The 57,671-nt window shown below is 65.9% G+C and carries 53 protein-coding genes (1 of these 53 running past the window's edge); 21 read left to right on the top strand and 32 right to left on the bottom strand.

What is annotated here, in order from left to right; all coding sequences use genetic code 11:
- The 8 genes from VGM20_00730 to VGM20_00695 all read left to right on the top strand — a co-directional run.
- Positions 1-1,063, top strand: partial view of an ABC transporter substrate-binding protein gene (locus tag VGM20_00730; protein ID HEY4099380.1) — the 3' portion only. The gene continues 467 nt to the left of window position 1, outside the view; the window shows 1,063 of its 1,530 coding nt (coding positions 468-1,530); its start codon lies off the left edge, out of view; the stop codon is at positions 1,061-1,063.
- Positions 1,060-1,980, top strand: a complete 921-nt coding sequence (locus VGM20_00725; GenBank protein HEY4099379.1) for an ABC transporter permease — start codon at positions 1,060-1,062, stop codon at positions 1,978-1,980. The genes VGM20_00730 and VGM20_00725 overlap by 4 nt, the downstream gene beginning before the upstream one ends.
- A complete protein-coding gene (gene dacB, locus VGM20_00720; protein HEY4099378.1) occupies positions 1,973-3,448 on the top strand; it encodes a D-alanyl-D-alanine carboxypeptidase/D-alanyl-D-alanine-endopeptidase in 1,476 nt (491 codons plus the stop codon). The genes VGM20_00725 and dacB overlap by 8 nt, the downstream gene beginning before the upstream one ends.
- Positions 3,449-3,456: 8 nt before the next feature.
- Entirely contained in the window at positions 3,457-4,845 is a 1,389-nt protein-coding gene (locus VGM20_00715) for an FAD-dependent oxidoreductase (protein HEY4099377.1), read from the top strand.
- A 54-nt stretch (positions 4,846-4,899) separates the two neighbouring features.
- Positions 4,900-5,451, top strand: a complete 552-nt coding sequence (locus VGM20_00710; GenBank protein ID HEY4099376.1) for a cob(I)yrinic acid a,c-diamide adenosyltransferase — start codon at positions 4,900-4,902, stop codon at positions 5,449-5,451.
- Between the two features lie 11 nt (positions 5,452-5,462).
- Positions 5,463-6,509 carry a 3-dehydroquinate synthase gene (gene aroB / locus VGM20_00705; GenBank protein HEY4099375.1) on the top strand — a complete coding sequence of 349 codons (1,047 nt, stop codon included), beginning with the start codon at positions 5,463-5,465 and terminating at the stop codon, positions 6,507-6,509.
- 302 nt (positions 6,510-6,811) lie between these two features.
- The gene (locus VGM20_00700; protein HEY4099374.1) at positions 6,812-7,708 is read left to right on the top strand and encodes an RNA polymerase sigma factor RpoD/SigA; all 897 of its coding nucleotides are present in this window, start codon (positions 6,812-6,814) and stop codon (positions 7,706-7,708) included.
- A gap of 77 nt (positions 7,709-7,785) precedes the next feature.
- Entirely contained in the window at positions 7,786-8,709 is a 924-nt protein-coding gene (locus VGM20_00695) for a hypothetical protein (protein HEY4099373.1), read from the top strand.
- Positions 8,710-8,772: 63 nt separating this feature from the next.
- On the opposite strand, the gene VGM20_00690 is transcribed toward VGM20_00695, so the two are convergent.
- Positions 8,773-8,979 (bottom strand): hypothetical protein, encoded by a 207-nt coding sequence (locus tag VGM20_00690; protein ID HEY4099372.1) that lies wholly within the window; start codon positions 8,977-8,979, stop codon positions 8,773-8,775.
- A gap of 248 nt (positions 8,980-9,227) precedes the next feature.
- Here VGM20_00690 and VGM20_00685 point away from each other — a divergent pair, with 248 nt between their 5' ends.
- The gene (locus tag VGM20_00685; GenBank protein HEY4099371.1) at positions 9,228-10,679 is read left to right on the top strand and encodes a magnesium chelatase; all 1,452 of its coding nucleotides are present in this window, start codon (positions 9,228-9,230) and stop codon (positions 10,677-10,679) included.
- Positions 10,680-10,685: 6 nt separating this feature from the next.
- Here the strand turns inward: VGM20_00685 and VGM20_00680 are convergent, their stop codons facing one another.
- Both VGM20_00680 and VGM20_00675 read right to left on the bottom strand, forming a co-directional pair.
- Entirely contained in the window at positions 10,686-11,297 is a 612-nt protein-coding gene (locus VGM20_00680; GenBank protein HEY4099370.1) for a cytidylate kinase-like family protein, read from the bottom strand.
- Positions 11,297-12,550 carry an MFS transporter gene (locus VGM20_00675; GenBank protein HEY4099369.1) on the bottom strand — a complete coding sequence of 418 codons (1,254 nt, stop codon included), beginning with the start codon at positions 12,548-12,550 and terminating at the stop codon, positions 11,297-11,299. Before VGM20_00675 ends, VGM20_00680 begins: the two co-directional genes overlap by 1 nt.
- 54 nt (positions 12,551-12,604) lie before the next feature.
- On the opposite strand from VGM20_00675, the gene VGM20_00670 reads away from it, so the two are divergent.
- Positions 12,605-13,885: a VWA domain-containing protein gene (locus VGM20_00670; GenBank protein HEY4099368.1), complete on the top strand. Its 1,281-nt coding sequence runs from the start codon at positions 12,605-12,607 to the stop codon at positions 13,883-13,885.
- Here VGM20_00670 and VGM20_00665 read toward each other — a convergent pair.
- Positions 13,882-14,583 (bottom strand): hypothetical protein, encoded by a 702-nt coding sequence (locus VGM20_00665; GenBank protein ID HEY4099367.1) that lies wholly within the window; start codon positions 14,581-14,583, stop codon positions 13,882-13,884. The two genes, VGM20_00670 and VGM20_00665, sit on opposite strands and share 4 nt — an antisense overlap.
- Before the next feature lie 540 nt (positions 14,584-15,123).
- On the opposite strand from VGM20_00665, the gene VGM20_00660 reads away from it, so the two are divergent.
- The gene (locus VGM20_00660; GenBank protein ID HEY4099366.1) at positions 15,124-16,353 is read left to right on the top strand and encodes a threonine/serine exporter family protein; all 1,230 of its coding nucleotides are present in this window, start codon (positions 15,124-15,126) and stop codon (positions 16,351-16,353) included.
- On the opposite strand, the gene VGM20_00655 is transcribed toward VGM20_00660, so the two are convergent.
- Positions 16,350-18,089 (bottom strand): hypothetical protein, encoded by a 1,740-nt coding sequence (locus tag VGM20_00655; GenBank protein ID HEY4099365.1) that lies wholly within the window; start codon positions 18,087-18,089, stop codon positions 16,350-16,352. The two genes, VGM20_00660 and VGM20_00655, sit on opposite strands and share 4 nt — an antisense overlap.
- 80 nt (positions 18,090-18,169) lie before the next feature.
- Between VGM20_00655 and VGM20_00650 the strand changes: the two genes are divergently transcribed.
- Complete coding sequence (locus VGM20_00650; protein ID HEY4099364.1) at positions 18,170-19,039, top strand: SPFH domain-containing protein; 870 nt, start codon at positions 18,170-18,172, stop codon at positions 19,037-19,039.
- 13 nt (positions 19,040-19,052) lie between these two features.
- A complete protein-coding gene (locus tag VGM20_00645) occupies positions 19,053-19,214 on the top strand; it encodes a toxin-antitoxin system HicB family antitoxin (GenBank protein HEY4099363.1) in 162 nt (53 codons plus the stop codon).
- Here VGM20_00645 and VGM20_00640 read toward each other — a convergent pair.
- Positions 19,211-19,912, bottom strand: coding sequence for an HAD family hydrolase (locus VGM20_00640; protein ID HEY4099362.1), 702 nt, complete (start codon positions 19,910-19,912; stop codon positions 19,211-19,213). The genes VGM20_00645 and VGM20_00640 overlap by 4 nt on opposite strands.
- Positions 19,913-19,990: 78 nt before the next feature.
- On the opposite strand from VGM20_00640, the gene VGM20_00635 reads away from it, so the two are divergent.
- The gene (locus VGM20_00635; GenBank protein HEY4099361.1) at positions 19,991-20,482 is read left to right on the top strand and encodes a hypothetical protein; all 492 of its coding nucleotides are present in this window, start codon (positions 19,991-19,993) and stop codon (positions 20,480-20,482) included.
- Between the two features lie 2 nt (positions 20,483-20,484).
- Here VGM20_00635 and VGM20_00630 read toward each other — a convergent pair whose 3' ends face one another.
- Positions 20,485-20,742 carry a (4Fe-4S)-binding protein gene (locus VGM20_00630; GenBank protein ID HEY4099360.1) on the bottom strand — a complete coding sequence of 86 codons (258 nt, stop codon included), beginning with the start codon at positions 20,740-20,742 and terminating at the stop codon, positions 20,485-20,487.
- Positions 20,743-20,869: 127 nt separating this feature from the next.
- Between VGM20_00630 and VGM20_00625 the strand changes: the two genes are divergently transcribed.
- Positions 20,870-21,976 carry a methylated-DNA--[protein]-cysteine S-methyltransferase gene (locus VGM20_00625; protein HEY4099359.1) on the top strand — a complete coding sequence of 369 codons (1,107 nt, stop codon included), beginning with the start codon at positions 20,870-20,872 and terminating at the stop codon, positions 21,974-21,976.
- On the opposite strand, the gene VGM20_00620 is transcribed toward VGM20_00625, so the two are convergent.
- From VGM20_00620 to VGM20_00565, 12 genes are all read right to left on the bottom strand, one after another.
- On the bottom strand, positions 21,944-22,363 hold the full coding sequence (locus tag VGM20_00620; protein HEY4099358.1) for a DUF3052 domain-containing protein: 420 nt from the start codon (positions 22,361-22,363) through the stop codon (positions 21,944-21,946). The two genes, VGM20_00625 and VGM20_00620, sit on opposite strands and share 33 nt — an antisense overlap.
- Positions 22,360-23,451: a M20/M25/M40 family metallo-hydrolase gene (locus VGM20_00615; protein HEY4099357.1), complete on the bottom strand. Its 1,092-nt coding sequence runs from the start codon at positions 23,449-23,451 to the stop codon at positions 22,360-22,362. The genes VGM20_00620 and VGM20_00615 overlap by 4 nt, the downstream gene beginning before the upstream one ends.
- Before the next feature lie 11 nt (positions 23,452-23,462).
- Positions 23,463-24,614 (bottom strand): P1 family peptidase, encoded by a 1,152-nt coding sequence (locus tag VGM20_00610; GenBank protein HEY4099356.1) that lies wholly within the window; start codon positions 24,612-24,614, stop codon positions 23,463-23,465.
- Positions 24,611-24,943: a hypothetical protein gene (locus VGM20_00605; protein ID HEY4099355.1), complete on the bottom strand. Its 333-nt coding sequence runs from the start codon at positions 24,941-24,943 to the stop codon at positions 24,611-24,613. Before VGM20_00605 ends, VGM20_00610 begins: the two co-directional genes overlap by 4 nt.
- Before the next feature lie 12 nt (positions 24,944-24,955).
- Complete coding sequence (locus VGM20_00600) at positions 24,956-25,822, bottom strand: hypothetical protein (protein ID HEY4099354.1); 867 nt, start codon at positions 25,820-25,822, stop codon at positions 24,956-24,958.
- Between the two features lie 28 nt (positions 25,823-25,850).
- Positions 25,851-26,264: a hypothetical protein gene (locus VGM20_00595; protein HEY4099353.1), complete on the bottom strand. Its 414-nt coding sequence runs from the start codon at positions 26,262-26,264 to the stop codon at positions 25,851-25,853.
- Positions 26,265-26,377: 113 nt separating this feature from the next.
- Complete coding sequence (gene lepB, locus VGM20_00590) at positions 26,378-27,097, bottom strand: signal peptidase I (GenBank protein ID HEY4099352.1); 720 nt, start codon at positions 27,095-27,097, stop codon at positions 26,378-26,380.
- Complete coding sequence (gene msrA / locus VGM20_00585) at positions 27,094-27,651, bottom strand: peptide-methionine (S)-S-oxide reductase MsrA (GenBank protein HEY4099351.1); 558 nt, start codon at positions 27,649-27,651, stop codon at positions 27,094-27,096. The genes lepB and msrA overlap by 4 nt, the downstream gene beginning before the upstream one ends.
- Positions 27,648-28,544, bottom strand: a complete 897-nt coding sequence (locus VGM20_00580; protein ID HEY4099350.1) for a DUF5829 family protein — start codon at positions 28,542-28,544, stop codon at positions 27,648-27,650. Before VGM20_00580 ends, msrA begins: the two co-directional genes overlap by 4 nt.
- A complete protein-coding gene (locus VGM20_00575; protein ID HEY4099349.1) occupies positions 28,541-29,038 on the bottom strand; it encodes a VOC family protein in 498 nt (165 codons plus the stop codon). The genes VGM20_00580 and VGM20_00575 overlap by 4 nt, the downstream gene beginning before the upstream one ends.
- A complete protein-coding gene (locus VGM20_00570) occupies positions 29,035-29,736 on the bottom strand; it encodes a VIT1/CCC1 transporter family protein (protein HEY4099348.1) in 702 nt (233 codons plus the stop codon). The genes VGM20_00575 and VGM20_00570 overlap by 4 nt, the downstream gene beginning before the upstream one ends.
- A gap of 40 nt (positions 29,737-29,776) precedes the next feature.
- A complete protein-coding gene (locus VGM20_00565; GenBank protein ID HEY4099347.1) occupies positions 29,777-30,694 on the bottom strand; it encodes a VOC family protein in 918 nt (305 codons plus the stop codon).
- A 295-nt stretch (positions 30,695-30,989) separates the two neighbouring features.
- Between VGM20_00565 and VGM20_00560 the strand changes: the two genes are divergently transcribed.
- On the top strand, positions 30,990-31,202 hold the full coding sequence (locus VGM20_00560; GenBank protein HEY4099346.1) for a cold-shock protein: 213 nt from the start codon (positions 30,990-30,992) through the stop codon (positions 31,200-31,202).
- Between the two features lie 112 nt (positions 31,203-31,314).
- Here VGM20_00560 and VGM20_00555 read toward each other — a convergent pair whose 3' ends face one another.
- Positions 31,315-34,500 carry a glycosyl hydrolase gene (locus VGM20_00555; GenBank protein HEY4099345.1) on the bottom strand — a complete coding sequence of 1,062 codons (3,186 nt, stop codon included), beginning with the start codon at positions 34,498-34,500 and terminating at the stop codon, positions 31,315-31,317.
- Positions 34,501-36,045, bottom strand: coding sequence for a Gfo/Idh/MocA family oxidoreductase (locus VGM20_00550; GenBank protein ID HEY4099344.1), 1,545 nt, complete (start codon positions 36,043-36,045; stop codon positions 34,501-34,503).
- A gap of 83 nt (positions 36,046-36,128) precedes the next feature.
- Here VGM20_00550 and VGM20_00545 point away from each other — a divergent pair, with 83 nt between their 5' ends.
- Together VGM20_00545 and VGM20_00540 are read left to right on the top strand one after the other, a co-directional pair.
- A complete protein-coding gene (locus VGM20_00545) occupies positions 36,129-36,557 on the top strand; it encodes a MarR family transcriptional regulator (GenBank protein HEY4099343.1) in 429 nt (142 codons plus the stop codon).
- Positions 36,557-37,063: an SRPBCC family protein gene (locus VGM20_00540; GenBank protein HEY4099342.1), complete on the top strand. Its 507-nt coding sequence runs from the start codon at positions 36,557-36,559 to the stop codon at positions 37,061-37,063. Before VGM20_00545 ends, VGM20_00540 begins: the two co-directional genes overlap by 1 nt.
- Before the next feature lie 27 nt (positions 37,064-37,090).
- Here the strand turns inward: VGM20_00540 and VGM20_00535 are convergent, their stop codons facing one another.
- The 6 genes from VGM20_00535 to VGM20_00510 all read right to left on the bottom strand — a co-directional run bounded on the left by VGM20_00535 (position 37,091) and on the right by VGM20_00510 (position 43,074).
- Positions 37,091-37,606, bottom strand: coding sequence for a ferritin-like domain-containing protein (locus tag VGM20_00535; GenBank protein HEY4099341.1), 516 nt, complete (start codon positions 37,604-37,606; stop codon positions 37,091-37,093).
- A gap of 82 nt (positions 37,607-37,688) precedes the next feature.
- Positions 37,689-38,147 carry a PH domain-containing protein gene (locus VGM20_00530; protein ID HEY4099340.1) on the bottom strand — a complete coding sequence of 153 codons (459 nt, stop codon included), beginning with the start codon at positions 38,145-38,147 and terminating at the stop codon, positions 37,689-37,691.
- 51 nt (positions 38,148-38,198) lie between these two features.
- The gene (locus VGM20_00525) at positions 38,199-38,645 is read right to left on the bottom strand and encodes a MarR family transcriptional regulator (protein HEY4099339.1); all 447 of its coding nucleotides are present in this window, start codon (positions 38,643-38,645) and stop codon (positions 38,199-38,201) included.
- A gap of 70 nt (positions 38,646-38,715) precedes the next feature.
- A complete protein-coding gene (locus VGM20_00520; GenBank protein HEY4099338.1) occupies positions 38,716-39,474 on the bottom strand; it encodes an HAD family acid phosphatase in 759 nt (252 codons plus the stop codon).
- Entirely contained in the window at positions 39,471-41,135 is a 1,665-nt protein-coding gene (locus tag VGM20_00515) for a response regulator (protein ID HEY4099337.1), read from the bottom strand. The genes VGM20_00520 and VGM20_00515 overlap by 4 nt, the downstream gene beginning before the upstream one ends.
- 43 nt (positions 41,136-41,178) lie before the next feature.
- On the bottom strand, positions 41,179-43,074 hold the full coding sequence (locus VGM20_00510) for a multicopper oxidase domain-containing protein (protein HEY4099336.1): 1,896 nt from the start codon (positions 43,072-43,074) through the stop codon (positions 41,179-41,181).
- A gap of 242 nt (positions 43,075-43,316) precedes the next feature.
- On the opposite strand from VGM20_00510, the gene VGM20_00505 reads away from it, so the two are divergent.
- The 3 genes from VGM20_00505 to VGM20_00495 all read left to right on the top strand — a co-directional run bounded on the left by VGM20_00505 (position 43,317) and on the right by VGM20_00495 (position 49,667).
- Positions 43,317-46,160 carry an FAD-linked oxidase C-terminal domain-containing protein gene (locus VGM20_00505; protein HEY4099335.1) on the top strand — a complete coding sequence of 948 codons (2,844 nt, stop codon included), beginning with the start codon at positions 43,317-43,319 and terminating at the stop codon, positions 46,158-46,160.
- Positions 46,161-46,256: 96 nt separating this feature from the next.
- Positions 46,257-48,065: a M20/M25/M40 family metallo-hydrolase gene (locus tag VGM20_00500; GenBank protein ID HEY4099334.1), complete on the top strand. Its 1,809-nt coding sequence runs from the start codon at positions 46,257-46,259 to the stop codon at positions 48,063-48,065.
- Positions 48,066-48,089: 24 nt separating this feature from the next.
- Positions 48,090-49,667, top strand: a complete 1,578-nt coding sequence (locus VGM20_00495) for a lysylphosphatidylglycerol synthase domain-containing protein (GenBank protein ID HEY4099333.1) — start codon at positions 48,090-48,092, stop codon at positions 49,665-49,667.
- Here VGM20_00495 and VGM20_00490 read toward each other — a convergent pair whose 3' ends face one another.
- The 5 genes from VGM20_00490 to VGM20_00470 all read right to left on the bottom strand — a co-directional run bounded on the left by VGM20_00490 (position 49,668) and on the right by VGM20_00470 (position 57,519).
- Entirely contained in the window at positions 49,668-50,174 is a 507-nt protein-coding gene (locus VGM20_00490; GenBank protein ID HEY4099332.1) for a signal peptidase II, read from the bottom strand.
- Positions 50,175-51,230 carry a proline iminopeptidase-family hydrolase gene (locus tag VGM20_00485; GenBank protein ID HEY4099331.1) on the bottom strand — a complete coding sequence of 352 codons (1,056 nt, stop codon included), beginning with the start codon at positions 51,228-51,230 and terminating at the stop codon, positions 50,175-50,177.
- Complete coding sequence (locus tag VGM20_00480) at positions 51,227-51,910, bottom strand: bifunctional 4-hydroxy-2-oxoglutarate aldolase/2-dehydro-3-deoxy-phosphogluconate aldolase (protein ID HEY4099330.1); 684 nt, start codon at positions 51,908-51,910, stop codon at positions 51,227-51,229. Before VGM20_00480 ends, VGM20_00485 begins: the two co-directional genes overlap by 4 nt.
- 84 nt (positions 51,911-51,994) lie before the next feature.
- Entirely contained in the window at positions 51,995-54,148 is a 2,154-nt protein-coding gene (locus VGM20_00475; GenBank protein ID HEY4099329.1) for a transglycosylase domain-containing protein, read from the bottom strand.
- Between the two features lie 74 nt (positions 54,149-54,222).
- Positions 54,223-57,519: a glycosyl hydrolase gene (locus tag VGM20_00470; GenBank protein ID HEY4099328.1), complete on the bottom strand. Its 3,297-nt coding sequence runs from the start codon at positions 57,517-57,519 to the stop codon at positions 54,223-54,225.
- Positions 57,520-57,671: the final 152 nt, after the last annotated feature.

Below are 57,671 nucleotides of genomic sequence, written 5' to 3'. Positions count from 1 at the left end.
GCCGCTCAACATCTTCCCCGAACTCCTCGCGATGCCGGTCGCCGCGATCGTCCCGACGCCGGTCGGCGACGATTTTGGTGAGCATCCGGTCGGCAGCGGCCCGTGGACGCTCGTCTCGTGGTCGCACGACGATCTGCTGGTCTTCGCGCGCAACGATCATTGGTGGGGAACGCGCGCACTTGCCGACACGCTCCGCGTGCGGATCATCCCCGAGGTCTTCACGCAGGGCGCCGAGTATGAGTCGGGGCGACTGTCGGTGGTCGAGGTCCCGGGCGGCGAAACCGAACGGTGGCAACGATTGCACGGCACCGAACTGCAGCACCGCACCGCGATTCGCGACTGGTACGTTGCGATCAACACACGGCGCGGTGCGCTCGCCGATGTTCGCGTGCGGCAGGCGCTGAACCATGCGGTCAACATGCCGGCGATCCTGGCGCAGGTGATGCACAATCGCGGCGTGCTCGCCGCCGGAAGTATTCCGCCGGGGCTCGCCGGATACGATTCCGCCCGCGCACGGTATTCGTATGATCCCGCCCTGGCGCGTCGCCTCCTCGCAGCCGCGGGGCACGCCACCGACCTCCACCTTGAGTTGTGGCGCACACCGCGCGCCGAGTTTGCGCGCATCGCGCAGGCGATCCAGGCAGACCTCGGGCGCGTCGGCGTGACAGTCGACATCATCGAGCGCGACGCCGCCACCGCCCGCGCCGCGGCGCGCAAGGGCAACACCGATCTCTTCCTCTCCGACTGGTTCGCCGACTATCCCGACGGCGAAGACTTCACCTATCCGCTCTTCTACTCGGGGAATGCCGGCACCGGCGGCAACTACGCCTTCCTGCACGATCCCCAGCTCGACTCGATGCTGATCACCGCCCGTACCACCACCGACACCGCGGCCAAGTCGGCGCTCCTTCGGACGATCGACACCCGTGTCTTCGACCTCGCTCCGTGGATCTTCTGCTGGTTTCCTGATGATCTGTGGGCCGAGCGGCCTGAAGTGCATGGCTGGAAGTACCCGCTGGTGATTACCGGCCAGAACTGGACCAGGGTGTCGATCTCCCGATGATCCGCTACATCGCCCTCCGCCTTGGCCTCCTCCTTCCCACGCTCCTCGGCGTGCTCGCCGTGACGTTCATTCTCCTCGATCTCTCCCCCGGCGATCCGGTCAGCGCGATCGTGGGAGATCACGCCGACAGCGCCGAAGTGGCCCGGGTCCGGAAGCAACTCCATCTCGACGATCCACTCTATCTCCGATTCGGGCACTACGTCGCCGATGTCGCGACGGGGAATCTCGGGCACAGCTATGTCACCGGCCGCCCGATCGGCCGCGAACTGCTGCGACGCTTCCCGGCCACGCTGCGGCTCGCGGCCACGGCAATGGCCGGGGCCATCGTGCTCGGACTTCTGATCGGCGCGATCGGCGCGGTGCGCCCCGGATCGGCAACGGACCGCGTGATGACGCTCGCCGCGTACGCCGGGATATCGTTCCCGGTCTACTGGGTCGGCCTGCTGCTGATTCTGGTCTTCGCCGTGGCGTTACGCTGGTTGCCCCCGTCGGGATACGGCGGCACACTCTTCCTGGTCCTGCCTGCCACCGCGCTCGGCATGCGCTCCGTCGCGATGCTCGCCCGGATGACCCGTGCCACGATGCGCGAATCCCTCGGCGCCGATCCAGTGCGAACCGCCCGCGCCAAGGGAGTATCCAACCTCACCGTCATCGTCCGGCATGCGTTGCGCAACGCGTTGCTCCCGATCATCACCGTCATCGGCCTCGACTTCGGATCGTATCTGACCGGTTCGATCCTCACCGAGACCATCTTCTCGTGGCCGGGGGTCGGCCGCTACGTGCTGACCGCGATCGACAAGCGTGATCTTCCGGCGGTTCAGGGAAGCATTCTCTTCCTCTCGCTGGTGTTCGTCCTCGCCAACCTCGTCACGGACCTTTGCTATGCAGCCGCAGATCCGCGCGTCGCGTATGACTAGCCGGATGATTGCCGTGCTGGCGATGCTGTGCGCAGTACACCGCGCCACGGCGCAGTCGCTTCGCGAACGGCTCGACCAGCGCCTCGATGCACCCGGCCTCGAGCACCTCCTCTGGGGCGTTGCCGTCACCGATCTCGACGGTCATCTCCTCTACGGACGGAACGCCGATCGCCTGCTGATCCCGGCGAGCAACATGAAGCTGATCGTCAGCACGGTGGCGAATTCGCTGCTCGGACCATCGTTCACGGTGAAGACCTCCGTCTATGCCACGGGACCGATCGGTACCTCCGGTGTCGTGGACGGCGATGTGATTCTCTACGGCCGCGGCGACCCGACATTTTCGCATCGCTGCTACGATGCCGACACCACAAAGCCCGGCGTCTGTGATCGCGATCCCGCGGCGAAGCTCCACATGCTCGCCCAGCAACTGCACGACCGCGGCGTGCGGGTGATCGCCGGAGACCTGGTTGGCGACGGATCGTACTTCACCCCCGAAGTGATCCATCCTGCGTGGGAGAACTACGATCTCGGCTGGTGGTATGCCGCACCGGTCTCCGGACTCGGCTTCAACGACAACTCGGTCGATTTCGCCGAAACAGCCGGCGACGCGATCGGTCACCCTCCCCAGTTGGTCATGACGCCGGACCTCGGCGCCTTCTCGCTGGAGAATCGCGCCGACGTCGAACGCGGCGCCCGGCGAACGTTCGACATCTTCCGCGCCGCCGACGGCAAGGGCTATTTCGCTACCGGCACGCTCCCCGCCGGCGCTGCGACCCGATACGAATCGGCGGCGGTCGTCGACCCCAACTGGTATGCCGCGATCGCCTTCCGCCACGAACTCGAAGGAGCGGGAATCACGGTCCGTGGCGCGGTGCGTTCGACCATCGACTCCCTGACCTACGAGAACGCGCTCACCACACCTCCCCTCGCCGAAGTGACGTCGCGCCCGCTGCGTGATTGGCTCTATCCGATCCTGTCGCCATCGCAGAACTGGTTTGCCGAAATGTTGATGAAACAGGTGGGGCGCCGGTTCGGCACTTCCGGGTCGTGGGAGGAGGGGCGCCGGATCGAGCGACGGTTCCTGATCGATTCGGTCGGCATCGACTCGACGGAGTTCTCCATTCAGGACGGCTCCGGCCTCGCGGCAAACAACTATGTCACGCCGCTCGCCTTCACCAAGCTGCTCCGCTTTGCCTACCGCCACCCCGGCTTCGAGGCGATCCATGCCGCGCTTCCGCAAAGCGGAAAGCCGGGGACGCTGCGCGAGCGATTCAACGGAACAGCCGCAGCGGGGACGGTCCACGCCAAGACCGGGTCGATCAGCGGCGTCAATACGCTGAGTGGTTTCATCGAACGTCCCGGCGCACCGGTGCTGGTCTTTTCGGTGATGGCCAATCACCACACGCTCGGCGGGAATCGGATGATCGCGATGATCGACAGCGTGGTGAGTGAACTGGCAAAGCCCTAGATTCCTGCATGTCGATGCCCCCGGCCTCCCTTCGCGTCGCCATCGTCGGTGCCGGACCAGCCGGCTTCTACGCGGCCGAAGCGCTGCAGAAGAGCGCCGCCGGCATCGAGATCGACCTCTTCGACCGACTGCCCACGCCGTTTGGGCTGGTGCGCGGCGGCGTCGCACCCGATCATCCCAAGATCAAGTCGGTGACGCGGGTCTTCGATCGGATCGCGTCGCAACCGGGGTTTCGATTCTTCGGGAACGTGACCGTCGGCCAGGACGTCACTCCGGCCGAACTTCGCGCCCACTATGACGCCGTGATCTACGCGTTCGGGGCGGAATCCGATCGCCATCTCGGCATCCCCGGCGAATCATTGCGCGGAAGTCACGCGGCAACCGAACTCGTCGCGTGGTACAACGGGCACCCCGACTACGCCGACCGGCAATTCGATTTCTCCCAGCAGGGCGCGGCAGTGGTCGGAATCGGCAATGTCGCGATGGACGCGGTCCGGATCCTCTCACGATCGACGGACCACCTGTCAACGACGGACCTCGCGGTGCACGCGCTCGACGCGTTCCGGCGCGGACAGGTGCAATCGCTGCACCTCCTGTCGCGCCGCGGGCCGGTCCAGGCCGCCTGCACCACCCCCGAGCTTCGCGAACTCGGCGAACTCGAGGGGGTCGATGTCATCGTCGATCCCGCCGACGTGGAGCTCGATCCGATCAGCGCCGACCATCTCGCGCGAGATCACGATCGCACCGCGGAGAACAACGTCGCGATCCTGCGCCAATGGGCGGCCCGCGGATCGACCGGCGCGCCACGGCGGATCGTCTTCCATTTCTGCGTGTCGCCGGTTGAACTGCTCGGCGATGGCCGCGTCGAGGAGCTCCGCGCCGTCAAGAATCGCCTCGTCGCCGACCGCCACGGGATGGTGCGCGCGGAGCCGACCGGCGAGATGATCACCCTGCCGGTCGGGCTCGTCTTTCGATCGGTCGGGTACCGCGGAATCGAGATTCCCGGACTCCCCTTCGACGCCGACCGCGGGATAATCCCCAACATCAGTGGCCGGGTGGTGCAGGCACCGGGGAGCGCCACTGCGATACGCGGCCTGTACGTGACAGGGTGGATCAAGCGCGGCCCGCACGGCATTATCGGCACCAACAAGTCGTGCGCCGCCGAGACGGTCGACCACCTCCTCGCCGACGCCGTGTCGGGGCGCCTCTCGCCCTCGCAGAACAACGGCGCGGAGTTCGACGCACTCCTTGCCGACCGCGAGATCGAGGTCGTGTCGTGGAGTGACTGGCAGGCGATCGATCGCGCCGAGATCGCGCGCGGCGCACCGGCGGGCCGCCCGCGCGAGAAGTTCATCGACCGCGAGGCGATGCTCGACGTGGTGCGCGCCACTCGCTGACAGATCCCCCGCGCGCGCCGGGATCGGCGCTGGCCGCCCGGTTACCTTCCAGTCGTGTCATCAAAGATCTACACGCGAACCGGCGACGCGGGCGAAACCGGCCTCTTCGGCGGAGGACGCGTCCCGAAGGATCATCCGCGCGTTGCCGCCTACGGCGACGTCGATGAACTGAACTCGGCGATCGGCGTGGCGCGAGCGTGTGCTCCGATCGACCTCGCCGACCAACTCCTCGAAGCCGTGCAGCGCGACCTCTTTTCCATCGGCGGCCACCTCGCGACGCCCGATCCCGACAAGGTCCGCAAGTCGCTCGAACGCGCCACGCTGTCGGACCACCGCGTTACGGAGTTCGAAGCCGCGATCGACGCGGCGGACGAAGAACTTCCGCCGCTCAAGGCGTTCGTCCTCCCCGGTGGTTCGCCCAAGGCCGCCGCGTTGCACCTGGCGCGAGCGATCTGCCGCCGCGCGGAACGGAGCGTCGTGGCGCTCGCCCGCGAAGACGACGTGCCACCCCTTTTCCTGGTCTACCTGAACCGGCTGTCCGACCTGCTCTTCGCGTTGGCGCGGGTCGCGAACCAGCGCGCCGGTACCGGAGATGTCGTCTGGTAGCGCCGTGTTCCGTGCGGCACGCCACCGGTAGCTACGCCGTGATCGTCCGCGCCGGTGCGCTCGGCGACATCGCCCCACTCCTTGTCGAACGACATCCCGGCGCGCGGCCGGTCGTGATCAGTGACAGCAACGTCGCGAGCACCGTCCCATCGCCCGTGCAGGGTGCGACCACGCTCACCTTTCCGGCCGGAGAGGAACACAAGACCCGCGAGACCTGGCAGACCCTCACCGATCAGCTCCTCGCATCCGGCTGCGATCGTCATTGCGTCATCGTTGCCGTTGGCGGTGGCGTGACCACCGATCTCGCTGGTTTCGTCGCCGCCACATTCCTTCGCGGAGTCCCATGGATTGCGGCGCCTACCACCACCCTTGGCATGCTGGACGCTGCGGTCGGCGGGAAGACCGGCGTCAATACCGCGCACGGCAAGAATCTCGTCGGCGCGTTTCATCCGCCATCGGTCGTCGTGTGCGACCCCGCAGCCCTTGCCACCCTCCCTGACCGGTCGTACCGCGAAGGACTCGCCGAAGCGGTCAAGCACGGGGCGACACTCGACGCCGAGTACGGGGAATGGATCGCGTCGAACGCGCCGGCGATTCTCGCGCGTGACCTCCCGACACTCGAGCGGCTGATTCACCGCAGCGCCGAATTGAAGGCCGCCGTCGTGAGCGAAGACGAGCGCGAAGGTGATCGCCGGGTGGTCCTCAATGCGGGACATACCATCGCGCACGCACTCGAACGCGCCAGCGGTTATGCCATCCCGCACGGCGAAGCGGTTGCGATCGGCCTTGTCGTCGAAACGCGCGTTGCGGAACGGATGGGGGTTGCCGTCGCCGGCACCGCCGATCGAATCGCTGCAATTCTTGGCCGGCTCGGCCTTCCGGTTGCGCCGCCATCGGAACTCGATGACGCCGCCGTCGACCGTGCGATGCATGCTGACAAGAAGAATCGCCACGGCGCCGTTCGCGCGGCATTGCTGTCGTCTTTCGGTGCGATGGCGCGCACCGATGATAGCTGGACTCTTCCGCTCGATCTCTCACTCGTCAGATCGCTGCTCTAGTATTTCGAATCAGTTTGTCGTCGAACAGTTCAGCACCAAACCTTTCCCAATCGTCCAGTTACACACATTGCGATCGGAAGCGCGATCGCTCCAGCGCGCGCAGCGCCAATGAGTTGTGGTATCCGTGCACATTGGTGTGGAAACAATGGTGTTGAAGGTTGCTGGAAATGTGCAACACTTTCAGCCGCAACTCATTGGAGGACAGGGATTTACGGCTCTTGACAACTCCGGCGCCATTGCCATCTTGCGACGGTAGTTCTCCCGATCCTCTCCCAAAAACTCAGCCGTAGAGTGGGCCCCTGATGCCCCGTCGAGTTCGCCGAGCCCCGGAGCGCGCGCGCGCCATTCCGGTGACCGCAGCCGAGTCGTTCGAGCAGTATCTGCGCGACATCAAGGACCTGCCGATGATCGGCAGCGTGGAGGAAGAACGCGCCCTGGCACGGCGGGCCCGCACCGGAGATCCCGATGCGGCGGAACGACTCGTCACGGCGAATCTCCGCTTCGTGATCGCCTTCGTGAAGCGATACCAGGGTCATGGACTCGACCTCAGTGACCTGGTCGCGATCGGCAACGAGGGGCTCCTCCGCGCGGTGCGCAAGTTCGATCCGGATCGCGGTGTGAAGTTCATCTCGTACGCAGTCTGGTGGGTACGTCAGGCGGTGCTCAAGGCGCTCGCCGAGCAGACGCGATCGGTGCGATTCCCGCTCAACCAGAACACAGCCGTGGTCCGCTTCGCCAAGTCGCAGGGACTCCTTGCCCAGGAACTCGGGCGCACGCCCACCGATGAAGAGCTCTCCGTCGCTCTTGGGATGCCGCTCGACGACGTCCGCCACGCGCGCCGGCTCTTCGTCACCGAGGTGTCGCTCGATGCGCCGATCGAGACCGGAGATTCGCGAGCCGCGACCCTCGGCGAGCGGCTACCGGTCGGCGAGGGGAGTGAAATCGAGAGCAACACCGACGTGATCCTGCGTCGCGACTTCATCGATCGACTCTTCCGCCGCTATCTCACGCCGCGCGAGCGCCGCATCTTGTCGCTCTACTACGGCCTCGATGCGACCGGTGAGGCACTCACGCTCGAAGAGATCGGCGAGACCCTCGGCGTCACCCGCGAACGGATCCGCCAGCTTCGCGAGCGCGCCTTTGCCAAGTTGCGCGCCTGCCCCGAGGTGGAGTTCCTGGGTCAGTTTCGAGCCGCCTGATCCGGGACCGCGGAGGGCGCGCGCGCTCGGGCGCAGCGCTGCTCTCGTTTGGACCGCTGCTCCCCTAGCTTTCGGCGATGGATTCGCCGGCGCCCGATTGCATCCTTTCCCCGGCCGACCACGCCGGCCTGCAGCGCGAGCGGCACGCGGTTGCGATTGATGACGCGGTCTTTCGCGTCGAGGGCCGCGGTGCGATCGACTGCCTGCAAGGACTCCTGACCAACGATGTTGCCAAGGCGGCGAATCTCGCCGCGGTGTGGGGGGCATTCCTCACGCCCAAGGGAATGATCATTTCCGACGCCTGGACTCTGCGCGACGGCGATGCCGCGTGGGTGCTGGTCCCGGCGCAGGCCCGGGTGACCATGGGGCAACTCTTTGCCCGGACGGTGCCACCTCGGCTCGCGACGATCGCCGATCGCACCGGCTCGGTCACGGTGCGGTGGCTGCATGGCTCCAACGCGCCCGCATTGTCGTCTGGACCGGTTTTCCGGCCAGCCGGTCCGGCACCCTTTGCAGCAATCGCCGTCGGCGACGACCCTCAGGCAATCGATGCCGAACTCGCCGCTGATGGCTGGACCAGCGCTCCGGCGGGCTGGGCGACTGCCGCCCGGCTGTTGATGGGGTGGCCGACGCTCGGTCGCGAAATCGATGATCGCACGCTGCCTCAGGAGGTTCGGTTCGACGAACTTGGCGGCGTCCGGTACGACAAGGGGTGTTATACCGGCCAGGAGACGGTCGCGCGACTTCACTTTCGCGGTCATGCCAACCGGGTGCTCCGAGGCCTGCTATTCGGCGGGACGACCCTTCCCGCGGATCGGATGGCAAGCCACTACGGCAAGCCGGTGGGAACGGTGCGTACGATCGGCCGGATCGCCGACCGGATGGTCGCCCTTGCGGTCCTGCGGCGCGAGGTGGCCGCGGGCGACGTGGTGCAGGTAGGCGGCGTGGCCGCGGACGTGGTCGAGCTGCCGTTCGAGGGACTCGAACGTACCGTGGCCTGAATACTCGACGCCCCGAGCCATCGGGGCACGGGGCGTCAGGGTGCAGCGGGAAAGCGACGGCGATTACGGCTTCTTGGTGGTGGTGTCCTTATGGGTCGTATCCATCACCTTGTTCATCGAATCCTTCATCGTCGTGTCCTTCTTCGCCGAGTCCGATGCCATCGCCGGCGTCGACGGGGCCATGGTGTTGGTCGTATCGCCAGCAGCCGGCTTCTTCTCCCCACATGCCGCGACAGCCAGGACGGCCGCCGCAATCAGTACCTTCCGCATCGCCTCTCCCTTTGGTTTGATGACGTTGGTCACCGAGGCCGGTACCGCGTATCGGCCGCTGTCGCCCAGTGCACCGGGGAACAAGTTAGGCATGGGACGCGGGCTGTCAAGCATCTAACCTCCTTCCCTGCCTCGACTTCCGGCCACATGATCCCGCTCTGGCTAACTTGCGGGGTGCGATAAACGCGCCATGGTGACGTCCCTGTCTCGCGTATTGTCACCCGTGTGAAATGTCCTTCGGAGTTCCGATGCCAGCACGTCCTCGAACGCTCGGCGAGCTCTCCCAGAGCGCGTGGAGCGAATTCCCACTTCGTGATCGGTCGGTCCGGGATGAATTGCGAGCCAATCTGGTCGCGCGTCTCGAGTCAGGCGAACCGCTCTTCCCCGGCGTGCTCGGTTATGAGGGAACGATCGAGCCCGAAATGATCAATGCGCTCCTGGCGCGGCACGATTTCATCCTCCTCGGCACCCGCGGGCAGGCGAAGAGCAGGATCCTCCGGGGGCTGACCGCATTTCTCGATGATGCGATCCCGGTCGTCGCCGGAAGCGAGATCAACGACGATCCATTCGCACCGATTTCAAAATTCGCGCGCGAGCGAATTGCCGAATGTGGGGATGCAACCCCAATCGCATGGGCGACGCGCGATCAGCGTTACGTCGAAAAACTTGCCACGCCCGACGTCACCATCGCCGACATGATCGGCGATCTCGATCCGATCAAAGCCGCGCGCGGCGGGCATTTGCTCGGCGACGAGCTGACGATGCACTTCGGCCTGCTGCCCCGAGCCAACCGCGGCATCTTCGCGATCAACGAGCTTCCGGATCTGTCGGGGAAGATCCAGGTCGGCCTCTTCAATATCATGCAGGAGGGCGACGTTCAGATCAAAGGCTATCCCGTCCGCCTGCCCCTCGATGTGCTGCTCGTATTCACGGCGAACCCCGAGGACTACACCGCGCGCGGCAAGATCATCACGCCGCTCAAGGACCGGATTGGCTCCGAAATCCGTACCCACTATCCCCGCACCGCCGACCTTGGCGTGGCGATCACCCGACAGGAAGCGTGGACGTCGCGCGGTCGGATCGACGTCGTCATCCCCGACTTTCTCGCCGAGATGATCGAACACGTTGCGGTCGGAGCGCGCCGCGACAAGCGCGTCGACAAGCGGTCCGGGGTGAGCCAGCGACTGCCGATCTCGCTCATGGAAATCGTGGTGAGCAACGCCGAGCGCCGCGCACTGCATCAACGGGCAGCACGGACCGTGGCGCGTGTCGCCGATGTCTACGCCGGCCTTCCGGCGATCACCGGGAAGCTGGAGCTGGAATACGAAGGCGAGCTCCAGGGAAGCGATGCCGTGGCCCGCGAATTGATCCGCGAGGCGGCGGGGTCGGCGTTCGCGGACCGCGTTCCCGATGCGGACGTCGAGGAGATCGTCGCCTGGTTTGACCAGGGGGGCGCCCTCAAGATCGGCGTGGATGACCGGACGGAAACCAGCTCTCGCGCGTTCAACGTCGTCCCGGGGCTGATGGCACTGGTCGAGGAGTCACGGCTCGCAACGCCGGACGATCGTGAGCTGTCGGTCGCGGCGTGTGAATTCATCCTCGAGGCGCTGGTTGCCGATCAGCGGATCTCGCGCAACGAGGAATCGGGATGGCAGCGGGCCAAGCCGCAGCGTCGCAAGGGGTACGGCGACGAAACGTGACCGCACCTAATGTCCGGTCACGAGATCCACGATCAGGTCGGAGGCGCGGTCAAGCCCGACCCATCCGGTGTTGATCACCAGATGATAGTTCTGCGGGTTGCGCCAGTCGCGCTGGTACCATTTGCGGTGATACTCGGTCCGGTGTGCGTCGACATCGCGCACCTGCCGTTCCGCCTGTTCGATTGAAATGCCGAGGCGGTCGGCGACCACCTGCCGCCGATACTCCAGCGTCCCGACCAGCTTGACGTGCAACGCATCGGCCCGGCGGCCGATCACCGCACTCGCCGCACGTCCAACCAGCACCGCGTGTCCATCCGCAGATTCCGACACGACCTGTTCGGTGATCAGCTTGATGCGCGCCTCCTCGAGCTCGGGCGGCTGCACGCTGCTCGGCGTGAGCGCCTCGGGCGTGGCAGCCGCCAGCGCGCGCGCAACCCGCTCCACGAAGGTCGGCCCGCGTTCGACACGCGACTGCGCCTCCTCAGGGGTCATCCCGGCACGGCGGGCGATCTCCTCGACCAGCTGGTTGTCGACCAGGCTCCATCCCAGCCGGCGGGCCACCGTCTCCGCGACGACCGATCCTCCGGCGCCGAATTCCCGCGAGATGGTCAGCAGCATTACTCCTCCTTCCCGTTCCAGAGTCGCTTGCGAAGGATCGCGGTGCCGATCAGACAGATCGTTCCGCTTACGGCAATACTCACCGGCGCCCCGAAATGTTCGGCGATCCACCCGGCCTGGAACGCGCCGATCGGCGCCAGTCCGAGGACGACGAACGAATAGACTGCCATCACCCGTCCGCGAAGCTCCGCCGGGGCGGCGAGCTGCAGCCCTGTCGCGGTGACGATCCCCTGACTCGCCATGGCCGCACCGGCGCACGCCAGGACCGCGAGTGCCAGCGTCGGATCGCGCACCAGCGACAGGAGAATCACCGTGGTGCTGAGCGCCGTGGCCGCCACCACGGCGATCCGGGGCCGCGAGAACGATCCACTCATCCCGCCGATCACGATTGCGCCGATCGCCGCACCGACGCCGACTGCAGAAGTCAGCATCCCGTATCCCGCCGCGCCGACCTTGAGCACCTGTCGCGCATAGACGGCAAGGATCGGGATGAAGCTTCCCGCGAAGACGGTGAGCAGCACCATCTGACACGCCAGTCCCGCCAGTACTTCGCGCGACGCGATGAATCGCATGCCGGTGAAGACCGACTGCCGCTCCTGGTGCACCGCGGGGATGTACTGCTTCTCGATCCGTGACAAACCGATCAGCACGGCGATGTAGCTCGCCGCGTTGACGGCGAATGCCGCACCGGGCCCGGCAATCGCCACGATGATCCCGGCGATCGCGGGCCCGACTACGCGGGCGAGATTGTACGTCGTGGAATTTATGGCGGCGGCGGAGACCAGGTCGTTCGCCGGGACGAGCTCAACCAGGAACGCCTGCCGCGCCGGCACCTCGAACGCGGTGGCGAATCCGAAGATCACCGCCAGTCCCCAGATCATGTGCACCGTGATGTGGTGCGTCAGCGTGAGCACCGCCATCGTGGTCGCTTCGAGCAGCATGATCGTCTGCAGCAGCATGACGAAGCGTCGCTTGTCGACCCGGTCGGCGACGACGCCGCCGTAGAGGGTGAGGGCGAGGATCGGCAGCGTCGCGAAGGTGGTGGTGAGCCCGACGGCAAACGCGGAGTGGGTCAGTTCGAGCACCAGCCACCCCTCCGCGATCGACTGCATCCAGGTGCCGATCAGCGAAATCCCCTGGCCAGAAAGGAACCGGCGAAAATCCGCGTGTTGCAGCGCACGCAACGGCCCGCGCAGCGCGCCGGTACCGATCCCGACGACGGCTTGGCGCGCTACGGCTAAAGGGGAACGCATGTGCAGGAAGTTACTTGCTTGTCATGCGCCAGCGCGGCATTAGGATCAAACCGTATGCGATACACCACCTATTCCCGCTTCGTCGCCGGACTGGCCGACCAGGTCAACCTCCAGGCGCTCCTCGACAAGCTTGGCGATTTTCTGCTGCAGTCGGGATTTGCCGGGAATCCGTGGTGGGACGAACCTCCCGATCCCGATGCGGGACGCTCACTCGATGATCTCCGGCAGGCGATCCTCAAGGCGCTGATGGAATCGGGACAGCTCACCCCCGACATGCTGAAATTGCTGCGCGGCGAGTCAACCGGCGACGCCGACCGCGACGCGCAGACGACGAAGGATCTCGCCGATCTCCTCGACAAGATCGTGCAGCGGCTGGTCGACGAGGGATATCTCTCCCTCGATGGGAAGCCGGCTCAGGCGTCGCTGCACGACCAGACCGCGCACGGCCACGAACGCGACGCCGCGCGCACCGTGCATTTCGACCTCACTGAAAAGGGCGCCGACTTCCTCGGCTACAAGACCTTGAAGGAACTCCTGGGCGCGCTCGGCAAGTCGGCGCTCGGGAGCCATGAGACGCCGCACCTCGCCACCAGCAACGAGGCGGAGGCCGCAAGCCGGCCGTATGAATTCGGCGACGTCCTCAATCTCGACGTGCCGGCGACGCTGTCGAGCGCCATTGCGCGCCACGGCCTGCACGTGCCGATCGAGCTCGACTACCAGGACCTGATGGTGGTGCAGTCGGAATACCGTTCGTCAGCCGCGACGGTGCTGATGCTCGACTGCTCCCATTCGATGATCCTGTACGGTGAGGATCGCTTCACGCCGGCGAAGAAGGTGGCGCTCGCGCTGACGCACCTGATCCGCACCCAGTACCCCGGTGACTCGATCCGCGTCGTGCTCTTTCACGATGGCGCCGAAGAGATTCCGGTGGGTGCGCTCGCCAACGTCAAGGTCGGTCCGTATCACACCAATACCGCCGGCGGGCTCGCGCTTGCGCGACGAATCCTGGCGGGACAGCGCAAGGACATGAAGCAGATCATCATGATCACCGATGGCAAGCCGTCGGCGCTGACCCTTCCCAACGGGCGGATCTACGTCAACTCCGCTGGCCTCGATCCGGCGATCCTCAAGGCGACCTTCGCGGAAGTTGCCGCGTGCCGCCGCAGCAACATCCTGATCAACACCTTCATGCTGGCACGGGATCGTCCCCTGGTGGAATTCGTCAAGCAGGTCAGTCGGATCTGTCGCGGCAAGGCGTACTTCGCCAATCCGATGACGCTCGGCCAATTTCTGCTGATGGATTTCCTGAAGGGAAAGACTCGCCGCGTCGCCTAGCGAAAGGGAATCGCCCGGGCATCCTTCTCGGTGACATACGGGGCGCGAATCAGCCCCGCCTGGTCGGGAGCGCCGGTCGGATCGACGTAGGCACGGGAATGATCGTGTACTGATCCGCTGAACCGCTGGACCGGCACGTCGGTGACCGTGAACCGGAAGAGGTACGACACCGGCGCCACGCCCAGCAGCCAGTGGATGTTCTGGAAGTACTCCGAATTCGTGGTGTACCCGCCCGGTCCCATCTCGGTATCGACCGACTTGCGCAGCATCACGTGGTCGTCACGCTCCTCGACGCGATCGTAGTGCCGCACGGCAACTCGGCCGGTGAGCACGTAAAAGCCCGAAACAACCTGCGAATGCCCGTGCGGCGGAATCTGTCCGCCCCCGCGAACGATGATGATGTCGGAGCGAATCGAGAGCTGCCGCGCGAGCGCAAAGCGGCGCGCCCAGAAATCGAAACGGCCGGGATGCTCCGGCGCGTGTCCCGCGAGCGCGAGGACATCGGTCTTGTAGCCACCGGGGCGATCAAGCTTCGCCGATTGAGCCGTGAGATTGATCGTGCTGGCGCATTCATCGGGATCGAGACCGGCGTAGAAGGCGTCGAGCTCGCGACGAAAGGCTTCTTCGTCGAGGCGGCCGAGTTGCAGCTCGATCGCGCGACCCCAGATCCGGTTGTACGGACTGACGTCGCGGGTCATCCGGTTCGCCTGCCGCGCCAGCACCATTCGCGCGGCGCGCTGCTTCAGCGTGGCCAGAGCATCCTCCGCCTGGGCTCAGGTGAGCGGTGCACCATCAATCCAGTGATCATACCACGCCGACAGGTTTATCAGCGTCCAGATCTGCACGCCGTGGTCGGCGCGCCCGGCCCGAGTCCCATCCGCAACCACTCTTCGATCGGCGCGGCGAACGCCTGCTTCGGACGGTCAATGATAGCGTCCGGGAGCGATCCCCGCATCACTTCCTTGAGGATCTGCTTGGGGTTCCAGCGCTTCAGCTCCCGACTCCTCGTAGCGATGCGGAATGACTTCGCTGTCGGTCCGCGAGCGGAACCGATGCCCGCGCGCCTCCAGCCGGTCGCGAAGGTCGACGAAGTTGTAGATCTCGCCGTTGAAGACGAGCCGCAGGGAGCTCGCCTGTCACGGCGACCCGATTGCTGGCATAGTTGTGCACGCCGACTATGCCGCAGACCGGGAGGCTCCTGGACCGTGGGATTCAACCGGGCGTATCATACCGAGGAGATGCCGCCGCTGCCACACACCGAACCTGCCGATCAACGTGTCGCCTTCGTGCTGCGCCTCGGACGCGCGTTGCATACCTCGGGGTACGCGGCGCACCGCCTCGAGGAGGCGCTCGCGCTGATGAGCGACCGCCTCGGCCTCGACGGTCAGTTCTTCTCGCTGCCCACCTCGATCATGGCGTCGTTCGGCGCGCAGGATGACCAGCGCACCTTCATGATCCGCGTCGAGCCGGCCGAATCCGATCTGGGCAAGCTGGCGCGAGTCGACGAAGTCGCCCGCCGCGTGCTCAACGGCCAGATGTCGCCGCAGGAAGGATCGGTCGCCATCGAGACAATCGAAGCGGCATCACCGCGTTTCGGTCCGGTCACGACGACGCTGGCGTTCGGTCTCGTTTCCGGTGGCGCGGCCCGCTTCCTCGGCGGCGGCCTCCACGAGGTGATCGTCGCCGCCGCGATCGGACTGGTCACCGGCGCGCTGGCACTGGTCGCGGCGCGGCACGTCGCGGTGGGGCGGGTGTTCGATCCACTCGCCGCGTTCATCGCATCGATGCTCGCCGCCGCCGCAGCCGTCGCGGGACTGCATGTCTCGGTCTTCCTCGCCACGCTGTCGGGGGTGATCGTCCTGATCCCGGGCTTGATGCTCACCACGGCGGTGACCGAACTCTCCACCAAGCACCTCTCCAGCGGCACCGCACGACTGATGGGCGCGCTGGTGCTCCTGCTTGGCATCGCATTCGGAATCGCCATCGGCGCGAAGACGGCGGACCTTCTGATCGGCACACCGCATTCATCGCCGATCGTCCCGCTTCCCGGATGGACGCTGGCACTTGCCGTGCTGATTTCGCCGATCGGATTCGCGGTCCTCCTCAAGGCCGACGTGCATGACTTTCTCTGGATCGTGGTCGCGGGGATCGTGGCGTTCGTCGGCGCCCGCGTCGGTTCGAACGCACTTGGCGCCGAGCTCGGAGCGTTCGTCGGCGGATTGATGACGGGGGTGGGAAGCAACTGGTACGCGCGGCTGACCAATCGCCCGGCTCAGATCACGCTGGTTCCGGGCCTCCTGGTGCTCGTGCCGGGAAGCGTCGGCCTGCAATCGCTGGCGTCACTCCTCGATCGGAACGTCGAAGTCGGCGTCGACAGCGCCTTCCGCATGGCGCTGATCGCAACGTCACTCGTGGCCGGAATCCTCATCGCCAACGTGATCTCGCCGCGCCGGAAGCTGATGACCTAGTGCCCTTCGACGATGGCGCTCAGGTCGCCGACGGCCACGAGGCCGCCGGCATCGACCTCAAGCGCGGCGAGGACGACCGGCAATCCGCTGTCGAGCTCAGTCCAGTGCACACCATCCCACCGCCAGATTTTTCCGTCGGCGCTGCTCACGTACATGTCGTTGCCGATTCGCCGGATCGCGCGCAGCGCGCTCATGGTCGGAGGCGAGAGCGACTGCCAGGCGCCGCCGTCCCAATGCAGCACGGTGGCATTCTCGCCCACAACCCAGACGTCGCTCGGCGATCCGGCCCAGACGCCGCGCAGCAACTGCGTCGTCGACGTGGCGAGCTGCGACCACGCGACCCCGTCGAAGCGGAGCACCGTGCCGCTGTCACCGACGGCGTAGACGTGATTCCAGTCGATCCCCCAGACGTTCCGGAGGAACGCATTCGTGTGCGTCGCGGTGGGGCGCCACGACGCGCCGTCCCACGCGAGTGCCGTACCCGCATCGCCCACGATCATGGCGCGATCGTCAGGTGCCCACCACACCGATCGTAGCAATCCGTCGTAAGGCGATGCTTCGCGATGCCAGCTGCTTCCGTCGAAGCGGAGAATCGTTCCGCTGTCGCCGACGACCAGCCGCCGAGATGCCGATGGACCAGCGATCCCGTACAACGAGGCAGTCGTCGGGATGGCGATGTCGTGCCAACCGTCGCCGGATCGCTGAAACGCCAGACCTCCCGATCCCACCGAGATTGCAGGACCGTCAGGTGGCGCATTGACGTCGTAGAGCACGCCGCCATCAAGGGTCGGATGCCAGCTGCCGCCGGAGTCATCGATGACCGTGCCGTACCACCCGGCCGCGAAGTGCCTCCCCCCGGCGGCAGCGATGCCACGCAGGTTCTCGTGCACACCGGCGGTCGGCAGGATACTCCAGGTGATTCCGTCGCCGACCAGAATCCGGCCGCCGTCGCCGATCGCGGTGAAGCGACCGGGTCCGTCGCTCCAGACGTCGAAGAGATTGTACGTCGTGGGTGAGACGACCTGACGCCAGCCGCTCGCGTCGCGAACCAGGATCGTCCCGCTCGCACCCACGGCAACGATGCGACCCGAGCCATCGCCCACCACACCAAGCAGGAGGTTCGTCGTCGGTGATGGTACCGTGTGCCATGCGCCAGCATCGCAGCACTCCAGGATCGCGCCGTTCTGCCCGACGGCAACGAGCGCGTTCTCGGAACTCCCCCAGATCCCCCACAGCTCGGCCGGTGCCGGGACTCGCATCGGAGCCCACCCTGCGCCGGTGCGGCGCAGAATGGTGCCGTTGTTCCCGGTGGCCCATACCTGGTTGGCGTCGATTCCCCAGATGTCGAGCAGCGTGTTGGTGGTCCCGCTCGCCTCGGTCACCCAGCCGGCTGGCGTCCGGCGCAAGAGAATGCCGCTGTCGGCTGCGGCAAAGACGTTGTTCGAATCGGCACCCCAGACGCCGGTGATCGTCGCGTTCGTCGGAGTCGCTTCGGTGTGCCATTGCGTGCCGTCCCAGCCGAGAATCAGCCCGCCCTGCCCCGCCGCCCAGACGCGGTCGGTCGCGACGGCGGTGATGGCCAGGAGCGTCACGTTGGTCGGGCCGGTGCGCGCGACGTCGAGCGTGGTGATTTCCGGTGCCGGAGGGGGTGGCGGTGGCGGCGCCCCGACCATCGAATCGTCGTGGCATGCGGCAAGGAGTGCTGCAGCGGCGAGGGCGGCGCGGAAACGACGCATGAGGGGAAGGTATCCCGGGGGAGCTTGCGGGCACCGTATCACTGTGATATCATTTCAATATCACACACCGGAACGGGTCGATGGCGAGCGAAATCGAACGACGGGCAGTCAACGGGCTGGCGGCGGTGTTGTTTTTCCTGATCCTCATAGCCATCGGGGCATTCCTCATCGCCACCGGCTCCGCCAACGGATCGGGGCTGCCGGTGGGAATCGGCGTGGGGCTGCTCTTTGCAACCGTCTTCTTCGGCTTTGCCGGCCTCTTCTCGGTCCAGCCCAACCAGGCAAAGGTCCTCACCCTCTTCGGCAAGTACGTCGGCACGGTGAAGTCGCAGGGGCTCTGGTGGGCCAATCCGTTCCTTGCCAAGCGCAGCATTTCGCTCCGCGTCCGCAATTTCGAGACAACGAAACTGAAGGTGAACGACAAGAACTCCAATCCGATCGAGATCGCAGCGATCGTCGTCTTCCAGGTGGTCGATTCCGCCGAAGCGATCTTCGAAGTCGACAACTACGAGGACTACGTCAGGGTGCAGAGCGAGTCTGCGGTGCGTGCCCTCGCCACCAGCTACCCGTACGACGCCCATCAGGACGGCGAGCGCTCGCTGAGTCACAACGCCGCCGAGATCTCCGATCAGCTCGCCGGCGAAGTGCAGGCGCGGCTGCAGAAGGCGGGGATGAAGGTGCTCGAGGCGCGGATCGCGCATCTCGCCTACGCGCCGGAGATCGCCAACGCGATGCTGCGCCGTCAGCAGGCGAGCGCGATCATCGCCGCGCGAACCTTGATCGTGGAAGGCGCGGTATCGATGGTCGACATGGCGCTCAAGAGCATTGTCGAACGAGGGATTGTCTCCCTCGACGAAGAGCGGAAGGCGGCGATGGTCTCCAACCTCCTCGTCACGCTCTGCGCCGAGCAACCGATGCAACCGGTCGTGAACACCGGCTCGATCTACTAGGTGAGGTCGCGTCGTGAGTGAACGGAAGTCGTTCGTGGTGCGGCTCGAGCCGCGGCTGCACGCAGCCCTCGCCAAGTGGGCCGCGGACGACCTCCGTTCCCTCAATGCCCAGATCGAATTCCTGCTGCGGCGGGCCGCCGAAGAGGCCGGGCGCCTCAAGCGGCCGTCGTCCTAGGCCGGCATCAGCCCGTTCGAGCGGAACAACTCCGGAATCTCCGCCACGCTTCCGATCAGCGCGTCGTTGGGATGCTGACTCAGCGACTCCCGGCTGTGCGCGCCCGACAGCACGCCGACGACAAATCCGCATCGCGCCATCGTCCCCTCATGCAGGTCGATCGGCGTATCGCCAACCTTGGCCACCTCCCCGTACGGAATGCCGCCCAGCTTGACGCGCAGCGCGTCGATCATGTCGGGCCACGGTCGTCCGCGCTCCACTTCGTCGCTCGCGATCGATGCATCGATCGGCGCATCGCTTCCGTTCCACCCCACGCGGGTGAGGACAACGTCGAGCACCTGCCGTCCGAAGCCGGTATCGAGTGCCACGTGGACTCCGGCCGCTCGCAGCGCGGCGAAGGTCTCGGCTGCGCCAGCCACTGCACTCACGTCGGCGTGATCGCGGTAATAGCGGATCATGCGGTGCCTGAAATCGGCATGAATGGCGTCGATGTCGTCGAGCAGTTCGTCGCGGCCGTGCCCTTCGATCAGGGTGCGAATCGCCTGTCCCTTGGCCATCCCGGCGACCCCTTCCATGGCGCCGTCCCGCAGGGTGAGGCCGCGCCCGGCGATGGCATCGTGCATCGCCTGGCGGACCACGCCGCCACCATCGCGAATGGTCGTTCCGGCCACGTCGAATACGACCAGTCTTATTGCCATCCCGCTCCCCCCTGATAGTTTCCCCGACGCGTAACTGCAGCTGGTTGCGATGACCCCGGACCTCGACCTCGGTGACCCATGACACGATCGGCCACGGCATTCACCGTTGCAGCCTTGTTCGCCCTCACGGCCTGCGGCCGAAAGGGGGCGCGTTCCTCCGACTTCGACAGCGCCACGACCGCTGCACTTGGCGGTACGGCCTCAGCCGGCAGCGCGGCGGCGGCCAACGCTCCGAAGGTCGGTCACGTCATGGGTATCGAGATCGGCCGGTCGCTCGACAGCGCCAATCGTATCATCCTTGGAGGCGCGGCGGGCTTTGGATCGAGCGACTCGGTCCTCGCCTCGGTTCGCACCATCTATGCGAATGCGGGAACTCCGGTGAGCGTCCGGATCCGTCTCAAGGACCAGACCGTCGATTCAGCGGCGAGCAAGACGGCCGCGGCGGACACCGCCGGCGTCGCCATCGTCCCGTTCCGCTTCGCGCCGTTGAAGAAGGATGGCGCGTATCAGGCCGAGGTCTTCCTCGACGGGAAATTCCAGATGGCAGCTGCGTTCAAGGTCGGCTCGTGATCTCACGGTTTTTCGTCGCGGGGCACGCGATGCATCACCGACGTCACCAGCGTGGCGCGTAGCGCTCCCGACGGACATTTCGCGACCGCTGCCATCACCGCGCTCGGCGTGGCGCGTTCGGGGTGAATCCAGCGGGAATAACCGACATCGAACACCGCGGGGAGGGTGCGCAGGCAGATCCCCGAATGCAGACAGATGGTAGGATCATAGGTCACTCGGACCTGGTCGGTCTCGTACACCTGCAGGCGTCGTTCGCTCATGGCTCGCTCCGGAAGTCGCGGATCCCGCGACACCAAAGAATCCCACACCGGCACCCCCACAGCAAGGGGGATTCCTCGTCCAGTTCGCGGTGGCAGCGCGCGCCGGGGTGGCGATAGACTCCTGCCCATGACATCGCTTCGACAGCTGCCATCGCGCCGCACCCTCCTGGGCGCCGTCGCCCGCCGCGACGCCGCGTGGGACGGGCTCTTCATCGTGGCGGTCCGGACCACGCGAATCGCCTGCCGCCCCACCTGCCCGTCGCGCCGCGCGCGCCCCGAGAATCTCGAGTTCTTCACGTCGCTCGCGGCTGCGGAGGAAGCCGGATTTCGTCCCTGCCTCCGATGCAAGCCCGAACAGGTCGAGGTCGAACCCGACTGGTGGTCGCGGCTCACCGCTCTGGCCGACGCCACCGGAACGCGGCGCCTCACCGACAAGGAACTCGCCCGGCACGGCTTCGATCCGGTGCGCGTGCGGCGCCACTGCCTGCGTGCGCACGGCATGACCTTCCATCGCTGGCAACGGGCGCGGGCAGTTGCCCACGCACAGCGTCAGCTCCGTCGCGGCGCATCGCTCGATCGCGTGATCGTGTCATCGGGGTGGGAGTCGCACAGCGGCTTCCGCGACGCGTTCGCGCGCGCGGTCGGCGCGCCGCCCGGACGGTCCCGCAATGGCGAACCGGTCTTTGCCGCGACCTGGCATTCACCCCTCGGCCAGCTCGTCGCTGCCGCCGTGACCGAAGGCGTGGTGCTCCTCGAATTCGGCGACATCGAGCGGCTGCGACGGCAGGCGCCGACGTTGCGGCGCTGGTTCCAGGGACCGGTGGTCACCGAAAGCCATCCGCATCTTGAGCGACTCTTCACCGAACTGGAGGAGTACTTCGCAGGGCGCCGGCGCGAGTTCACCGTGCCACTGGTAGTGCGCGGTTCGCCGTTCGAGGTGTCGGTCTGGAATGCGCTGCGCGACATCCCGATCGGCTCGACGTGCTCCTACGCCGACATCGCACGCACGGTCGGCAATCCGCGCGCGGTTCGCGCCGTCGGCACCGCCAACGGTCGCAACCGTCTCGCCATCGTCATTCCGTGCCATCGGGTGGTGAATACCGGCGGAAAACTCGGCGGATACGGCGGCGGGCTCTGGCGAAAGGTGCGGCTTCTGGAAATCGAGGGGATCACGCCAATGGCGTTGCCGGGCTTGACCCCCTCAATGGCGGCGGCGCAGGAACTTGAGTCCTGACCAGACGTCGCTGACCGCACACACCTTGACGTCGACCCATCCGGTCGGCAGCACCAGCGCACGGATGACATTCTCGGTCACGTCGGTCGCGGTGCCGCTGCTCTTCTTGGGCCAGCAGACCCAGTAGATCCCGCCTTCGGGAAGGGACGCCACCAGTGGCGGCATCTCGCGCGCGAAGTCGCTCCGGTCGCTGGTGAAGTGCAGCACGCATTCCGCGACGCGGCTCCGCGGGCCGAGGAGCCACGCTCCCTCTGGCAGCGGGGCGAGCCACGCCGACAATTCGCGTGGTGCATTCTTCGCCGCGACGCGCATCCCGCTCCTGATCCCCAGCTTCTCCGACAACGACTTGCCGCTGTAGCCCGGCGTCGCGCGCACCGCCGGCGTCACTGTGGGGCGCCGCCGGGGTGCCACGCCGGTTTGGGGCCGTCAGCGAGATGTCGCACTGCTTCGGCGGCCGAATGAATCACCGCCGTCATGTGATCGAAATCGATCTTGCTGACATCGTCGGAAACGCGATGGTAGTCGCTGTGGAGATTGAAGCTCGACAATGTGTGCGCCACGATCCCTCGTTGCGCCAAACCGTAGTTGTCGCTTCGGGTGAAGAACCGCTGGTCGGGTCGCATGTCGGGGACGATCGCGATCCCGTATGTCTTGAGCATATCTCCCATCGTCGAGCGCTCATATCCTGTGAGCCACGCCTTCCCCGGGCCGCCGGCCAGCGAATCAGGACGTCCGATCATCTCGATCTCGAATCCCGCAACGATCCGGCTGAGCGGAACCGGCGGATGCGCGATGAAATAGCTGGTTCCGAGAAGCCCGAGTTCCTCGCCGGTCATGTTGGCGAAGATGATCGTCCGCCGCGGCGTCCCGGCCCGTTTCAGCAATCTCGCGACCTCGAGCACCGCGACCGTTCCCGACGCGTCGTCATCCGCGCCGTTGTAGATCGAGTCCCCGCCGGGAACTGCCGGTTTGCCGATGCCGAGATGATCGTAGTGCGAGAGGACCAGGATCACTTCCTGCTTGAGCGCCGGATCGGCACCGGGGAGAGTCCCGACGATGTTCTCCGCGTGTCTGCGCCGATCCGCAGGAACCGTATCAAGATCGGCGAGCGACGGGAGCACCACGAGCGACCGCCGGCGGCCTCGGCTACCGGCGGGCTGCGGCCCGGGTACCTCCAGCGGAACGCGCTGCAGATAGCCGCTATCACCAGCCGGATTGAGCCCGATTTTCTTCATCTCGCGCATCAGAAAGCGCGCGGCGCGCTCACCGCCGGGCGTCGCGGTACCGCGCCCTTCCATCGAATCGTCGGCCAGCGTGCGCTCGAGACGCTCCACGTTCGCGCGGTCGTTCGCATCTGGTGCCGGCACGGCGTGGAGCGTGTCGGCATCTCGCCGGTTCGTTGCCGGCACAGTTGGCGTTGCGCGGTGTGCCCCGAGGAGCACGACCGCGGCAATCGTCACGGGCAAGAGTGTCATTCGTCTCGTCATCATTCCTTCTTCCCGACGTGATGTCGCGCGAGCACCGCTCGCACCGAGTCGATGTCGATCGCAGCCACGGTGCGGCCGCGGCTCGTGACGCTCGTGGCGCGGAGGATCGAGTTGTCGATCGCCTCCTCGGTCGCCTCGATCGCCGCTTCGAACACCGGCGACACCGCGTCGTCGTCGAGTCCCCTGCTTTCCCGCACCGCGGGCGGATGGCGTCGGACATCGGGCGAGGTCGAAAACGCCAGCGCGTAGTCGCCGGAGCCGTTCGATCCGTCGGCGCCGGTGCGCGCGAGCCCCATGATCCCGCGAGCCGCGAGTCGCTCCAGCTGATGGTCGGAAAGTGGCGCGTCGGTGGCGACCACGATGACGCATGAGCCGTCGCCGCGTTCCCTCAGCAGGTTGTTTCGATACGAGAATCGCCGCAGCTCAATTCCCACCGGCGCGCCACCGAGTTGCAGCACCCCGCCAAAATTCGATTGCACCAGGACGCCCACGGTGTAGCCGCCCAGCGACGCCGGGAGTTTTCGCGACGACGTGCCGATCCCGCCTTTCCATTCGAACGCGATCGTTCCCGCACCGGCACCGACGCTTCCTTCGGCCACGTCACCGTTCGACGCCGACTCCAGCGCCGCCACGACCTGCTCCGGCCGGATCGGTCGCGATCGAATCGCGTTGAGCGTCCCATCGTTCGTCTCGGCCACGACCGGGTTGATTGACCGAACTGATTGCATTCCCGGCTTGGCCAGCTCCCACGCGACCATGGCGTCGGCAGCTTTCCAGACACAGAGGGTGCACGTGAGAAGAATCGGCGTCTCGAGCTCGCCGAGTTCGCCGAGCTGGGTGGCACCGATCAACTTGCCGAAGCCGTTGCCGACGTGCAGCGCAGCTGGAACGCGGTCGTGGAAGAGATCCCCTGCGTGGGGGAGAATCGCGGTGATGCCGGTGTGCACCGAATCGCCCTCGATCACGGTGCTCTGTCCCACGAGGACGCCGGCGACGTCGGTGATCGCGTTGCGGGCCCCCGTGGCAAAGATCCCGGGGGTGATGCCGAGGTCGCGGGCCCTGGGACGCTGCTGCGCCGACAGGACCGCTGGCAGAATGATGGTGATGCTCGCGAGCGCCGGCAGGATCGATCGCTGCCGGACCGGGATCATTGCGCCGCGCTCGGACCCGCGCCGGCGATGACGCCGAGCCCCGCAAGGGCCATGACCAGCATCGGAATGAGCGGCGAGTTGGCGTTCATGGCGGCAAACGACGCGGCCAGCGCAAAGCCACAGAGGCCGCCGATCGATCCGCCACGACGACGGTCCGGATTGAGCCACCCGCGAGTCGCCAGTACACGGATCGCCAGGAGGATGGCCAATGTGCCGAGGACCACACCGCCCAGGAACTGGAGCTCGACCGGACGCCCGATCGCCCAGCCGAGCAGTGCGCCGCAATCGGTCAACAACCACGTGAGGGCTATGACACGGAGAATGCGCATCAACGACGAAGACTACTGGACTGTGAACTCCTTCACCATCCCGTGCTCGGCATGGGACTTCCCATCCTTGGCGTCCGGGACGAAACAGAAGAGTGCGTAGTGGCCCGGAGCGAAGTCGACCGTGGTGTAATTGGTGAGACCCGCCTGCATCGGGGCAGTTCCTTCAACCGAAATGAGCGGGGGCTTTCCCACGGCATGCTGCACCCAGGTCAGGACGTCGTTGGCCGTCTTCCCCGCCGCCAGCCGGACGACCACGAACTCGTGCGGCTGGGCGCCCTGCACATTGAGAACCTGGATGACATGCTTCCCGCGGGTGATCGGCTTGGAGAATGTCCAGGCGTAGTCGGCCATGCTGACGGTGATGTCGGCCTTCGGCGCCGGCGTGATCGTCTTCGACGGCAGCACCTTCATCGCCCGGGTCATTCCCTTGATGAAGTGCGGAACGCCATCCGGGCCCGGGATGAGGCACACCCACGCGTAGTCGCCCTCCGGCAGGTTGATCGTGACCGTGCTCGCGTTCTGCGGTCCGCCGTACCAGGTCATCCACGCCGGTGGCGGCGCCTTCGCCTGCAGCGCGGCGACCAATTCGGCAACGGTGTGCCCCTTGTCGAGCTTCACCAGTGTGGCGTGGTGCAGCTCTTTCCCCTTGTTGGCGGCGCGGAAGGTGACCATTCCGGCCGGCACCGTCGCGGGCGCATCGAAGGCGTATTCGGTAAAGGTGATGGTGACGGGAGTCGCGGGCGCCGGCTGGCTCGCGGCGGATCCTGCCGGCGGCTTGGGCACCTGCGCCGCCAGTGGCGCGGCGGTCGTGACGGCGAGAATCGCGAAGAGTACCGAGCGGATCGTCACGAGTGCCCCCATGGTTTCGTTGTGCATCATTCCAATAAAACCATCCGTCCGGAGTCGGTCAAAGGGTACGGAAGGTGATGGTTTCGCCCGCCGCGCCGAGTGCCACCAGCGGAACGCCGAACACGCCGCCGATCCACATCCACGTCGGATGCGGGAGCGCGGTCAGGTCGTGGAGGATGACCAGCGTGAACAGCACGGTGAAGATGAGCGGTGCGATCCGTGCCTGACCGACCTGCGATGCGATCCGGCTCCCTGTATACGACGCGAGAAGCCATCCGCAGAACACCAGCGCCAGTGACGCAAAGGGAAACTCGCCGTGTTCGAGCGCAGTCTTCATCTGGGCGGCGTTGGTCGGGTCGAGCCCCGCCGGCATTGTGACCTGCCGGGCGAGTTCTTCCAGCAGGCGAACGATGATGATCGCGACGCCGCACGAAAGGACCACCGCGACAATTCGTCTGATCACAGGAGTCATGCCGGTCCTCGGCGAAGGCGTGCAGATGGATGAGTTATCGGAAGATACGCCGCCCAACATCAGGGGAGAAGCAATCCGCCGACCGGCGACATCTTCCGCACGAATTGCCTCACTCAGCGTGGAACGTGGAAGATCCGGCTCCAGCGTGTGGCTGTGAAGAACGGCAATGGCCGGTAGCTGCTCGCGTCCCAGCTATAGTAGATGATCATGGGAGTGCCCCGAACGTTAACTCGCGGCGTGAACCCCCAGAACCGCGAATCCCTCGAACTGTCACGGTTGTCGCCCATCATCCAGAGCGAGTCCTTCGGGACCACGATCGGACCCCAGTCGTGGACGTCGGGGTAATAGTGCGCGGGATCGGGTCCGACGTAGTGCGGCAACTGGAATCGGCGCATCTCGCCACGAGTGACCGAATCGGCGGTCCAGGTGGGATCGGTCGATTGTGCATACGGCTCCTGGAGTGCCTTGCCGTTCCGGTAGAGGACCGCCGACTTCATCTGCAGCGTATCGCCGGGAACGCCAATCAGGCGCTTGACGAGAATCGAATCTTCAATCGGCGAAATGAACACTACGATGTCGCCCCGCCGAGGCTCCCGGATCGCCGGCAGGTGCGCATGGATGAACGGGATCTTGGCACCGAAGAGAAACTTGTTGACGAACAGGACGTCGCCGACCATCAGCGTCGTTTCCATGCTTGGCGACGGGATGAAGTATGCCTGGACCACGAAGGACGACAGCACGAGCCAGATTCCGACTGCCCACGCCAGCGCGCGAATCCACTCGAACGTCTTCTTCTTCGCCTGCTCCACCACCGTCGGTTTCGGCTCCGTCACGCATTCCTCCCCTGAGACCCGCCCGGCTTCAGTCGTGACGCGTAGCTGCGCCGCAGTTTCGCCATCTTGGGCGCGATCATCGCCGCGCAGTAGGCTCGTGCCGGATTCCGCTCATAATAGTGCTGGTGATACTCCTCGGCTGGCCAGAAGGTCTCCAGCGCCTTGATCTCCGTGACGATTGCTGCATCGAATGCCTCGTCAGAAGTCAGCGCGGCGACTACGTCTCTGGCGGTCTGTTCCTGCTCGGGCGACGAGGTCAGGATGATGGACCGATATTGGGTCCCGCTGTCGGGGCCCTGAGCGTTGAGGGTGGTCGGATCGTGAAAGGCGAAGAAGAGCTCGAGTAGCTCGCGATACGAAATCTGCGCCGGGTCGAAGGTGACCTGAATCACCTCGGCGTGCCCCGTCGCACCAGCACACACGCGCTCGTAGCTCGGATTAGGCACCCGCCCGCCGGCATACCCCGAGAGGACCTTCTCGACGCCGAGCAGCGGTTCGAACACCGCTTCGATGCACCAGAAACATCCGCCGCCGAATGTCGCGAGTTCGCTCATCGCGGCCCGAAATCCCACACGGCAATCGCCCCTGGGCCGAACCGCAGCTGCGACCTCGCCCCGAAGCGGTAGACTGGATTCGCCGGGACGTCGCTGGTCAGCGCGAACTTGATCTGCTTGACACCGGCACCGCTCCATGGTGGTATGAGGTGGACCGTAATCCCTCCGAGATCGATGACGGCGCCTTCGCCTTCGGTCGCAACCTTGAGCTGGTCGCGCCGGAGCACAGCGACGATGTGTTTGATGTCGTCGACCGGCATCGCGAGGGTGGCGCTGGAAACGTAGGCAAGGAGTTTGTGCGAGTCGAAATACGGTGCGAGGAATCGCTGCACTGTGAGCCTCGACACCGGCAATGAATCGGTCTTCGACAGCGACTCAGACGCGGTCCGCCGGTACTCCTCAACCTCGAACTCCACTTGCCGTGACGTGGAATCGGCTCCCGCCGGACGAATCCGGTCGACGCCATTCGGATACATTGGCGGTGTGTTCGAACTGCCGCCGGGTCCCTCGATCGGAAGCGCCGACATCTGCCCTCCCGGTTCGAACATCCCTTGCTTCGCAACGATCCCGAGGCCGCCGACGCGCTCGCTCGCAAGAACGATCGCGACGCCGTTCGCCGGGAGCATCGCATTCGTCACCGGGATGAATTGCAGGAAGTTGTACTTCCCGATCAGCCGGGTGCCGATGCCGCCGTCAACGCCATTCAGGAACCCACTTTGTGTCGCCGCGAATTCCTCGCGAACGAACGGCGACGTAGCAATCTCGTGATAGGTCGCCGAGTCGACCGACACGACGAGGTGGTGGAGCACCAGTGGTACACCCTGTCCGCCGACCGGCGATGTTGCCGACGCGACGACGGCAAGTGCCGGAAGTGCGGCGAACATGCCCTTCATCGACTTGCCTCCGGCGTCGCATCGGCGAGCAGCGCGTCGAGGTCGAGCGGGGCGAGCGTCATCTGCAATGCGCCGTCGGCCGCACGCGGCCATTCGCCTTCCGGGCGGTCTCGATAGAGTTCGACGCCGTTGTTGTCGGGGTCACGCAGATAGACCGCTTCGCTCACGCCGTGGTCCGACGCTCCGTCCACGCGGATGCCAGCCTGCACCACCCGCCGCAGCGCGTCGCCGAGAGAGGCGCGATCGGGATAACGGATCGCCACGTGATAGAGACCGGTCGTCCCGCGCGGAGGCGGCGGTCCGCCAGCACTGGTCCAGGTATTCAGACCGATGTGGTGATGGTATCCGCCGGCGCTGATGAACGCAGCCTGATCCCCCATCCGTTGCTGAATCTCGAATCCGAGGACGCCGTGCCAGAAGGCGAGCGACCGGTCAAGATCGGCGACCTTGAGGTGCACGTGCCCGACATCGACGCGTGGATTGATCGACGTCATCGACCGCTGACCAGCTTGGCAAGCTCGAACGCCGCCGCGGCAGCAACACCACCGACGATCAGCGTCTGCAGCGCGCTGCGGACTCGCGGAGCGCCGGTGAAGCGCCCCTTGATCCAGCCGAATACCGCAAGTGCCGTGAGGGTGATGCCGATCGACCAGTGCAGGCCGGTCTCCACATTCGGGGTCGCAAAGTACGCCGACAGCGGGATCACGCCGCCGACCACGTACGACGCCGCGATCGTTGCCGCGCTCCGCAGCGCGCGCCCCGGGTGCGGCTCTTCGAGGCCGAGCTCGAAGCGCATCATGAATCGGACCCAGTCGTCGGGGCGTCGCCGAAACGACGCAATCACCGCGGCGCTCTCTTCGCGGGTGACCCCGTAGGCCTCGAAGACCTCGCTCACTTCATCGGCTTCTTTTTCGGGGACCACCGCCACTTCGCGGTATTCCCGCGTGAGTTCGCTGGCGTAGTGCTCGGCGTCGCTTCGGGCGGCGAGATAGCCACCGAGACCCATGGCGATGGCGCCCGCCGCGATTTCGGCGAGTCCCGCCGTGATGACGACACTCGTCTGCGCGATCGCCCCGGAGAGCCCGGCCGCAAGCGCGAACGGGACGGTCAGGCCGTCGGACATCCCGATCACCACATCGCGCACTGCTTCAGGCGCAGTGAAATGATCTTCGTGCGCGTGCGGTGCCGTCACAGAAGTCTCTCCCTCACATCGGAATGGATCTCGACCTCGCTCACCATCCGGCGCGCGGGTCCGGGAGCGGCGTCAGGTGTGATTCGATCTCGGCGCGGCGCGGTGCCAGCCGCGGTGGAAGCACCAGTTCCCGCCCGAGGCGGTCGAGCGGAACGTCGACGGTAAAGCCGGGGCCCTTCGTCGCGAGCTCGAAGAGCACACCACTCGGCTCACGAAAGTATATCGAGCGGAAATAATAGCGATCGATGATCGGCGTCGACGAGACGCCGCCGGTGTGAATGCGATCGAGCCACGCTTCGTGCTCTGCAGGTTCAGTCGCCCAGGCGACGTGATGCACCGTGCCGGCGCCGGAGCGACCGTTGAGATCTGGCGGTGCATCGTAGGCGATCGTCCCGTGGCGGGAGTTGCCGGTGAGTTGCCAGCTCGACCCGTCCCCGCGAGCGGCGCCCATCACCGCTTCAAGCAGATGCGCAGTACTCGTCAGCCGGGCGCCGTAGGCACGCACGCTGTCGAACCCCTGCAACGCGTGCGCGGCGGGGATGTCGGGGTGATGCGCCATGAGCGGACGATCGTCGGAGACGATGGCGCGAAGTTCGAGTCCGAGCCCTTCAGGATCCTCGAAGCGGAGCCGGTCCTCATGTCGCGTGGCGATGATCCCGTTGTTGGCGAGGCGCTGGTCCCAGAAGTCGAGCGACTCGTATGAACCGACGCGCATTGTGATCCGGTAGACCATTCCGGCACCGGCGCGCCCGCGCAGCGCCCCCGGATATTCGAAAAAGGTCAGGTCGGCGCCGGGCGATCCGTCTTCGTCGGCGTAGAAGAGGTGGTAGACGTAGGGATCGTCCTGGTTGACCGTCTTCGCGACCATCCGGAGACCGAGGATCCCCGTGTAGAAGGCGAGATTGCCGGCTGCGTCGCCGGTGATACAGGAGATGTGGTGGATACCGTCGAGCCGCATGGCCAAAACTAGCCCGGCAGATGGGGGGACTTGCGGAATTCCACCTAAGGCTGTTGATTTCTATTCTACGATGACCATGTTCCATTCCGGAGCATGGACGAAGTTTCAGAGGAACGCTCGTCAGGGGATCGGCGTTCAAGCCGGTCCCTTTTTGACTTCCTCCCGTCGTAGCGCCAGGTGCGGGATGCCGCAGCGCAGAAACTGACCCCTCGCGAGGGTATGATCGCGAACCTGTAGTCGGTCGTACGGCATCGTCCGCGACTCCGATTACACCATCATTCAGGAGTAGGACAGCATGCGTACAACCGGCACAGTCAAGTGGTTCAACGACGCGAAGGGCTTCGGCTTCATCACCCCCGAGAACGGTGAAAAGGATTGCTTCGTTCACCACTCGGCGATCCAGGCCCAGGGCTTCAAGTCGCTCTCCGAAGGGGAGCGCGTCGAGTTCGACATCGTCCAGGGCGCCAAGGGCCCGGCGGCGGAGAACGTCGTGAAGCTCGGCCGCTAAGGCCAAGCTCGTTGCGGCCTTTGGGCCACGACGCCGGACGGCCGGCTCACTTCGGTGAGTCGGCCGTTTTGCTTGTCCCGAGCGAGGGCGGCATCACCGCCGAGTCGAGGGACTATCGCAACGCAGCAACTCGTCGTTCCAGCGCGCTCAGCCTCAGCTTGAGCGCCGCCAGCTGCGCTTCCGCGCTCCGCGCCTGACCCACCACGGTGGCGGTCGGCGTCATATCCGACCCTTGCAGTACTCCCAGCGCCGCGGTCATCTCTCCGCCAACCGAAGCGAACGATGGCACCGCAGCCGCTGCGTTCGCCCTCCCGCGACCCGCCCCACGCCCTGCAGGAGCGCTATCGGCTGGTGCGCACGGCGATCCCGAGGGCGGTGCACCCGCTCCGCGCCCTCCCCGACCCCCGCGACCTCCACCACCGGTACCGCCGAGTGCCGCGAGCTCGCGATCGAGTGAATCGAGCGGCCCGCGCACCTGAGGCAATGCGTTGCCGCAGCGACTGGCGACTGCGGCACGGAGCTGCCCGATCGTCCCCTGCGCGATACGGACATCATGCGCGCCGTTGTACATCGCCATCGAGAGGAGGTTCTGCTCCCGCAGCGCGGCGACCGGCGTCTTGATGTTGGGATCGAGCTTCACCATGAGCGGCTTGGTGTACGACGTTCCGTTCACGCTGAGCTTGAGCGTGTACTTCCCCGGATAGGCCCATGGCCCGGTCGGCGCCGGCGCAGTGTTGAACGGCGTCGCCGACATCGGATAGTTCTCCCCGCTCCCCGGGAGCGGAGCATAGTGCATGTCCCAGAGAAACCGATGGAAGCCAGGCGCTGCCGAGAGGATGCGCGTGGGCCGCATCCAGTAGCTTGGCGTCTCGCCGATATCGCCGATCGGCGCCGGCTGGTCGGTGCTGGCGTAACGGCGAACCAGTTTCCCGGCGCTGTCGAGCACATCGAGGGTGACCGGTCCGGTTGCCGCGGGGCCGAGCCAGTAGTCGATGATCGCCCCCTCGGGCGGATTCTCACCCGCCGGTTCGTCCGGCGGCAGCGGCGTGTCGGTATTGAGGTCCCAGCGTAGCCGCCACGCGTCTTCAGGCTTGAAGAGCGTCGCAGTGGTGCGGCTGGTCGAATCCGCCCACTGCCTGAGCGGCGTGATGTCGTCAAGAATCCAGAAACCGCGACCGTGCGTGCCGATCGCGAGATCGTTGTTCTTCACGATGAGGTCGCGCACTGAAGTCGCCGGCAGGTTGAGTCGCAGCGACTGCCAATGGTTGCCGTCGTCGGTCGACACGTACACCGTCCGCTCGGTGCCGGCGAAGAGCAAGCCACGCCGCACCGGATCCTCCCGAACGACATTCACCGTCTCACCGGCGGGGATTCCGTCGTCGATCTCCGTCCAGCTCGTGCCGCCGTCGTGCGTGCGGTAGATGTGCGGATGCAGATCGTCGAGGCGAATGGTATTCACGGCGGCGTACGCAGTGGATGCATCGAACCGCCCCGCGTCCATGATCGAGATCTTGGCCCACGGCACCACGCCGGGTGGCGTGACGTCGTGCCACGTGACTCCGCCATCTCGCGTGACCTGAATCAGTCCATCATCGGTGCCCGCCCAGACCGTCCGGAGATCGAGATACGACGGGGCGATGGTGTAGACGACACCACGCTGCGTCGGTTGCGCCGAGGGCGAATTGCTGTAGATGCCCACGCTCGGCGGAATCGCCCACGTCTTGCGCGTCAGGTCGGGTGAGATCCGCGTCCAGCTCGACCCGCCGTTGATCGTTTTCCAGATCACGTTCTGGCCAAAGAAGAGCACGTGCGGATCAACGGTCGAGAAGACCAGCGGCGCGGTCCGAACCGCCCGGTAATCGCTACCGCGGCCGCCGCCCGGCGGCGCCACCGATTGCACCTGATCCGTGCGGCGATCGTAGCGCGACACCTTGCCGCCGAAGACGATGTCGGGATCGAGCGGATCGGGGACCGCGTACCCGTATTCCTCCACACCGACCGGATGCCACTCGCGGAAGGTGATCCGGCCATCGACGCCACGACTCGCCACGCATGCGGAGCCGCTCTCCTGCTGCCCACCGCAAAGCCGGTATGGAAAGGCGTTATCGGCGTTCACATGGTAGAACTGCGCGGTCGGCTGGTTGTACCACGAACTCCACGTGGCACCGCCGTTGACCGTGACGCTTGCTCCCTGATCCGACACCAGGATCAGGATGTCGGGATGCTCGGGGTTGATCCAGAAGCGCTGGTAGTCGTCGCCGCCTGGCGCGCCGCGCAGCGCCTTCCATGTCTTGCCGCCGTCAATCGACTTCCACGACACCACGCTCGCCGTGTACACGACGTCGGGATTTCGCGGATCGACCTTGACCTCCGCCATATCGGAACCGCGCGAAACGACGCGATCGTCATCGGTGATCCTCGTCCACGATTCCCCGCCGTCGTCGGAGCGATAGAGACCGCCCATTTCGACCGCTGCGAAGATCCGGTTCGGATTGCTCGGCGAAATGCCGATGCCGATACGACCATCGCCGTTCGGCAGGTTCGGAAGCCCGTTGGTCAGCTTCCGCCACGTCGTTCCGCCATCGGTCGACTTGAAGAGCCCGCTTCCCGGGCCGCTCCACGCGCCGTTTTCCCACGGCCCCTGCCTTGCTTCCCAGAGTGCGGCGTACACCGTCTGCGCGTTGGACGGATCGAGGACGACGTCGATCCCACCAGTGTTCTCGTCCTTCCCTAACACCTTTTCGAACGAACGGCCGCCATCGAGCGATCGATAGATCCCGCGCTCGGCGTTGGGGCCGTACGGATGGCCGAGAACTGCCACGAAAATCCGGTCAGGGTTCGACGGATCGATGGCGATCTGCGGAATCTGCTGCCCGTCGCGGAGGCCAAGATGCGTCCAGGTTCGTCCCGCGTCGGTGGACTTGTAGATACCATCGCCGGTCGAGAGATCGGGGCGCTGCAGCCCCTCGCCGCTGCCGACGTACACGACGTCGGGGTTCGATGGCGACACCGCGACGGCACCGATCGACCCGGTCGGCTCGCTGTCGAAGATCGGCTTCCAGGTATTGCCGTAATCAGTTGTCTTCCAGACGCCGCCGTTGGTCACGCCGATGTAGAAGATGTTCGGCTGGCTCGGCACGCCGGCGGCTGACTTGGTACGTCCGCCGCGAAAGGGGCCGATGTTGCGCCAATGCATCTCGGCGAGTTCCGATGGATCGAATTGCTGCGCCACGAGATCGTGTGCGGCGCCCGCCGCGAGCGCGAAGATCAGTACCGAGACGCTGAGACGCCGTGCCATTCAGACTTCCCACCCCGGCCGATATCCGGGCTTGAGATACTGGTTCGCCTCGGGGACGTTCGTCACCGTCATCGTGCTGGCGTCATAGAGGATCTTCTTCCCGGAGCCTGCCCGCAGCGCCACGATCCCGAGGAGCATCGTCTCGGTCAACGCCCCGGCGTATTCGAACGGCGAAGTTGCCTTCCCCTGCCCCATGCACGCCAGCGCCCAGTTCATCTCGTGCGACACGGCGATTCGCGGATACTTCTGCGGAACGGACTTGGCCCGTTCCATCAGCGATTCGGGATAGAGGTGCGGCTTCTCGCCGTACGTCTGGTGCATCAGCAATCCCTTGTCGCCGAGGAAGAAGGCGCCACCGTCTGGCGGAAGGACGACATCGTCGGGGAGCAGGTCGGGACGCGGGGGGAAGAGTCCGCCGTCGAACCAGCTCAGCTTGACCGGAGGTTGATTGCCGCGCGCGGCGAACTGGTAGTGCACCGTCGTCGCGGCGGGATACGACGCGGGACTGCGCGGCGATCCCCCCCACGGCGTCGACGTCGCCTCGATGCTGTGCGGCGCAGTGAGTCCGAGCGCCCAGTAGGCGTGATCGATGAGATGTGCGCCCATGTCGCCGAGCGCGCCGACGCCGAAGTCGAGCCATCCGCGCCAGGAGAACGGGTGATAGATCGGATGGTAGGCCACATCGTGCGGACATGGCGCGGTGTACAGATCCCAGTTGAGGGTGTCGGGCGCCGTGTAATTGGCGTTCCAGAGCCCCTCTGCAATGAGGGCGTTGATCGTTCCGCTTCCCCACTGCGGCGCACCCGGGACAGTCTTCGGCGTCCCCGGCGCATAGACGGCATCGGATGGAGGCTGCGGCGCGCGCGGCAGCGGACGGGCTGGACGCGGAACGCCTTGCGGCCACCATCCCGCCGGCCGGTCGGTCCAGACATGCACCTCCCGCACATCACCGATCAGTCCGGCCTGCACCCACTCGTTGATCAGTCGCGCGTCGTCGCTCGAATGACCCTGGTTCCCCATCTGCGTCACGACGCCCGATGTCTTCGCGAGATCGCGCAGGTAGCGCGCCTCGTACACCGAATGGGTCAGCGGCTTCTGCACGTAGACATGCTTCTTGAGCTGCATCGCCGACTTCGCGATGATCGCGTGCGCGTGATCGGGAGTCGCGACGACGACGGCGTCGATGTCCTTCTGCCTGTCGAGCATCTCGCGGAAATCGGCGTAGCGCTTCGCCGCCACGAAGGCGTCGCGCAACTTGAGATCACCGGCGGCGGGATCCTTGCCGTTGACGATCCGGAGCCGCGACGCGAGTGACCGATCGACGTAGCCGAAATCGACATCGCAGAGTGCCACGATGTTCTGGGAGGTGAGTGCCGCGGCATTATCCATCCCTTTGCCGCCACATCCCACGAAGGCGAGGTTGAGCGTATCGCTCGGCGCCTGAAAACCGCGACCGAGGATCCGCCGCGGAACGATCATCGCGCTGAGCGCCGCACTGGCCGAGCCGGAAACGAACTCACGACGGGTGACCTTGCGAGCAGCCATCTGACCACCAGATCTGAGGGATAGCTAACAATAGCCGATCGGTTCGGTTTGACGAATTCCTCCCCCGCGCCATAGGTTGGCGCATGACTCTCGACCAGGCGATCCAGCTCACGCAGCAGACCTTCCCGCGGGTCTACTTCGCGTGCCACTCGCGCCACGCGGCGCGACGCTCGCGCGATACCGGCCTCTCGGCGCGCGACGCCGACATCCTCGCGCACCTCGATGTCGACCGACCGATGGCTCCGTCACTCCTCGCGCGCCATCTCGGCCGGGCGCGATCGACCGTGTCCGAGGCGATCAAGCGTCTCGAAGCGCTCGGCTACGTCACGCACGATCGCAGCGGGGTCCGTTTGACAGCGACAGGGATCCGCACCGTACGGACAACCTCCGTGTTCGAACACATCCGGCTCGAGAAGTTGCTCAGGCATGCGACGCCGGCGGAACTTGCCAGGATCGGCCGGGGCCTCGACACCCTGAGTGCCATCTGCCGCCGCGCTGCCGAGGCGCCCTGATGCGGTATCTCGTCGTGGGCAGCGCGATAATCGTCGTACTGATCGTGGCGGTGGTGATTGTCGGATATACGTTGCCGGTGAAGCACCGGGCGATCCGGTCGGCGGTGATTCATGCGTCGCAGGCACAACTGGCGGCAATGATCGGCGACGTCGGCCATTATGCGGAGTGGCGCAACGGAGTGAAGAGGGTCGAACTGATCAGCACGAATGATACGTCGCGTCGGTATGGCGAGCAATCGTCCGACGGCACCATCGAATACGTGATGGACACAGCGGGAAGTCCGTCAAGAATCGTCACGACGATCAGCGGCGGGGTACGCGCGTTTGGCGGACGGTGGACCTACGACCTCGCACCGCGTGGCGAGACGACGGCGCTCCAGATCACCGAGGATGGTGAGGTCTACAACCCGCTCTTTCGCTTCATCGCGCGCTTCATCATCGGGCAGACCGCGACGATCGATCGGTACTTCTCCGACCTGCAGCGACGCATCGCCGCGCAATCGTGACCGCGCGGCGATGCGTCGCGGAATCCTCTACTGCGGCTGACTGAGGTCGGGCGGATCCTCGCCGAGCGCCGTGGCGAGATCGATCAGGTGTTCCTGCTCGTCGGCCAGGATCTGGCGGATATGCTCGGCGATGGCATACTCGCCGAGCGATTCGCACTGCCGCAGCCGCGCCCGGTACTGCAGGATCGTCTGCCGTTCGTTTTCGAGGTCGAACCGCAGCATTTCGCGCGGCTTGTCGGAGGTCTTCACCGGTTTCGGCACGACCACAGGGTTGCCGCCGAGATAATCGACCTGGTTCGAGATGATCAGCGCATGCCGGAGCTCCTCGCCGGCGTGCTTCTCCAGCTCGGCCGCGATCGCCATGTATTCCGCGCCCTTGAGCACTTGCGAATAGACAACGTACGCGATGATCGCCTGGTATTCGCGGGCGAGGTCTTCGTTGAGGAGTTCGATCAACCTCGCGCGGGAGACCGGCGACGGATCGGGTGCGGCGGATTGCGACTTCGGCTTCGCGACGGGCTGGGTCTTCGGCTTCGGGGCCATGCAGTGATCTCCTGGGTATTGATGTCATCACCTCGTTCTTGATGACGAATACCCACTGGACGGAACCACGTCCCAGCCCTGGTCAGCTCCCAGACGTCGTCGCGGCCTGTACTGCCTGCCGGAAATCCAGCGGTGCCTGGATGCTGTCGAACGGTTCCTGGGTCCCGCCGCTCCCCGTCACGACAATTTCGCCGTAGCCGAAGACCCGCCCCGACAGACTCTGCGTGACGGTGATCCCCTCGATTTTTGAGAGGAGGAGCTCCATCGACCGGGTCGACATGACGCCGAGTTTGATGATCACCCGCTTGTTGGTGACCGCGAATTCGGAACTCCGCCGGCGAATCCACGCGGCGAAGAGGACGATCACCGCGATGGCGACCGGCGCGAGCGCGATCAGGCGGCGATTGGCCGACAGCGCCCAGAGTGCCAGCGCGAGCATCGCCAGTGATACCAGCACGGGGGCGACAAAGATTTTCCAGTGAAGCCGTGTCCGGTACGTGATCGTTTCGCCGGGAAGGAGATGCGTGGTGATATAGCTCACGAGCGCTCCGCGGAGGATAGGACGATGACCGGGTCTGTCGGGCGGGAAAAACTACTTGAGCGCGGCCAGGGCGCGGGTGAACGCGGCGCGGTCAGCGCGCGGGAGTGCCGCCGCGAACTCCTCACCGACGCGCGCCAGTTCGGACGCGCCGTCGGCCTGGCGCTCCTCGCCGAGCCGGGTCACCATCGCCAGCACGCTGCGGCGGTCCGCCGGATCGTCGACGCGCCGAACCAGGCCGTCCGCTTCAAGCCGATCGACCAGCTGCGTCATGTTGGACCGGACACAGCTCAGTCGTGACGCGAGTTCGCTCAGCGGGAGCGGGCCGCCCGCCGCCACCAGCTGCGTGAGGACGCCGAGCTTCGACGTGGAGAGACCGATCGGCGACAGCGCCTGTTCCAGGCGGTCCTCGATACCATGCGCAACGCCGAGCAGCGAGAACATCACCGCTTCGGCGCCCGGTGCGGCGACGGGCTCGGCATCGGTCTTGAGACGGTTCATATGTGAACAATATCGATCATTTGTCGTGACACGTCAAGGATTGCTGACGAAGCGCTGGTTCGATGATCGCTCACGGCTCGGCGTTCCTGACCCACGAGCCGTACATCGGATTGGGAAGGAGGAAGTACTTCACGCCGAAGTCGCGGTACCCGTCGGGAGTCGAACGCACCGACTGACGCAGCGCCGGAAAGTCCTCGATGTTGTCGCCGATCCATTCGACGACGTGCAGCGGGGGCACCCCGGGGACGGCAGTCCCCTGCTGGACCCGCTCGAACCGCGGATTCTTGTCGGTTACGCCGGCGGGACCGCAGAGGACCATGTCCGCCGCGACGCCGATCTTGGTCAGGTTCTCCCGGGTCGGCGCGCAGAGCGAATCGGGGCGGTTGGAGACGATCACCACCTTGCCGCCGAGCGCGTGCACCTGTCTGGTGAAGTCGACGGCACCCGGGATCGCGGTCGCCGCACTTTCCCGAACCCACGCGGCCCATGCGGTCTCGGAGTACGCCCGGCCGAGATCGGCGTCGCGGCGTTCACTGAGCGAATTGTCGAGCACGGTTTCGTCGGCGTCGAGGATCACTGCCCAGGTACCGGCGCGCTGGTCTCGAATCAGTCCGAGAAGATGCTCGGCCGCCGACCGGTAGACCTCCAGCGCGATGCCGCGATACTCGGCCGACGATCGAAACCAGTGGATGTCGTTGCGCGGTGCCGGTGCGGTGGCCGCCACCGGTACTGGCGCTGTCGTCACTCGCCGCGACGCACCGCATCCAGTGATCGCGCTGAGGGCGAAGGTGGTGGCGAGCGCGCGCGCGTTGCGGATCGGCGGCATCATGAGAGAATGTGCTGAAGCAACTCGACGTTCGCCGGCTTGGTCAGGTGATAGTCGAAGCCGGCAGCAAGAGAGCGTGCGCGATCTTCCTCACGCGCGTGTCCGCTGAGTGCCACGAGCAGCAGGTCGCGTCGGCGCACGCGCAGTTCGGCCGCCACCTCATAGCCGTTCTTTCCGGGCATTTCGATGTCGAGGATCACGGCATGCGGCTCGAACTCCCATTCGAGGCGCAAACCAGCCACTGCGCCTTGCGCCGTCCGCACATCGTGGCCCCATGAACTGAGCAGGCGGGCGAGCGAGTCGCCGGAATCGACCGAATCGTCGACGACCAGCACCCGTTCGCGACGTCGCACACCGTCCAATTCGGCGCGTGCACGAGACGGCTTCGGCGCAACGGTCATCCGGGTGCCAGTCGCTGCCCTGTCTGCGAGCGGCAGCTGCACGGCAAAACCGCTTTGCGGCGCGAGCTCGGTCTGCACCGATACGATCCGTCCGCCATGCAACTCGACGAGCGAGCGCGCCAGCGCGAGGCCGATGCCGGGTGGTTCGTCGGGGCGACCGGGAGCGACTGCCGCGAACGGATCGACGCCGGTCGGCCAGCCGGCCGCGACCCCCGGAGTGTCACTCACCAGCTGCAGCACCGCGGCGTCGCCCTCCTCCCGCAAGGTCAGCGACACGAGACCGCCGGCACGAGTCCGCCGGGCGGCCGACGTGAGGAGATTGGTGACGATCTGGGCGAGCCGCGCCGGATCACCGGTGACGAAGAGTGGCTGGTCGGGCAACGAGACGGCGATCTCCCGGTCGTGCTCGGCGAGCGCCGGCATCGCCGCTTCGTGGCCGGCACGCGTCGCTGCAACGAGATCGGTGCGCTCCATGCGGAGTTCCAGGCTTCCCTGACCCACGCGCGATGCATCGATCAGGTCTTCACTGAGCCGGACGACGTGCGCCAGCTGGCGCTCGATCACCGCGCACGCCTGCCGCTGATCGGGCACCGAAGCCGTTGCCCGGGCGAGGTAGCGGGTCGAGTTGCTGATGGCGGCGAGCGGGTTCCGCATTTCATGACTGAGGACGGCAAGGAATTCGTCCTTGCGACGACCTGCGTCGCGCAGTGCGTCGATCGTTTCGTGCGCAGCGTACACGGCGCCGGCGATCGCTGCACATCGTGTCACGACGCGCAGATCCTCGGCGTCGAATCCCCGTTGGCCGGCATGGTCGATGACCCAGACCGCACCGACAATCCGGTCGCCCACGGGCAGCGGAGCGACCAGCGCTTCGACGATCGGCGGCTGCAACTCGCGCAGGTACTCGAAGTGACGCGCCGGATGGATGTAGAGTTGCGGCACAGCTCGCTCCACCACGATTCGACTCGCGGAGACGTGCCCCGGCATCACGCCCCAGAGCTGCTCGCGCAGCGCACCCGTCAGCGCGTGCCACCGGAAACGGCCAGGACCGTCCGGTTCTTCCAGGAGCGATACGCCGGCAGAGCCCGCGCCGCACAGACCAACAAGGATCTCGGAAAGGCGTTGCAGCACGTGCCGCGACGGCCGCGCCATCTCGGCGACCAGCGCCTCGACAGCGGCGCGTTCGCTCGAGGGATCGAGCGCGTGCGCGGGGCGAGTCCCCAGCTGATCGGTGGCGAGCACGGAATCGAGAGAGGCTGGCATGGGAGAATAGATACCATGCCGGCCGCTTCTCGTCACGGCGACGTCATTTGACGAAGCGGATCACCTGGTGCACCATCGGCGCCCCGTTGAAATGATGGATATCGAGCATCGTCGACGACGTGTCGGCTGATTGGACCGTGAAATCGAAGGTCTCGCCGATGTTGATCGCCTGCCGCGCATCGCCGGTCGTCCGCTGCCAGGGCGGCAGCGCCGCGCCGTCCTTCGCGATCGCCGTCCACTCGATCGGAACACCATCATGGAGAAGCGTTGCAATCGCATCGGGCTCCGATACCGAGATATTGATGAACCGGAAGCGATACGATGTACCCGTCTTCAACGTCACTGGTTCGGGAGTTCGCGATCCGTTGAGCACCGGCAGGAATGTGGTGTTGTCTCCGATCATGAAGACGCGATCGATCGACGGATTCCAATGTTCGGCCGAATCGAGCACGATGAGCGGACCGTAGAGGCCGTGCAGGAGCTGCCGCACGTCATTGAAGTGGGTGTGGTAGATGAATGTTCCGGCACGCGGTGGCGTCATCAGCACTTCGAACGAATCTCCCGGCATGATCGGCGGTTCGAGCGACTTCGGATCGCCGCTCACTCCAGCAACGCCGTCGTAGTAGCTCTCGAGCTCCATTCCGTGCCAGTGCACTGCAGTCATTTCCGGTGAATGGTTGACCACCCAGATCCTGGTCGGCTCACCGCGACGAAGAATCAGCGTCGGTGCAATCCCGCCGGCCGGTTGCGGAAGCGGCGCCGAGCCGGGAGTCGCGCTCACGACGTAGCGAAACCGGCGTGCGGTGTCGGCGGGAGCGGAATCGGATTCCACCACCAGCCTGATCGTGCGGCGCGAACCGGTGTATGAGTGCCAGCCGTGTGGTGCCACAATCGTGACGCCGATGACGAGACCACCCATCCCGGTCATGGCGTGGTTCATCGTCTCGTGCCCCGGGTACCCGTCGACGATGTGCTGCACCCTGGGCCCGGTCGGCTCGGTGTCGGGACCGATGGCGGTGTTCGGCACGACGTGCGGCGGGAGATGGCAGTGGAAAATCCAGTCTCCCGGACGGTCGGCGCGCCATGCGATGTCGGCAGTGGTGCCATCGAGGATCGACTCGGTCACGCCCATCCGTTGCTGGTTCGCCCAGTAGACGGTGTCACGGGCGACGTCTCCGCGCGCGTTGACGCGATAGAAGAACCCATGCAGATGCAGCGGATGCAGATCGTTGGACGCATTGACGATGCGCCAGCGAATGGAATCACCCAGCGTGTAGGTCAGCCGTTCGGTGTTGGGCCACGGCTTCCCGTTGAAGGTGAAGAGATCGTGGTAGAAATCCGATTGTCCGTTGGGCAGCGTGTCGGCGGAGTATCGTTCGATCACGAAGACCCGGTCAGGCGCGACCGGACCGGGCGGATCGACGATGAAGGCACCGCTCAAGTGCGAGTCGTCGATGTCGCGAGCCTCGAAATCCTCGCCGTGCGACGATCCCCAGTAGTAGTAGGTCCCCTCGACATCGGCACGAAAGGCGGCGTGGGCCGTGGCGCCCGCCGCGACCACAATCGTGTCCATCACGGCGCCCCGCCGCGCCGATAGTCCGTGGATCACCACCCGCGCCCCGGTGCGATTGCGAATGACAACGCGCACCATTGTTCCGCGCACCACGCGAAGCATCGGTCCCGGATCCTGGAGCGGCTTCCCCGCTTCGCCGAAAGCCAGCATCGGAATCCCTCGGTGATCGGCGCCGAAGGGGCGCCAGTCACCGGTATCGACCACGAGTGCCACCGAGAGCGCGGCACCACTGATCGTCCCGGCGTGGACTCGATTGTCGTTGAAGGCGATCGGCTGACGACCGCGATGCCCCGCAGCCGCCGGCGGCGCGGTCACGGGCGCCATGAGGAGCAGACCACCCAGCGGGGCAAGGAGTCCGAAGCGCATGTGATGGCCTGGTAGGAGTTCGCCTAAGGTCGAGGGCAGTTCCCAGCTTGTCAACAGAGGATCCGTCGCTGTCGCTGGCGCACCGGCGGCGATCGTCTCCGGAGCAGGCGTGGTGATCACCGCTGCCGGTCGCGGTACCTTTGGTTCGTCGAAATGGACCACGCGCGACGCGAGGACACGATCTGACCCCACACCACCCGCCCGCACCCGGTGCCGATCTCGAACGCGAACTCCGCCGCCAGGTGACCGGCGAAGTACGCTTCGACGCGGGAAGCCGCGCGGCGTGGTCCACCGACGCATCCAACTACCGGCATGTCCCGATCGGCGTGGTGCTGCCGCGCACCGCCGAGGATGTGGTCCGCACCGTGGCCATCTGCCGCAAGCACGGCGTCCCGGTCACGCCGCGCGGCGGAGGGACGTCGCTGGCCGGGCAGGCGTGCAACGTCGCGGTGATCATCGATTCGTCGAAGTACTTCAACCGGATCACCACGTTGAATGCGCGTCAGCGCATCGCCACCGTTGAACCGGGGTGCGTGCTCGATGACCTGCGCCGCGCCGCGGCGCCGCACGGCCTCACCTTCGGTCCCGATCCCGCCACCCACAATCGCAACACCCTCGGCGGGATGATCGGCAACAATTCGTGCGGCGTGCATTCGGTGATGTCGCAATTCTTCGGGCCCGGCCCGCTCACGTCCCACCAGGTGATCGATCTCGACATCCTCACCTACGACGGCCAGCGGTTCACGGTCGGTCCGACCGGCGACGACGAATTCGCCACGATCGTCGCAAGTGGCGGCCGTCGCGCCGAGATCTATCGGGCGCTGCGGCAGATCCGCGACACGTATGCCGACCGGATCCGCGAGCGATTCGTCCAGATCCCGCGGCGTGTCTCGGGATTCAACCTTGAAGCACTCCTTCCCGAACACGGCTTCAACGTCGCACACGCGCTGGTCGGCACCGAGGGAACCTGCGTCATGGTCCTCGGCGCAACCGTTCGACTCATCCCTGCGCGGCCGAAGCGCACGCTGGTCGTGCTGGGATATCCCGATGCGTATATCGCTGCGGATCACGTCCCGGAGATCATGGCGCACAAGCCGGTCGGTCTCGAGGGGATGGACGATGTGATGATCGACATGATGAAGCGGCGCGACATGAACACCGAGCAGCTCGCCCTCCTGCCAGAGGGACGCGGCTGGCTCCTGGTGGAATTCGGCGACGACACCAAGGAAGGCGCGACGTCGCAGGCGAAGGAATTCGTGTCCGGGATCACATCGGGTGCCGCTCCTCCTCACGCCGCGATCTTCGATGACGACGGCGAGGCGCGGAAACTCTGGGAAGTGCGGGAGGCGGCACTCGGAATTGCGGCCAATCCTCCGGGGATGAAGCCGACCCACGAAGGCTGGGAAGATGCCGCCGTCGCACCGGAGCATCTCGGGAAATATCTCCGCGAATTCCGCGACCTCCTCGCCGAGTTCGGTTATCACACCGTGCTGTACGGGCATTTCGGCCACGGCTGCGTCCATTGCCGCATCGACTTCGACCTCACGACAGAGGGAGGCGTCGCCACGTGGATGCGATTCCTCGACCGCGCCGCCGATCTGGTGGTGAAGTACGGCGGATCGATCTCCGGCGAGCACGGCGACGGTCAGGCGCGCGGCATCTTCCTCACCAGGATGTACGGCGCCGATCTGGTGCGGGCGTTCGAGGAGTTCAAGGCGGCGTGGGATCCCGACAACCGGATGAATCCCGGCCGCGTGGTGCATCCGCGCCGGCCCGATCAGGATCTGCGCATCGGCCCCAGCTATTCCCCGCTCCCGGTCGTCACCCATTTTGCGTTCGCCGATGATCACGGATCGTTTGCGCACGCCGCGGGACGATGCGTGGGCGTCGGCCTCTGCCGCCGCACCGACGGCGCGGGAACGATGTGCCCCAGCTACGCCGCGACGCGCGAGGAAGAAGACTCCACCCGCGGCCGTGCCCGGCTCCTCTTCGAGATGCTGGAGGGCGACCCGATCGACGACGGATGGAAGAGTGACGCCGTGCACGACGCCCTCGACCTCTGCCTCGCGTGCAAGGGGTGCAAGCGCGACTGCCCGGTCAGTGTCGACATGGCGACCTACAAGGCCGAGTTCCTCTCGCACCACTACGAAGGGCGCGTCCGCCCGCGGACCGCCTACACCATGGGGTTGATTCACGAGTGGGCCCGGTTCGCCGCGCCGATCGCGCCGCTGGTGAACATCGTCACGCAGACGCCGCCGCTGTCGGCCCTCCTCAAGGCCGTCGGAGGGATCGCGCTCGAACGGCGCATCCCGCGATTTGCGCATCCGACCTTCCGCAGCTGGTTCCGGCGCAGAAAGAAGCCGCCGACCGGCAAGCCGCGCGTGCTGCTCTGGCCCGACACCTTCAGCAACTACTTCAGGACGTCACCGGCGATTGCGGCAGTGGAAGTGCTCGAAGGCGCGGGGTACGACGTGGCGATCCCGCCCCGCCCGCTCTGCTGCGGACGACCGCTCTACGACTGGGGGATGCTCGACCGCGCCAAGCAACTCTGGCGCCGCACCATCGACTCGCTGCGCGACGACATCCGCGCCGGCACGCCGATCGTCGGGCTCGAGCCGAGTTGCGTGGCGGCGTTTCGCGACGAACTCATCGGGCTCTTTCCCGACGATGACGACGCCCGGCGACTGTCGCAGCAGACCGTGATGCTCAGCGAGTTTCTCGCCGACCGCGACTTTCGCACGCGGCCGCTGCGGCGCCGCGCGATGGTCCATGGCCACTGCCATCACAAGGCGGTGATGACGATGAAGGCGGAGGAGTCGGTGATGAAGTCACTCGAACTCGACTATCAGCTGCTCGATTCGGGGTGCTGCGGAATGGCGGGGTCGTTCGGGTTCGAAGCCGACAAGTACGACCTCTCGATCGCAATCGGCGAGCAGCGGCTGCTTCCGGCGGTCCGCGCTACCGACGGCGACATGCTGATCGTGGCGAATGGCTTCTCCTGCTACGAGCAGATCGTGCAGCAAACCGGCAGGATTCCGCTCCACCTCGCTGAAGTAGTGCGCTTGGCGCTCCATCAAGGCGAGTGACCGTCGCGGCCGTTGCAAGCTGAACCTGCACGGCGCCGCATGTCTCCATATAATACTGGCTGTCATGACCCCCTCTCCACGCACCCGGAACGCTCGATGACTCGCATTCGATTCGCCCCCGTCGCGGCGGCACTGGCCACGGCCCTTACGCTGCACACCGCGGCAGCGCAAACCTTCCCGACCGGCGACCCGGTCATCAAGAACATCTACGCGATCGGGATGGACAGCACTCATCTCCCCGCGGAAGCGCATTCGCTCTTCGACTCGCTGGGACCGCGGTTGATGGGGACGCCGAACCTCAAGCGGGCGCAGGACTGGCTCGTCGCGATGTACAAGTCGTTCGGCATCGACGCGAAGGAAGAGAAGTACGGCACGTGGCGCGGATGGATTCGCGGACCGTCACATATCGACCTGGTCTATCCACGGGTGCGTTCGCTCGAAGGACAGATGGTCGGGTACTCGCCCGGAACGAACGGCAAGCCGGTTGTCGACGGGATCGTCATCCTGCCGCGCTTCAAGGACAGCACCGAATTCGTGAAATGGTTGCCGCAGGCGAAGGGGAAGCTGGTCATGATCTCCGCGCCGATGCCGACCTGCCGCTCCCAGGAGCAGTACAACGCCCTGGGCACGCCGGCGGAAGCGGCCGCGATGGCGAAGGCCGTCGTCGAAGCCAAGACGGAATGGGGCGGACGCAACGTTCGCGGCACCGGATATTCCGCGGCACTCGGCGGCGGTGAACTCGGCGTCCGGCTGGAACAGGGCGGTGCCGCCGGGATCATCACCTCGCGGCCGAAGCTGGCCTACACCGATCCCAACGCGGCGGGACGTGGGGGCGCCGGTGGCCGCGGTGGTGCAGCCGGCGGGCGCGGCGGCGCCGGTGGTCGGGGCGCCAACGCCACCGTCCCGATGACGCTCGATCTCGCCACCGGCACCGCGACGATCGACAGCGTGGCACTCCGGGCAGCGATCGCGGCGCAGGACCGCAACCGCGGCAGCGAGGGCGGCGTCGGCGCGATGGAAGTCTTCGAGACGTACAACACCAGGACCCCTGCCGTCGCGCTCAATTGCGAAGATTACGGCCTCGTCTACCGCCTCACCGATGCCGGCGACCAGCCGAAGATCCGGCTCGACCTCGACGGCAAGCTGCTCGGCGAGCAGCCGGTCTTCAACGTCGTTGCGATGGTCAAGGGAAGTGAAAAGCCGGACGAGTACGTCGTCCTCTCTTCACATTTCGATTCGTGGGATGGGTCGTCGGGCGCCACCGACAACGGTACCGGCACGCTGACGATGCTCGAAGCAATGCGGATTCTCCGCAAGGCGTACCCGCATCCCAAGCGCACCATCATCGCCGGCCACTGGAGCGGCGAAGAGGAAGGTGAAGTCGGTTCAAAGGCGTTCACCGAGGATCATCCCGAAGTGATCAAGGGGCTGCAGGATGTCTTCAATCAGGACAACGGCACCGGCCGGATCCAGCGCGTTGGCGCCGGCGGGATGGCGCACGGTCCGGAGCACGTGAACATGTGGCTGAGCAAGGTCCCCACCGAGTGGGGTGGCCCCCTCGGACCGGTCGGCGTCGGCGGCCCGTCAGGGAGCGGCAGCGATGGGTACTCGTTCACCTGCTACGGCGTGCCGACCGGCGACCTCGGCGCGGCTAGCTGGGATTACGGCACGCTGACCTGGCACACCGAGCGCGACACGTACGACAAGGTGGTCTTCCCCGACCTGATGTACAACGCCACCCTCACCGCGATGCTGGCGTACGAGGCGTCGGAAGATCCCACGATGATTCCGCACGAAAAGGCTGATCTTTCGCAGGGTGCAGCAGCAGGACGTGGTGGTCGTGGCGGCGGCGCCTGGCCGACGTGCGAGAAGGCACCGCGGACAACCAAGCCGCGCCTGAAGTGAACTGACCGGGGATGGAGGGCTGTCTTGCCAGCTGACAAGCAGCCCTCCGCTCTTCGGCGTTGGATCTCGCTCGGGATCAACGTCGTCCTCTTCGGGATCGCGCTGGCAGTTCTCCGGCACATCCTGACAGCGTACCACTTCGCCGATATCGTCGGCGCCATTCACAGAATCGGCTGGATCCACATCGCGGCGTCGCTCGTCCTCACCGCAGTGGGGTACGGCGCGCTGGTCGGATACGACTACCTCTCGCTCCGGATGGCGGGCCATCCGATCGCACTGCACAACATGCTCACTGCCTCGTTCGTGAGTCAGGCGGTCCAGAACAGTGCGCCGGTCTCGATCGTCACCGGCGGCGGCGTGCGCTACCGGCTGTACAACCGGCTCGGCGTGACCGGTGCCGAGACCGCCGCGGTCGTCGCGGGAAATGTCCTCACGTTCATCCTCGGTCTCTTCGCGGTCGCAGGCGTCGCCTTCGTCATCGCGCCGGTCTCGATTCCGCACTCGTTCCACCTCCCGGCGAAGTCGCTCCGGCCGATCGGCGTGGTCTTTCTCCTGCTCACGATCACCGCGCTGGTGCTGGCACATCGCAAGGTTGGCACGGTGCGGATCGGCCCGGTCGAGCTGCATCTCCCGTCGGCGAAGACGGTTCGCGAGGAGCTGCTCGTCTCGATCGCGGACTGGCTGCTCAGTGCCAGCGCGCTCTACGTGCTGATGATCGCCGCCGGTCCGGTGTCGTTTCCGCGATTCATGAGTGGCTTCCTGCTCACCCAGATCGTGACGCAGGTGGTGCCGCTCCCGGGCGGGATCGGTGTCTTCGAGGCGGCGATGCTGCTCCTCAAGCCGCACAGTGTCCCGACACCGGTTGCCACGGCGGCGCTCCTCGCGTATCGGGTGATCTACTACCTGATTCCGCTCTTCATCGCGACAGCGGTCCTGGCGCACGAGGCGTCGCGAACGCCGAAATCGAAGGTGTCATCGCCGATCCGCGTCGCACGCGAGATCACGCCGCATCTCTTCGCCATCCTGACGTTCATCACCGGCTTCTTCCTGCTCGTCCTGAACACCGTCCCCAATAAGTCCCAAGGCTTCACGTGGCTGGGCGACGTGCTGCGACTGGCGGTGATCGAGGGATCGCATTTCATCGCATCGCTCGTGGGGATGGGGCTCCTGCTCCTCGCCTTTGGCCTCGAACGGCGACTGCGAAGCGCCTATCGCCTCACCGTGGCGTTGCTGCTCCTCGGGATGCTCGCGGCACTCATGGAGGGGCTCGATATCACCACGGCGGTCGTCCTGGCGATCCTCTTCCTGCTGCTCCTCGTCGGCCGGCGCGAATTCGACCGGCTGATTCCCTTCAGCGAGGAACCGCTCAACGCCGGATGGCTCGTGGCTGTCGCCGCCGCGATCGCGGGGCTCGGGTGGCTGGGGACGTCACTGCGAGTGCGCGGTGAGTACAACCGCGATCTCTGGTGGCGCTTCGCATTGAACGACGGCGCGCCCAGGGCGCTCCGCGTGACGATCAGCGTGCTGGTTGCCGTGGCGGTGTTCTACGGCGCGCGACTCGTGACCGCGGCTCGCCGGGTCCGCAAGCGGCGTGCGGCGTAGTCAGAGCTCGGCCTGTTCAACCGGGGCGACCTGGTGCGGTCGTTCACGCGAATAGATCAGCGCGAGAAGGATCGCGCCGGCCGTCACGCCGATGTCGGCAACGTTGAACGTCCAGAAGCGGTGCGTACCCACGCCGAGATCGATGAAGTCGATCACGCCACGATCCCACCGAATCCGGTCGATCAGGTTTCCCGCAGCACCGGCGGCAATCAATCCGAGCGCGAGACCGATCAGCCGCGCCGCCGATGGCGCCTGGCGGAGCAATTGCACCATCACGATGATCCCGATCGCGGCGATCGCGGCAAGACCCCATCGCGACCACGGGCCCAGGGGAATGTTCATCGCCGCTTCGCGATTGAATACCAGCGTCAACCGCGCGACCTCACCGATGAATCGATGAGGAATCCCTGGCGGCTCGAGTTGCGCGTAGGCGAGAATCTTGGTGAAGCGGTCGGCGAGGAGGAGCGGCAGCGATGCTGCAAGGAATGCCCGGGTCTTGGGCGCCATTCATCGCTTACCTGTCTTGGCGTCGAGCGAATCGACGTGGCGCAGGAAGGCGCGGAGGGCCGTGACGTGCGCGTACGCTCCGTCCCAGGTCGTGACATGTGCCGCACCGGGAATGATGACGAATTGCGCCCCGGGAGTGAGCTTGGCGAAGTGCCGCACGGTGGCGGTGTCGGCTTCGTCGAATTCTCCGACGGTGTAGAGCACCGGAACCCGGACCCTGGGAAGGAACCCCGTCGCGTTGTAGTTCTTCAGTGTTCCGGTGATCGTGAACTCGCTCGGCCCCTCCATGTAATCGTAGATCGAATCGTTCGCCGTGCGCATCAGCGAATCGAGATCGACCCGGATAGGATGGCGCCAGACATACTTCCCGTAGAATTCATCTGCCGCCGCCAGGTATTCCGGCGCCTTGTAGTCGTGCGTCGAATCGGCGACGGCAATCGCATGCTGCGCCCCGAGTGACAGCGTCGTCACCAGCTTCGCCGTGTTGCGTGCCCATTGCGGCAGGTCGAGTGCGGGCGAACTGAGCGTCAGCGACGCCACGTGATCAGGGTGGGCGCGATAGTACTCGAGCGCGAGAATCGTCCCCCACGAATGCCCGACCAGGTGCATCTTCGCAAAACCAAGATGCGAACGGAGCGAATCGAGTTCGCGAACGAAGTGGGCGATCGTCATCATCGACGTGTCGCCGATCCGATCGGACTTCCCCGCGCCAAGCTGGTCGTATCGGACGACCGGCCATTCGTCCCTGATCACTTCCAGCGGCTTGAGATAGAAGGAGGAGAACCCCGGGCCACCGTGCAGCAGCACGACCGGCGTTCCGGTCGCGGGACCCGAGACCTTGTACCAGATCGAGCCCCCGTCGACTGCGAGGCGGGATTCGCCGGCGAGCATCTGCGCCGCGCGGGGAGCAATCGGCGCCGTATCAGCGGCGGCCGGCGCGGCAGCTGCAGCACCCGGCGTCGCCGCAGATGGAGGTGTCGCTGTCGAACCTGCGTCTTTCCGACCACCACACGCCGCAGTCACGAGCAGCAGGGCGGCGATTGCCCTCCGGTTCATCGCCCGGCCAGTTCGGCCCGCGCGGTCTCGACCGCTCCGCTGAAGGCGCGCGCCCGCGCGGTGAGCTCGCCCCACGCGCCCTTGGCGATCAACGCCGGATCCATCAGCGCGTTGCTGATGCTCACGGCCGCGGCACCGGCCTTGATCCACTCCGGCGCGTTCTGCAGCGTCATACCGCCCGACGGAATCATCTTGAGGAATGGCAGGGGCGCCAGGATGTTCTTGAAGAAGTCGGTGCCGACTGACGGTGAGGGATACACCTTGATCAGTGGCGCGCCGAGGCGCCAGGCACGCAGGATCTCGGTGGGAGTCATCGCACCGGGAACGCAGACGATGCCGCGATCGACGCAACACGCGATGACATCTTCCTCGAGCGTCGGACTGACGACGAACTGTGCGCCGGCGTCGATCACCTCGTTGGCGGTGCGCTCGTCGAGCACCGTGCCGGCGCCGATCATGCAGCCGGGGATCGCGGCTTCCGCCAGTTCGCGCACGGCGTCGATCGCGCCCGGGGTGGTGAGTGTCACTTCGAACGAACCGACGCCACCAGCTACTACCGCTTCGGCCGCGCGGCGGAGCGAAACGGCCTGATCCATCCGGACCACGGCGACAACGCCGCTGGCGAGCATGTGGCGAAGCGTGGCGCTGTCGCGCTGGATATCGATGTCCTGCTGGGGCATGTGCGAGTCACGGTTGCGGGAGCGCAAAAGATACCATGATCTCCCGGGGCTGCCCGGTGCGCGTGACGCCCCCTGCAACTCGGATCAGCGCAGCACCGCGCCGTGTCCGAGAAGCCCGGCGATCAATCGCTCGAGCGAGCGACTCGCCTGCTTGCCGACCGTCGCACCCCAATCGCGGAGGTCGTGCCAGATCGGAAAGTCGTCCGGTCTGCAGTCGACCTGCGGCGGCTCGGTGCCGGCGAGGAAGACTTCCCGCGCACCGCAGCTGTCGGATGAATCGTCGCCGCTGCCGGCGTACGCCTCGGTGATCCCCGGAGGAACGTCGAATGGGCCCCAGCCGCCGTCGGGCGCGACCTGATCGAGGAAGCTCGCCGCCACTGGCAGCGCTGCGGCGGCTCCGGTCTGCCCGAGCGATTCGCCGTCGTCGAACCCCACCCAGACGCCGACCACGAGCGACGGCGAGTAGGCAACGAACCACGCATCGCGCCAGTCGCTCGACGTCCCGGTCTTGCCGGCAATCGTGCCGACCCGTCCATCCTGCGCCAGCGCGCGCGCCGTCCCGTGCTGCACCACACCTTCGAGCGCCGACGTGACGAGGTACGCCACCGCCGAATCGACCACCTGTGTCCCGGTCGGCAGCGAATCATCCGACACGATCGACCCGAGCCTCGCCGCGCCGATGACGGACCGCGTTGGCACCAGCTTCCCTTCAGTCGCCAGCACACCGTACGCTCGCGTCAGCTCGAGCAGTGTCACTTCCGAGCTCCCCAGCGCGATGCTCGGCACCGCATGGAGCGGCGACGTGATGCCGACCCGCTTCGCGGCGTCGACGATCCGATCAGGACCGACCGCAAGGCCGATCCGCGCGAACGGAACATTGAGCGACTGCTCCATCGCCTGACGCACCGTCACGTTGCCGCGGAAGGAATGATCGTAGTCGACCGGCTCCCACGGACCGCTTGGCGTCGACACGCGCAGCGGTGCGTCCTGCACACTCGATGCGAGAGTGAACTGCGGCGACTGGCCGTCGTGCGGTGCCAGCGCAGCCAGCGCCACGATCGGCTTGAATGCGCTGCCCGGCTGCCGGTGCGCGTCGGTGGCGCGATTGAACTGCGACTGGCCGTAATCATCACCACCAACCATGGCGAGGACTTCGCCGGTACGCGGGTCGATGGCGACAAGCGCCGCTTCCGCGCCGTGGTGCGAGAGACGGGCGACGCCGCGCGCCACCGATCGCTCGGCGGCGCGCTGCAGCGTCACGTCGAGCGTCGTGTAGACCGCCATCCCCCGAGGTGCCACGCGTCCGGGGACCTGTCCCACCACATAGTCACGGAAGTATCTCCCGTCGACTGCGGGCAGCGGATGCTCGCCCGGATTGATCCGGATCCGCTCCGCCTGGGCCGCGGCCGCGGCACTGATCCGGTGCTGATCCGCCATCAGCTGGAGCACCATGTCGCGCCGCGCGAGCGCCGCCTCGGGATGGCGCGCAGCGACGTTGCGATTCGGCGCGCTGATCATCGCCGCAAGCTGGGCCGACTCCGCCAGCGACAATCGCCGGACATCCTTGGCGAAGTAGTACCGCGCCGCGGCACCAAAGCCGTGGATGGCGCGCGGACCATCCTGGCCGAGGTAGATCTCGTTCAGGTAGGCCTCGAGGATCTGCGCCTTGCTGTATCGCATCTCGAGGACCACCGCCATCGCAGCTTCACGCACCTTTCGGAGCGGGGTGCGGTTGGCGGTGAGAAAGAGATTCTTGACCAGCTGCTGCGTGAGCGTACTGCCGCCCTGCGCGATGCTGTGGGTGCGGATATCGGCAACCATGGCGCCGGCGATGCGCTTCAGGTCGAGACCGTGATGTTGGTAGAAGCGCTGATCCTCGACGGCGAGAATTGCCTGGATCAGCGATCGCGGAACATTCCGGAGGGTAACCGGGATGCGCTCTTCCATCGGCGCACCGTCGAGGGTCCCGATCGCGACCGCGGCGTTCCCCGTGTCGCTCACGCCGCCGTCACTCCCGTCACTTCCTTCGGTCCACGCAACTGGACGGGTGTAGATCGTGCTGGGCACCCGCGACATCGGCGATTCGAGGCGGGCTCGCATCACCGCTTCGCTCGTGATGACGCCAAAGCCGATGATGCTCAAGACGCCCACCACGATCGCGGTCCGGCGCAAGGTGATCGCCGAACGAACCCGGGGCCATCCCTCGCCCAATCGCTCCCTGATCCGCTGCCAGTCCATCGCGACCTCCGCCGCACCGTCGACTTCATTGCAGACGGGATCGGTGCAGCGGAAGTTTCACCATGCAACAATGGCTATTCCGGATCGACCCCGCTGCTCCCGCGACCATCTCTTCCTGCGGGGACGCCAAGCTCGGTCGTTGACGGCACGAGCTCGGATTGTCCGGCACGTTTCAGCGTCGCGTTCAGGCGCGGGAGCTGAGTCGCCAGCACTCGCTTGAGATGCACCAGCTGGGCGTCGAGTTGCGGCACCAGATCATTCCAGACGTCATATGCCTGCTGCGGCGGCCGGCGTTCCCCGCTTGCAACGAATCCCGAGAGCGCTCCGATCTGGTTGTTGAGGCGAATCGGGAAGTTGAGCGGGTCCTCGCTGGCGCGGTTTCTCGTTTGGTACAGCGTTTCCTCGATCACCGTGAGCGAATCGTTGAGTGCCGTCGCAAGCGTGCCGAACGTTGCACCCTCTGCTCCGGTGACCCGCGGCCGCAGCGAGTCGAGTTGATAACGGACATTGCGAATGGTGCGCACCGCGTTGTTGGCCGCCGAGACCGTGTCGCGGATGCGGAGGAGGAAATTCACCTGTTCCGCGACGTCGGCGTCGGATGCCGTCGTCCGCGGATCCTTGCGGACCTGCAGCGTCCGCGACGCTGTATCACCGCCGGCGATCATCCGCACCGTGTATTCGCCCGGCGCGCCGACCGGCCCATTGAGACCGTTGCCGCTCCAGTAGACGGCACCCCGGAAGTTCACGCCGTCGGGATAGCGCAGCGAGAGGTTGTAGCTGTTGAGTCCCGCCGCCGTGGTCACCCGCGCCGGTGCGCCGCCACCAAACCCGCCGCGGCCCCCTCGGCCGCCACCTGCTGCAGGCGTTGCGGTGTCGGTATTCGACGAAGTGACCAGCACCTTCCCATGCGGATCGACCAGTTGCAACGTCACGTTCTCGCCCGACCGCGGCAGCCAGTATTCCGCCTTCACCGCGCCCGCGCTCCGGTATGTCGTCCCCGGCTGATAGAGAAACGCTGCGGTCTTCGTGACCTGATCCGCCTGGCGCAGCGGCGCAATCCCTTCCATCGCATAGAAGCCGCGTCCCATCGTCGCGATCACGATGTCGTCATCGCGCAGTGCGATGTCATGCACGGCCACCGGCGGAAGATTCCGCATGAGTGATTCCCAGTGCTCGCCGGCGTCGTAGGAGATGTACATGCTGCGCTCGGTCGCGGCGTAGAGCAGCCCAGGACGCACCAGATCCTCGCGAATGGCGCGGGTGAACTCGCCTGCCGGAATGCCGTTGACGATCTTCGTCCACGTCCGTCCGTAGTCGGTGGTCTTGTAGAGATACGGCGCGAAATCATCCATCTCGTACCGGTTCGCGGCGAAGTACATCGTCCCCGGCGCGTGCGGCGAAGGCTCGACGATCGAGATCCGCGTCCATTTCGGCAGATCCTTCGGCGTGACGTTGGTCCACACCGGCTTCGGGGTGTTGACGTTGCGCGTGACGTAGATCAACCCGTCATCCGAGCCGCTCCACACCAGCCCCGGCGCGATCGGCGACTCCTGCACCGCGAAGATCGTCCCGTAGTACTCGACGCTCGTCTGATCCTTGGTGAGCGGACCGCCCGATGCGCCCAGTGTCGCGGGATCGTTCCTGGTGAGATCAGGTGATACGATTTTCCAGTCGCGGCCGAGGTCGTTCGACTTGAACAGCACGTTCGATCCGACGTAGAGCACCTTCGGATCGTTGGGCGAATTCATGATCGGGTAGGTCCACTGGAAGCGGTACTTCGAATCCTTCGCGTCGTGGCCCATCGGGTTGAGCGGCCACGGATCGAGCCGCATCGACTGGCCGGTGCGACGGTTCTGCATCTCGAGCACGCCGCTGTAGTTGCCGCCGAAGGTCACATCGGGATCGAGCGGATCCGACGCCACATATCCCGACTCACCGCCGGCACCCCCGTACCGTGGAGTGAAATCGTACGGACCCGCAGGTGCGCCGCCGGCAGCACCTCGACCGCCGCCTGCACCACCGCCGCCACCGCGCCCGCCACGGCCGCCCCCTGCTGCACGAATCGGGAAGCAGTCGACACCGCCATCCTGTTCGGCGCCGCAGACGTCATATGGCGATGCGTTGGTGAGATGGACGTGATAGTACTGACCGGTGGGGATGTTGGCGCTGACGCGGGTCGTCCCGCCGTCGGTGGTGATCACCACGCCGGGGTCGCCTGCGACGGCGATCCGCTTCGGATCATCCGGCGCGATCCAGAAATGGTGCGTGTCGCCGTTGCCGAGACCTGACTGGAATGTCTTGCCGCCATCGCGCGAGACGTACCCACCGACGTTGGCGCCGTAGATGACGTTGGTGTCCTTCGGATCGGCGAAGATCTTGGAGAAGTACCAGGCACGCTGACGGAGATTGCGATCACCGTTCAGGAACTTCCACGTCTCGCCGCCGTCGTCTGATCGGTAGACGCCGCCGGAATCGGCTTCGATCAGCGCCCACACCCGCGATGGCTTTGCCGGCGAGATCGCGATGCCGATGTCGCCCCAGATGCCGGGCGGCAGCCCCGGACGCCGGGTGATCTCGGTCCAGTGGTCGCCGCCATCGGTGGTTTTCCAGAGCCCGCTCCCCTCACCACCGCTCACCAGCAGCCAGGGCTTCCGCCCCGCCTGCCAGAATCCAGCATACAGCACGTTCGGGTTCGACGGATCCATCACCAGGTCGGCGACTCCGGTCGAATCGTTGCGGAAGAGCACCTTCTCCCACGTCTTGCCGCCGTCCTTCGTGCGGTAGACGCCGCGCTCGCTGTTGGGGCCGAAGACGTGGCCGAGCGCACCGACGTAGACGATGTCCGGGTTGGTCGGATGAATCACGACCCGCGAGATGTACTGCGTCTCCTTGAGCCCCATGTACTGCCACGTCTTCCCGGCATCGGTCGATTTCCAGACGCCGTCACCGTGCGAGACGTTGCCGCGGATCGGCGTCTCGCCTCCGCCCGCCCAGACGATGTCGGGGTTCCCCTTGAAGACGTCGACCGATCCGACCGTGCCGCCGAAATAGTTGTCGGTCATCGGATTCCACGTGTGACCGCCGTCGGTCGTCTTCCACACCCCGCCGCCGGTGGTGGCGACGTAGTACTCGTTCGGCCGCTGCGACGAACCGACCACCGACGTCATGCGTCCCGTGTGCGCCGGGCCGAGCATCCGCCATTCGAGCCCCTTCCAGAGCGACGTGTCGGCCGGCGCGTACGCCGCCGGGGCAACTCGCTGCGTCGCGGGAGGGACCCGCGCCGGTCGCGTCGCGCGCTGCGCCACGGCAGGCGACACGCCAAGGGACAATGCAGCCAACGCAAGCGACCACCGATGAAACGATGAGGACACGCACGACTCCGGGATGAATGCGCTCGAGGGGAGCCGCAACGAAGAGCGGCTCCATCAAAGATATGATGAAGCCGCTCCACTGCACTCGCCCGGACGTACCGACCGTTCAGGGCACGGAATAGCTCGGCCAGTTGTCGGTCCAGGTGTTCTGC

The organism is Gemmatimonadales bacterium, from assembly GCA_036500345.1.
Lineage (GTDB): Bacteria > Gemmatimonadota > Gemmatimonadetes > Gemmatimonadales > GWC2-71-9 > Palsa-1233.
The sequence above is the reverse complement of the archived record's forward strand: the minus strand, read 5'-3'. Positions and strand labels throughout refer to the sequence as shown.

Bases quoted from the DNA above. Each gene is read 5' to 3' on its own strand.
- VGM20_00560 (HEY4099346.1), top strand. From the start codon at position 30,990: ATGCGTACAACCGGCACAGTCAAGTGGTTCAACGACGCGAAGGGCTTC.
- VGM20_00565 (HEY4099347.1), bottom strand. From the start codon at position 30,694: ATGCGGCTCGACGGTATCCACCACATCTCCTGTATCACCGGCGACGCA.
- VGM20_00545 (HEY4099343.1), top strand. From the start codon at position 36,129: ATGACTCTCGACCAGGCGATCCAGCTCACGCAGCAGACCTTCCCGCGG.
- VGM20_00475 (HEY4099329.1), bottom strand. From the start codon at position 54,148: ATGGACTGGCAGCGGATCAGGGAGCGATTGGGCGAGGGATGGCCCCGG.
- VGM20_00650 (HEY4099364.1), top strand. From the start codon at position 18,170: ATGGCGAGCGAAATCGAACGACGGGCAGTCAACGGGCTGGCGGCGGTG.
- VGM20_00580 (HEY4099350.1), bottom strand. From the start codon at position 28,544: ATGAAGGGCATGTTCGCCGCACTTCCGGCACTTGCCGTCGTCGCGTCG.
- VGM20_00600 (HEY4099354.1), bottom strand. From the start codon at position 25,822: ATGATGCACAACGAAACCATGGGGGCACTCGTGACGATCCGCTCGGTA.
- VGM20_00480 (HEY4099330.1), bottom strand. From the start codon at position 51,910: ATGCCCCAGCAGGACATCGATATCCAGCGCGACAGCGCCACGCTTCGC.
- VGM20_00690 (HEY4099372.1), bottom strand. From the start codon at position 8,979: ATGCGGAAGGTACTGATTGCGGCGGCCGTCCTGGCTGTCGCGGCATGT.
- VGM20_00615 (HEY4099357.1), bottom strand. From the start codon at position 23,451: ATGACACTCTTGCCCGTGACGATTGCCGCGGTCGTGCTCCTCGGGGCA.
- VGM20_00490 (HEY4099332.1), bottom strand. From the start codon at position 50,174: ATGGCGCCCAAGACCCGGGCATTCCTTGCAGCATCGCTGCCGCTCCTC.
- VGM20_00595 (HEY4099353.1), bottom strand. From the start codon at position 26,264: ATGACTCCTGTGATCAGACGAATTGTCGCGGTGGTCCTTTCGTGCGGC.
- VGM20_00535 (HEY4099341.1), bottom strand. From the start codon at position 37,606: ATGGCCCCGAAGCCGAAGACCCAGCCCGTCGCGAAGCCGAAGTCGCAA.
- VGM20_00665 (HEY4099367.1), bottom strand. From the start codon at position 14,583: ATGACCCGCGACGTCAGTCCGTACAACCGGATCTGGGGTCGCGCGATC.
- VGM20_00680 (HEY4099370.1), bottom strand. From the start codon at position 11,297: ATGCTGCTGACCATCTCGCGGGAATTCGGCGCCGGAGGATCGGTCGTC.
- VGM20_00660 (HEY4099366.1), top strand. From the start codon at position 15,124: ATGCCGCCGCTGCCACACACCGAACCTGCCGATCAACGTGTCGCCTTC.
- VGM20_00520 (HEY4099338.1), bottom strand. From the start codon at position 39,474: ATGATGCCGCCGATCCGCAACGCGCGCGCGCTCGCCACCACCTTCGCC.
- VGM20_00675 (HEY4099369.1), bottom strand. From the start codon at position 12,550: ATGCGTTCCCCTTTAGCCGTAGCGCGCCAAGCCGTCGTCGGGATCGGT.
- VGM20_00715 (HEY4099377.1), top strand. From the start codon at position 3,457: ATGTCGATGCCCCCGGCCTCCCTTCGCGTCGCCATCGTCGGTGCCGGA.
- VGM20_00500 (HEY4099334.1), top strand. From the start codon at position 46,257: ATGACTCGCATTCGATTCGCCCCCGTCGCGGCGGCACTGGCCACGGCC.
- VGM20_00655 (HEY4099365.1), bottom strand. From the start codon at position 18,089: ATGCGTCGTTTCCGCGCCGCCCTCGCCGCTGCAGCACTCCTTGCCGCA.
- VGM20_00485 (HEY4099331.1), bottom strand. From the start codon at position 51,230: ATGAACCGGAGGGCAATCGCCGCCCTGCTGCTCGTGACTGCGGCGTGT.
- VGM20_00625 (HEY4099359.1), top strand. From the start codon at position 20,870: ATGACATCGCTTCGACAGCTGCCATCGCGCCGCACCCTCCTGGGCGCC.
- VGM20_00635 (HEY4099361.1), top strand. From the start codon at position 19,991: ATGACACGATCGGCCACGGCATTCACCGTTGCAGCCTTGTTCGCCCTC.
- VGM20_00670 (HEY4099368.1), top strand. From the start codon at position 12,605: ATGCGATACACCACCTATTCCCGCTTCGTCGCCGGACTGGCCGACCAG.
- VGM20_00510 (HEY4099336.1), bottom strand. From the start codon at position 43,074: ATGCGCTTCGGACTCCTTGCCCCGCTGGGTGGTCTGCTCCTCATGGCG.
- VGM20_00555 (HEY4099345.1), bottom strand. From the start codon at position 34,500: ATGGCACGGCGTCTCAGCGTCTCGGTACTGATCTTCGCGCTCGCGGCG.
- msrA (HEY4099351.1), bottom strand. From the start codon at position 27,651: ATGAGCGAACTCGCGACATTCGGCGGCGGATGTTTCTGGTGCATCGAA.
- VGM20_00540 (HEY4099342.1), top strand. From the start codon at position 36,557: ATGCGGTATCTCGTCGTGGGCAGCGCGATAATCGTCGTACTGATCGTG.
- VGM20_00525 (HEY4099339.1), bottom strand. From the start codon at position 38,645: ATGAACCGTCTCAAGACCGATGCCGAGCCCGTCGCCGCACCGGGCGCC.
- VGM20_00695 (HEY4099373.1), top strand. From the start codon at position 7,786: ATGGATTCGCCGGCGCCCGATTGCATCCTTTCCCCGGCCGACCACGCC.
- VGM20_00575 (HEY4099349.1), bottom strand. From the start codon at position 29,038: ATGACGTCGATCAATCCACGCGTCGATGTCGGGCACGTGCACCTCAAG.
- VGM20_00515 (HEY4099337.1), bottom strand. From the start codon at position 41,135: ATGCCAGCCTCTCTCGATTCCGTGCTCGCCACCGATCAGCTGGGGACT.
- VGM20_00725 (HEY4099379.1), top strand. From the start codon at position 1,060: ATGATCCGCTACATCGCCCTCCGCCTTGGCCTCCTCCTTCCCACGCTC.
- VGM20_00605 (HEY4099355.1), bottom strand. From the start codon at position 24,943: ATGCGCATTCTCCGTGTCATAGCCCTCACGTGGTTGTTGACCGATTGC.
- VGM20_00610 (HEY4099356.1), bottom strand. From the start codon at position 24,614: ATGATCCCGGTCCGGCAGCGATCGATCCTGCCGGCGCTCGCGAGCATC.
- VGM20_00700 (HEY4099374.1), top strand. From the start codon at position 6,812: ATGCCCCGTCGAGTTCGCCGAGCCCCGGAGCGCGCGCGCGCCATTCCG.
- VGM20_00550 (HEY4099344.1), bottom strand. From the start codon at position 36,045: ATGGCTGCTCGCAAGGTCACCCGTCGTGAGTTCGTTTCCGGCTCGGCC.
- VGM20_00685 (HEY4099371.1), top strand. From the start codon at position 9,228: ATGCCAGCACGTCCTCGAACGCTCGGCGAGCTCTCCCAGAGCGCGTGG.
- dacB (HEY4099378.1), top strand. From the start codon at position 1,973: ATGACTAGCCGGATGATTGCCGTGCTGGCGATGCTGTGCGCAGTACAC.
- VGM20_00630 (HEY4099360.1), bottom strand. From the start codon at position 20,742: ATGAGCGAACGACGCCTGCAGGTGTACGAGACCGACCAGGTCCGAGTG.
- VGM20_00640 (HEY4099362.1), bottom strand. From the start codon at position 19,912: ATGGCAATAAGACTGGTCGTATTCGACGTGGCCGGAACGACCATTCGC.